This window comes from Streptomyces sp. CA-181903 (assembly GCF_050937075.1).
Lineage (GTDB): Bacteria > Actinomycetota > Actinomycetes > Streptomycetales > Streptomycetaceae > Streptomyces.
On record NZ_JBNJLY010000001.1, the window covers coordinates 170,711 to 224,924 of the forward strand.

Below are 54,214 nucleotides of genomic sequence, written 5' to 3' on the forward strand. Positions count from 1 at the left end.
CGCCGCCCGGGGGCCGGTGAGTCCGTGTCGGTTGTTCCGGGCCGCGCGCCTCACGCGCCCCACGCTGTATGTGCACCCGATCAAGGTGGACTAGACCAACTCAGAATGTCAACATCCGAATTGAGATCGTTTCACACGTTCATGATCCATTCGCCCGCTCTGCGCGGGCGCGCGTGAGGCCCCGTCAGGCCGCGAACGATCCCCACAAATACGGACGTTGTCCGTCGAAGTGATGCCGCCCACCCTCTTGACACATGCGGTTAACCTAAGCGCACCCTTGTTGGTCTATACCAAAGCCATCGAGAGTGTCGCCGCCGCTCCGCCGACGCCTTCGCTGGCCGCTTCCCCACCGAAAGGCACCGGCCGATGTCCTCCAGTCAGCACAGCAACGCGTTGCGGCGACTCGCCCTCTCCGTCCTGCAGCCGGGTTTCGTGGGCACCGAGGCGCCGGACTGGGTGCTGCGGGACATCGGTGACGGGCTGGCCTCCGTCGTCCTCTTCTCGCGCAACATCGTCTCCGTCGAGCAGGTCGCCCGGCTCACCGAGCGGCTGCGGGCGGAGAACCCCGACCTGGTCGTCGCGATCGACGAGGAGGCCGGGGACGTCACCCGGATCGAGTCCGGTACGGGCTCCACGCGGCCGGGCAACCTCGCCCTCGGCACGGTCGACGACACCGGGCTGACCGAGGCCGTCGCCGCCGACCTGGGCCGCCAGTTGCGCGCCGCCGGGGTGAGCCTCGACTACGCGCCCAGCGCGGACGTCAACTCCAACCCGGACAACCCGATCATCGGCGTCCGGTCGTTCGGCTCCGACCCGGCGGTGGTCTCCCGGCACACCGCCGCGTGGATCCGCGGGCTCCAGTCGTCCGGTGTGGCGGCCTGCGCCAAGCACTTCCCCGGGCACGGCGACGTCGCCGTCGACTCCCACCACGACCTGCCGGTCTACGGCGCCGGCCGGGAGGAGATCGCCGCGCAGGCGCTGCCCCCGTTCCGGGCCGCCGTGGACGCGGGCGTCCGCGCCGTCATGAGCGGCCACCTGCTGGTACCCGCGTACGACCCCGGCCTGCCCGCCACGCTGAGCCGGCGGATCCTAATCGACCTGCTCCGCGGGGAGCTCGGGTTCGACGGTCTGATCGTGAGCGACGCCATCGAAATGGGCGCGGTCTCCGGTCCCCACGGGATCGGCGGGGCCGCGGTGAAGGCGGTGGCCGCCGGCGTCGACGCCGTCTGCGTGGGCGGCGAGAGCGCCGAGGAGTCCACCGCCCGCCTCCTGACGGACGCCCTCGTGGACGCCGTGGTCCGCGGCGACCTCGCCGAGGAACGGCTCGCGGAGGCGGCCGGCCGGGTGCGGTCGTTCGCGGACTGGTCGGCGGGGCTGCGCCGGGCCGCCTCCGCCGGTGCGGCCGACGGCGACATCGGGTTCGTCGCGGCCCGCCGCGCCCTCCGGCTCACCGGAGCCGTGGACGCCGTACTGCCGCTGTCCGCGCCGCCCCACGTGGTGGAGCTGGTCCCCGCCACGAACCTGGCCATCGGCAAGGAGACCCCGTGGGGCGTCGCCGGTCCGCTGAGCGAGCGGCTGCCCGGGACCACCTCGGTCCGGCTGTGCCCGCGGGATCTGGGCGCGCCCGAGGCCGCGTTGGAGACGCGCGCGCTGGGGGCGGCGGTGGGCCGCCCGCTGGTCGTCGTCACGCGGGACGCCCCGCGCCACGCGTGGATGAGCCGCGCTCTCGCGGACCTCACCACGGCGCGGCCCGACGCGATCGTCGTCGAGATGGGGCTGCCGGGGGCCGCGGCGCCGGGCGCGGTGCAGATCTTCACCCACGGCGCGAGTACGGCGTCGGGGGTGGCCGCCGCGGAGGTCCTGGCCGGCAAGCGCTGACTCCGCCCCGGCGGCGCGGCCGCGCCGCGAGGCCCTGACCGCCGGACGGGCTGCCCGTCAGCCCGTCCGGCGATCGGAGGCCGCCGCGCCGAGCGCGGCCAGCCGCTCCGCCACCTCCCCCGCGCCGGACAGCGGGGCGCGCAGCGCGACATGGTGGTCGGGCCGTACCAGCAGCAGGTCGCGGGCCGCAGGGTCTTCCTGGACGCGAACCAACTCGCCTGACGTCCCGGCCAGTTCGCGCAGCACCGGGCCGCCCGGGCCGCGCAGGGTGAACCACGGGCCGCCCTCACCGCGCCGCACCCCGCCCGCGCGCTCGCCCGCGTCGGGGCCGCCCCACGCCAGCGAACTCCACGGGTAGCCGACGCGCAGCGTCGTGGTGTCCTCGGTGGCGGCGGCCTCCGTGCCCACGCCCGCCCTGCGCACGCCCTCGCGTACCGCGCCCAGGCGCTCGTCGGTCAGCCGCAGGGTCCACGCGGCGACCGGCAGGCGCTCCTCCTCGTAGGTGTCGAGGAGCGGCTCCGCCGCCTCGCCGCGGTGCACGAGCGCCAGCTTCCAGCCGAGGTTGAAGGCGTCCTGGATGCCGGTGTTCATGCCCAGGCCCCCGGCGATGGAGTGGACGTGCGCGGCGTCACCGGCGAGGAAGACGCGGCCGACGCGGAACCGGTCGGCCATGCGGACGCTGATGCGGTACACCGAGGTCCACCGCACGTCGGTCAGCCGGACGCCGGGCACGCGGGCGTGGCGGTCGAAGGTCCGCTGGAAGGACTCCCGGGAGGGCGGCAGCACCGCGCCGTCGGCGTCGCGCTCGGGCGCCGCCTGGAGCTGCCAGTGGTCGCTGTCGCGGAAGGGGCAGAGCATGATGCCGCCGTCCTCGTCGAACCACTGGTGCCAGTAGGCCGGGTCGAGGCCGTCGGCCCGTACGTCGCCGATCACCATGCACTCCTCGGCCTCGGTGGCGCCCTCGAAGGAGAGGCCGAGGAGCTTGCGGACGGTCCCGCGCCCGCCGTCGCAGCCGACGAGCCGGTCGGCCCGGATCCGCCGGCCGTCGGCGAGGGTGGCGGTCACCCCGTCCTCGTCCTGGGTCAACCCCGTGAGTTCGCTGCGCAGTTCGGGCTCGACGCCGAGCCGGGCCAGGCGACCGCGGAGGATCTCCTCGGTCCGCCACTGCGGGATGAGCAGCCCGCTCGCGTACGGCGTGTCGGCCGTCGGGGCGTTGTTCCCGAAGCTCACGTGGTCGCTGACCGGGACGCCGCCGCGGTACTTGCGCAGGGTGATGTGCTCGGTGCCGGAGGCGGTGGCCTCCTCCCCCACCCCCAGGTCCTCGAAGATCTCCCGGCTGCGCTGGTTGAGCCCCTTGCCGCGGGACTCCCGGTGGAACTCCGGCGCCTTCTCGACGACGCGGACGGCCACGCCGGCGCGCGCCAGCACGATGGCCAGCGTCAGCCCCGTGGGCCCGGCGCCGACGACGAGCACCGAGGTGTCCGGCGGAACGTGTGCGTGGGTCATGGCGGTTCCTTCCCCCGTGGATGCGCTGGGGCGGCGCCCGCTGCCGCACGCGCCGCCCCGCCATGAAAGCCCATCGGCCTCAATAAAAGCAACTCGGTAATGATTGTTTCTCGGTAATCGATCGACCGCGGGGGCCGTGGTGCGCCGCGGCGTCAGCGGCCGGAAAGCATGGTCGGGCGTTCGGATCGGTTTTCGGTCTCGGCAGCCGGCACCGGACGGCCTGAACTCGCCGTTCCGACCGTTAGGTATACCTGCAGGGCGCCGGCCCAGACGAGGGTCGAGCCGAACAGATGGAGGACGACGGCCAGGGCGGGCAGACCGCTCAGGGACTGCATCAGGCCGACGCCTCCCTGCGCCACGACGGTGATGAGCAGGAGCACGGTCTTCTGCCGGGCCAGGGCGCAGCCGCGCTTGGGCAGGACGGACAGCAGGTAGACCAGCAGGCCCAGGACGGCCGCGCCCAGCAGGCCGTGCAGCGTGGTGACGAACCTCCAGTTCAGGGGCATGCGCGGGACGTCCGACGAGTCGCCGGCGTGCGGGCCGGTGCCCGTGGCGAGGGTGCCCACCAGGATGAGGAGGGCGTTGGCGGCGACCAGCGCGACGGTGGCGGGGCGGACGGCCGGCGGCATCGGCACCGCCGGTCCCGTCTCCTCGCCGTGCCGCCGGACCCGGTGCCAGGTGACCACCGCGGCCGTGAGCAGCAGCATCGCGGCGAGGAAGTGCGCGGCGACGATGTACGGGCTGAGCTTCATCCAGACGGTGAGGCCGCCGACCAGCGCGTTCAGGACGACGATCCAGAACTGCGCCCAGCCGCCGCGCAACACTGAGGGCATCGGGGTGCGCTGGAGCCGCGCCGCGACGATGACCCAGCCCACGACGGCGCAGAGCACGCCGGTGAGCAGGCGGTTGCCGAACTCGATGGCACCGTGCAGCCCCATCTCCGCGGTGGGGGCGAGGGTGCTGTCCGTACAGGCCGGCCAGTCCGTGCAGCCCAGGCCGGAGCCTGTGACGCGGACGACGCCACCGGTGACGACGATGCCGATGCTGGCCACGACCGAAATGAGCGTTGCCCATCGGACGCTGCGAGGCGCGAGCGTATAGCGGTCGGCGAGCCAGGAGAGAGGTGTGCGCACGATGATCCCTTTCGTGCTCCGTGATACCTGGGCGTCAGCGTACGCGCGGGGTGCCGGCAAGGGTGCCGTTCCGGACAGGGCCGGCGGGGCCGTCGTCCGGGGTCACGCCGGCCGCGCCGCGAGCCGCGGGTCGCACAGGGCCGCGGCCGCTACGGGCCTCGGCCGTGAGGGCGAACCTCCGCGCCGCCGCGCTGCCGGCGGCGCCGGAGGGCCGGCCGGGTCAGGGCAGGGGCATCAGCCGGTAGAAGACCGTGGCGACGAGCCGGCGGGCGAAGGCGGCGTCGAGCGGTCCGGGGCGGAAGAGGACGCGGTAGATCATCGGCGCCACCAGGTGGTCCATCACGGTCTCCGCGTCCGGTGCGTGCTCGCCGCGCTCCGCCGCGCGCTCCAGGATCGACTCGACCTGGTCGTGCGCGAAACCGGAGCACTGGCCGGCGTGGGAGCCGTCCGGATCGCCGGCGAGGGCGTCGCGGATGTAGGAGCGGCCCGGCGGGGACGACATCTCCTCCAGGAAGGCGACGGCCCAGTGCTCCAGGTCGGCCCGCAGGCTGCCGTGGTCCGCCGGGGGCGCCTCCGGACGCAGGCGTTCCACCGCGACGTCGGAGAGCAGTTCCTGAAGGTCGCCCCAGCGGCGGTAGATGGTCGAGGGGGTCACCCCGGCCCGGGCCGCGACGAGCGGCACGGTCAAGGCGGCCCCCTCGGCCTGGAGTTCGCGTACGGCCCGGTGGACGGACTCCTGGACGCGGGCGCTGCGGCCCCCGGGGCGTACGGCGGGTCTGGGGCTCATGAGCCCAGCTTAACGCGACGTCATTGCGCGACGAGACGGGCGGCGGCACCGTCCGGCGCCAGGCCCGGCCTGCCCGTCAGGGCCTGCGGCCCGGTCTGTTCCAGGGCGTGCCCCACCCCGAGGAGGGTCGCCTCGTCGAACGGCCGCCCGATGAGCTGCATGCCGACGGGCAGCCCCTCGGCGTCGAGCCCGACGGGGAGGGAGAGGGCCGGCAGGCCGGTGATGTTCGCCGGGGCGCACAGCCGTACGTAGGCGTCGGCGACGGTCTCGGTGCCGCCGTCGGGCCAGGTCACGGTCTCCGTGTCCCGGGGGACGGCGGTGAGCGGGACGGTCGGCGCGGCGACGACGTCCACGTCGTCGAAGAGGCGCGCCCACTCCTGCCGCATGAGGGTGCGGGCGCGTTGGGCGCGCAGGTAGTCGCCGGCCGGGACGAGCCGCCCGGCCTCCAGCAGCGGGTGGATGTCGGCGCCGTACAGCTCCGGGGACGAGCGGAGGGTCTCCTCGTGCACCGCGCTCGCCTCGGGCACCATCAGCCCCCACTGCGTGGCCTTGACGTGCTCGGCGAGGGGGATCCGGACGTCGACGAGGCGCGCCCCGAGGTCCCGCAGCCGCTCGACCGCCGCGCGGACCGCCTCCTCGACGGCGGGGTGCACCCGGTCGAAGTAATGGTTGCCGGGGACGCCGACGCGCAGTGAGGCGAAGTCGGGCCGGCCCTCCGGTATCTGACGTCCCGTCAGGGCCGCGAAAACGAGGCCGGCGTCCCGGCTGGTACGGGTCAGGGGGCCGACGTGGTCCAGGGACCAGGAGAGCGGGACCACCCCGTCGACGGGCACCAGCCCGTACGTGGGCTTGAGTCCGACGACGCCGTTCAGCGCGGCGGGGACGCGGATGGAGCCGCCGGTGTCCGTGCCCAGCGCGAAGGTGGCCGCCCCGGCGGCGACGGCCACCGCCGAGCCGCCGCTGGAACCGCCCGCCACCCGGTCCGGTGCCCAGGCGTTGCGGGTCTGCGGCGTGGTCAGCCCGTAGGCGAACTCGTGCGTGTGAGCCTTGCCCAGCAGCACCGCGCCGGCCTCCGCCAGGCGCGCGGCGACGGTGCTGTCCCGGAGCGCCGTGTGGTGCTCGCGGACCCGGGACCCCGCCCTGGTGGGCACGCCGGCCACGTCGATGAGGTCCTTGAGCGCCATCGGCACGCCGTGCAGCGGCCCGCGCCGCCGCCCGGCGGCCAGTTCGCCCGCCGCCCGGGCGGCGGCTCGGCGCGCGGTGTCGGCGAGGACCTCGGCGTAGGCGTTCAGCTCCGGCTCGACGGCCTCGATCCGGCCGAGGACGGAGTCGGTGAGCTCCACCGGCGAGAGGTCCCCGGCCGCGACGGCGTCGGCCGCCTCGGCGAGCGTCAGTTCATACGGCCGCATCGGCGCGCTCTCCTTCCCGAGGGTGGGCGATGCCGTCCGGCCGGTACGCCGCGGCGGGCGCGACGCCGTCCAGGTCGAGTTCGCGCAGGGATCCGAGGACGGACAGGACGTGGTCGGCCGTGGCCGCCACGACGGCGCTTCGGCCGGTCGTCTCGGGTGGGCCCGGGTCCGGTGTGGTCATGGCGTGCCTCCACCTCATACAAAAGCAGAATCTTTGCGTTAGCCGCACCCTAGGCCCTAGGGTCCACTTAAAGCAAAGATTCTGCTTTTACTGCCGAGAGGACCGTGCCCATGCTCCGCCCCGATCCCTCCCACGAGCCGTCCCCTCAAGCGGCCGTCCCCACGTCGTGGCAGGTCGGCGACGTCCGCGTCCACCGTGTCGACGAGATCGCCCTGCCGCCGGAGACCGGCGCGTGGCTGTTGCCGGACGCCACCCGGGAGGTCGTCGCCGAAGTGCCGTGGCTGCGGCCCGATTTCGCCACGCCCGGCCACGCTCCCCTGCTGGCCAGCCACACCTTCGCCTTCGAGGTGGGGGGCAAGCGCGTGCTCGTCGACACCGGCATCGGCGACGGCAAGACCCGCGCCAACCCGGCGTGGCACTGCCTGGACACCGGCTACCTCGGCCGGCTCACGGTGGCCGGGTTCCCGCCCGACTCCGTCGACCTGGTCGTCCTGACCCATCTGCACACCGACCACGTCGGCTGGAACACCCGTGCCGCCGCCGACGGTTCGTGGGTGCCCACCTTCCCCAACGCCCGCTACGTCACCTCACGTACGGAGTGGGACCACTGGGCCGGGCGGGCCGGCACCATGGAGGAGAGCCGGCGGCAGATGTTCCGCGACTCCGTCGAGCCGATCCGGGACGCCGGGCTCCTCGACCTCGTCGACGTCCACGACGGCCCGGCCCCTTGGCCCCCGGCCTCCGGCTGCTCCCGACGCCCGGCCACACGCCGGGCCACATCGCCGTCGAACTCCGCTCGGCCGGAGGGTCGGCCGTCATCACCGGCGACTGCGTCCACCACCCCGTCCAGCTGGCCCACCCCGGGATCACCAGCTGCGTGGACACCGACCCCGCCCGGGCCGTCCGCACCCGCCGCGGGCTCCTCGCCGCCCTCGCCGGCACGGACACGCTCCTGCTGGGCACGCATTTCCCGCCGCCGACGGCGGGCCGCGTCACCGCCGAGGGGGCCGGTTTCCGGCTCGTGCCGGTGTCCTGAAACCGGCCGGGGCGGGACCGCCCCCGAGGCTCAGGACTGCGGCACCGCCTGGATGTCGAGTTCCACCCGGATCGTCGCGCCGATCATCGCGATGCCGCGCTGGATCATCGACTTCCAGTTCAGCGTGAAGTCCTCGCGGTGGAGTTCGGTCACGGCCGAGCAGGCGGCGCGCGTCTCGCCCATGATGCCCGTGCCGATGCCCAAGTAGCGGGTGTCGAGTGCGACGTTGCGGCTGACGCCGTGGAGGTTCAGCACGCCCTGGACGGACCAGCGGGGGCCGCCCCGGTGGACGAAGCGGTCGCTGGTGAACTGCATGTACGGGTACTGGGCGACGCCCAGGAACTCTGCCGACCGCAGGTGCTCGTCCCGCTGCCGGACGCCGGTGTCGATGCTGGCCGTCTCGATCACCACGTCCAGGCGCGACTCCTCCATGCGCTCGCCGACCCACAGGGTCCCCTCGAACCCGTTGAAGCGGCCGTGCACTTGGGAGAGGCCGATGTGGCGGGCGGCGAAGCGGACGGCGGTGTGGTCCGGGTCGATGCGCCAGGCGCCCGGCGTGGGCAGGGCCGGCGCGGGGGCCGGCTCCATCGCGACCGGCTCGACGGTCGCGTGGGCCCCGGCCGCGCAGGTGAAGGGGCGGCGGACCGGGCGGAACCCCTCGCACGTCACCGCGAGCACGTAGTCGCCCGGCGCGAGGGTGGCCGTGAACCGGCCGTGCGGGTCCGTCTGACCGGTCAGCACCTCCCGGCCGGACGCGTCGCGGACGGACACGTCCGCGCGGTACAGCGGCAGTTGCACCGGATCCAGCACCTGGCAGCCCAGCCCTCCCGCGCCCTCCGGGAGCCGGACACCCCCCTGCCCCGACGAACCCTTCCAACGGCGCAACAGCACCAGAGCCATCCCCGCCACACCTTTCCCCTCAACATGTCAACCGCCCCCAACACCACCACACCAAGCCACACCAGCGCAAAACGGCCCATCAGACATCATCAGTACCATCGGTAACAGTGATGACCATCACGCCCATGAGGTGCCATCCGGCACAACAAGCCCTATCAGGCCCGTTCGCCCGGAAACCGGTCGGCCCGGCCGGGCATGACGCCTCATGCCCGGCCCCGCGGGCATGGCGCGTCACGCCCCGCATCCCCCTCAGTCCACGGTGGGCAGCACCTTGAGCAGGGCCTCGATCACCCGCTCCTGGACGTCCCTCCGCAGCGACGGGTACATGGGCAGCGAGAAGATCTCCTCCGCGCACTCCTCCGTGACGGGGAGGTGGGCGTCGGCGGCGGGGGTCCCGGCGAAGCCCGTCATGGTGTGAACGGGCCAGCGGTAGCTGACGTTCAGCTCGATGTCGTGGGCGCGCAGGCGCTCCAGGACGACGTCGCGCCGGGGGTGGCGGGCGACGTAGAGGTAGTAGACGTGGTCGTTCCCGGAGGCGATGCGGGGCAGGGTGAGCGAGGTGTCCTTCAGGGCCTCCTGGTAGCGGTCGGCGATGGCGCGCCGGGCGGCGATGTAGTCGTCGAGCCGGCGCAGTTTGCGGCGCAGGATCTCGGCCTGCACCTCGTCGAGCCGGCTGTTGTGGGCGGGGAGGGTCTCGACGAAGTACCGTTCCTCCATGCCGTAGTAGCGCAGTCGCCGCAGCGCGCGGTCGACGTCCTCGCGGCCGGTGAGCACCGCCCCTCCGTCGCCGTAGGCACCCAGCACCTTGGTCGGGTAGAAGGAGTAGGCGGCGGCGTCCCCGAACGTGCCGGCGAGCGTGCCGTTCCGGCGGGCGCCGTGGGCCTGGGCGCAGTCCTCCACGACCGCCAGTCCGTGGGCGCGGGCGGTCTCCCCGATCTCCTCCATGGCGGCGCACTGGCCGTACAGGTGGACCGGGACGACGCAGCGGGTGCGCGGGGTCACTGCCGCGGCCAGGGCCGCCGGGTCCATGAGGTAGGTCGCCGGGTCGATGTCGACGAACCGCACGTCCGCGCCGGTGCCGGCGATGGCGACGACGGTGGGCGCGGCCGTGTTGGACACGGTGATCACCTCGTCGCCGGGGCCGATGCCGAGCGCCTGGAGGGCGAGCTTCACCGCGTTCGTCCCGTTGTCGACGCCGACGCAGTGGCCGATGCCGTGGTAGGCGGCGAACTCGGTCTCGAAGTCCCGCACGCTGGGCCCCAGCACCAGGCGTCCGGAGGAGAACACCGTGTCCACGGCGTCGAGGATCTCCGCGCGTTCGGCCTCGTACTCATCGCCGTAGGCCCATACCAGCACGCTCATGCACATCCCACCTCGGGTCGAAGACGAACAGTCGATGACGCACAGTCGAAAGCGGACAGTCGAAGACGCGATAGAAGACGCGACAGGTGAAAACGAACAGCCGGATGACGCGGTCGCGTCAGGCGGCCGACTACCGCTCCGGCGCGAGGACTTCACCCGTCGCCGCGTCGCGGACGGTGATGGCCTCCATCGGGCAGGTGTCGGCGGCGTCGGTCACGCTGGGGTCGGGGGCGACGACCTCCTCGACCGGCCGGGCCCTGCCGTTGTCCAGGCGCATGTGCCGGGAGGCGGTCCCCAGGCACAGGCCGGTGCCGGCGCAGACGTTCCGGTCCACCTCGATGCGCCAACGGCCGTCGGTAGCGGCCGGTTCGGGGGCCGCGAGGCGGTCGGGTGGCGGGACGTCGGGCGCGGTGCGGGGCTCGGGCATTCTCTTCTCCTCGGGGCGGGCGGCGGGGTGGCGGTACGGGCTCGGGGACCGCGGCTCAGGACCGCGGCTCGGGGTCGTGCGGCGCGTCGACGGTGTTCCGGTACAGGGCGTCCACGGTCCGTTCCAGCGCCTCGTCCAGCGTCAGGCGCGGCTGCCAGCCGGTGACGCCGCGGAACGCGGACGCGTCGATCTCGACGCTGTGGAAGTCGGCCAGTTCGGCGTATTCCGGCGGGTCGACGGTGAGGACGGGGACGGGCGGCCGGCCGGTGCGGTCCGCGACGAGGTCGGCGATCCGCCGGAAGACGGCGCCCAGCGGTTCGCCGTGGCCGCTGCCGATCAGCCAGTGCCGGCCGACCAGTTCGTGCCCGTGGTCGAGGGCCGCCGCGAAGGCCCGGGCGACGTCGTCGACGTGCAGCAGGTCGCGGAGGACGGAGCCGTCGTGCCACATGGTGATGGGCTCGCCGGCCAGGGCCCGCTTGGTCATGGCCGCCACGACGCCCTTGGAGGTGGTGCGGCCGGGCGCGCAGCCGATGACGGTGGGCAGGCGCAGGGTGATCCCGTGGACGTCGCCGGCCCTCGTCGCCTGTTCCAGCAGCCGTTGCGCGGCGAGCTTCTGCCGGTCGTAGGCGCCCTGCGGCTCGTCGGGCTCGGAGCCGTCGATGCGCGGGGCGGCGGACAGGCCGACCTGGCTGGCCGCCCCGGCGTAGATCACGGTGACCGGACGGCCGCCGGGGCCCGGGCGGAGGACGTCGGTGAGGTGCCGCATGGTGCCGACGTTGACGCGTTCGGCGACCGGGTCCGCGCCCCGCCAGTTGATGTCGCCGGAGAGGTCGGCGAGCAGGTGGACGACGACGTCGGAGCCGTCCACCGCGGCCGCGAGGGCCGCCGGGTCGGTGGCGTCGGCGGTGCGCAGCTCGACGTCCTTGGCGTCGGCGACGGCGGCCGGCGGGCGGTGCCCCCGGGTGACGAGGCGCAGCCGGACCGGCCGCCGGACGAGCTCGGCCGCGACGGCGGAGCCGATGAACCCCGAGGCGCCGAGCACGGTCACCAACGGGCGCTTGTCGTCCGGGGCGTTCATGCGCCGCTCCCTTCCCGGCTCGCGCCCGCCGCTCCGGCGCCCGGGTACGCGCCGTAGAGGGCGGCCTCGATCTCCAGCGACTTCTCGTAGTCCGGCAGCATGCCCCGCTCGGCGGACTCGTCCAGGCTGAGGGCGACGCGGTCGCGGTCGGACAGGATCACGTCCTCGGTGGGGACGGGGAGGTTCAGCGCCGGGTCGTGTATGGAGACGGCCTGTTCGTGGGCGGCGGTGTAGGGGACGGAGAGGAGGTACGTCATGACCGTGTCCTCCAGGGCGACGAAGGCGTGGCCGACCCCGACGGGCAGGTAGACGGCGCTGGGGTGTTCGGCGGTGAGCACCACCGACTCCCACACCCCGAAGGTGGGGGACCCGACGCGTACGTCCACCACGATGTCCAGCGCCCTGCCCTGGGAGCAGTGGACGTACTTGGCCCCTCCCGGCGGGGTCGTGGTGTAGTGGACGCCCCGGACGACCCCGCGGCGCGAGCGGCTGTGGTTGGTCTGCCGGACGGGGAACAGGCCGTGCCCGGTGGCCTTGGTGAAGGGCTCCTCCTGGAAGGGCGAGGCGAGGTGGCCGCGCTCGTCGGGGAAGTTGTCCGGGACGCAGTGGAAGGCGCCGGCGATCCTCAGTTCACGTACGTCCATGAAGGGGCCTTTCGGTAGTGGGTGCCGTCGGGGAGCCGGCGGCGGCCGGGCGGGGCCGGGGTGCGGAGCGGGCCGACGGACGGTCCGGAGGCCGGGCGGCAGGCGGGCGGCGGGTGGTCCGGTGCCGCGCTCCGGCGCTCTCCGGTGCGCGCCGGTGCGTCCGCGCGGGCGGCCGGCCCGCGTCCTCGTCGGTCACCAGCGGTCACCTCCACGGTCCGGCCCGGCGGCGGTCGTCGACGGAATGGGGAGAACGGAGCGGGGAGAGCCGACGGCGAGAAGGCGCTCCGCGGCCGGTTCACGGCGAACCGGTACCGGGGCAGGGGGACGAGAACTCCCTGCCACCCGGTCACCGAAACGATGCGCCCGCCGGGCCGTTCAAGGAAAGCGGCGTTCGAGGAAAGCGTGTGCGAGGAAAGCGGCGTTCGGCCCCGGCTCGTCCGGCCGCCCGCGCGCCTCGCTCACCGGTGGTGTCCCGTACCCGGCCCCGCTCGCGGCGGACGGGTCGGGGGACGGTACGGTGACCTGCCGAAAGATCCGGTGGGCGCCAGGACGGCCGGTGTTCAAGCGCGCAGCCGGCACGGTTGAACGGCCACCGGAGCGCCGGAAGTGGCGAGTCGGGCCGTGTTCCGTCGCGGGCGTTCCTCCCACCGGCCTTCCCCACCGGCGCCCGGGACAAGCACAACCAACGTGCCGGGCCGCCGAAAGGCAAGCCCCGGAACCGGCCTTCGGGCTTCGCGCCGCGTGAGACCCCGCCGTACTCCGGGGACTCCTGAGGCGTGGCGGGAACGGCACGAAGGGAGGCCGTATCCGGACGCCCGCCGGCGCGTCCCGCCGTGCCATGCTGCCCACGGGAGGATGCGGGGGGATGCGGGGGAGGGATCCGGCGGCAGCGGCCGCCGTGCGGGCCGGGCCGTTTCCCGTCGCCGCCCGGGAACCGGAGCGCTCCCCCGGCCGACTTCCTCGGGGCGGTGCTCTTCCCCCGAACACGTCCGGGAGCCAACGGGATTCCGTCCGGCCGGGGAGTCCCACCGCGCGTTCGTCCGACCACCGGGGCGCGGGCCGCGCCGGTGGCAGGGCGCGGGTGCGAGCGCCCTCGACACCCGGATCCGGTCGACGGCGGCCTCACGGCCTCGGAGGGGACACGATGCGGCACGGTACGGAGGAACTGCCGGAGGGGACACGGCGCCCGGCCGAGGACGAACGGCCCCGGTGGGTGCTGGTCGGCATCGCCGGAGTGCTGTCGTTCGTGGCCATGCTCGACATGAACATCGTCAACGTCTCACTGGCCGACATCGCCCACGACCTGCGGGTCTCCCCCTCCATGGCGCAGTGGACGGTACTGGGCTACCAACTGGCCGTGGTCGCCCTGCTGTTGCCCGCCGGGCGCTGGCTGGACCTGAGTGGCGGGGGACGGGCACGGGGCTGCGTCCGGCGGTCCTGACGGCCACGTCCGGCTTCGCCCTGTGCGGCCTGCTGTCGGCGGCCTCGCCCTGGATGCCGATGCTGGCCACGGCGCGGGTGCTCCAAGGGGCGTTCGCCGCCGTGCTGTTCGTCCTCATGCCCGTCCTGGCGGCCCGGTCCGTACCGCCGCACCTGCGCGGCCGGGCCATGAGCGTCCCGGCGACCCTGGGGCCGCTCGGCGCCGTCACCGGCCCGGCCGTGGGCGGTGTCCTGCTCGACGCCTTCGGGTGGCGCGCGGTGTTCCTCGTCAAGCTGCCGTTCTGCCTCGCGGCCCTGCTGGTGGCGCGCCGCGCGCTGCCCGTCCGGGGCCGCCTCGTCGCGCCGGACCGCCGGCTGCTGGCGGACGCCGCGCTCGTCGGCGGCGCGATCACCGCGCTGCTGCTCGCCCTGACCCTCGCCCCGTCCTCCCCCGCCTGGCTCCTGCTGGCGCTCGCCGGGCTGCCGCCCGCGGTGCGGTGGCTGCGCGGGCCGGGCGCCCGGCCGGTGGTGGACGTCGTGCGCGCCTCGGGTACGCAGGGCGTCTACGGGGCGGTGTTCGCGCTGGCCTGCGGGTTCGGCGCCATGCACTACGTCGTGGCGCTGCGGCTACAGGACGACAGCGGGCTGTCGGCGACGGCCACCGGCCTGACCGTCCTCGCCTTCCCGCTCGCCATGGGCGTGGCCGGCCCCTTGGGCGGGCGCCTCGCCGACCGGTACGGCCACCGGCCGACCGCCGTCGCCGGCGCCGCCCTCACCACCCTCGGCCTCTTCCTGCTCACCCTCCTCGGCGACCACGACTGGTCCACGGGCGACATCGTCTGGCGACTCGCCATAGCCGGGGCCGGAATGGGTCTGTACGGCGGGCCCACACAGGCCCTGGTGATGAACGCGGCGCCCCCGAGGTCCGCCGGAACAGCCGGCTCCGCCGTCCAGCTCTCCCGCAACCTCGGCTTCACCTTCGGTCCCGCCCTGGCCTCCGCCACCTGGGGCCTCACCGACTCCCCCACGGGCGCCCGCTACGCCCTCGCCGTCGCCGCGGCGGCGGCCGCGGCCGCCTGCGCGCTGCTGGTCGTACGGCGCAGCACGGCGGGCGAGGCGGAGGGGGCTCCGGCGCCCGCGCCTCCGGTCAGCCGGTGAGCGCCACGAGCGGGCGCGGGTCCGCCGGACCGGCCCGCACGAGCGCGCGGAACACGCCGGACGGCAGGTCGGGTTCGTGACGCGGGTGGTCCCGCTCGGGGGGGAGCAGCCGGCGGACGAAGCGTTCGGCGTCCGCGGCGACGAGGGCGCCCGCGCACCGGCGGAGGCAGTAGGGCAGGGTGCCGGGCCCGTGGCGCTCCAGCAGGGTGAGCACCCGCTCCGGGTGGGTGGCCGTGACGACGGCCAGGGCGCCGCCGTGCCGCTGCCACCAGTCGGCCTGCCCCGCGCCCCGGGTCCGTTCGGCGAGGTCCCGTTCGGCCTGGTCGAGGAAGGGGCCGGGGTGGCGGCGGGCCAGGCGGACCGGTGAGGTGACGGCGTGCGCGAGGCCGGGCAGCGCGGCGGCCGTGAACGAGGCCGAGCAGCCGGGGAGCAGTCGGGCCGCCTCCGTGTCGTCCCCCTGGTCGCGGAGGCGGGTCACGAGCCGTTCGGTGAGGTGCGGGCGGTCGCCGGCCCACAGGAAGCGGGCGATCCGGTCGCGGGTCGCGGCGGACGCGTCCTCGTACGCCGCCTCGATCGCGGCGTCCGGCAGCGGGAGGGCGCGGGCGCCCCGGAGCGCGTAGCCGGCGACGACGGGGTCCGGGTCGGCGAGGCGTGCCGTGAGGAAGTGCTCCTGCCGGCCGACCAGGGCGGCCAGGGCCGCGAGCCGGCGCTCGTGGTCGCCGCGGCGGTCCAGGTCGTCCAGGACCCCGGTGAGCGCGCCCCGCTCGGCCAGGTCCGGCACGCTCAGCGCCAGCCGCCGCAGCCGGTGGTGGTGCGGGAGGGGGTCGAGAGTGGCGAGCAGCGCGTCGGCGGTGTGGAACATGCGGGAGTGTGCCTGGTCAGAGCCGTTTTCGGCCAATGGATTCCGGAGCGGCGGGGCCGCGGCGGGTCGTTTCCCGGTCGTCGTCGGCTTCCTCGCCGGCCCGGGAACCGGCCGGCTCCGGGAACCGACCGGCCCCCGTAAACGTCATTCCGTCACAGGCGTAACCTTCGTACCAGGAAAGACGGTAGGTGTCGTCCCGCCGGGAGGATCGGTTCCGGAGTGCTGCGCTCCACGCGGCGGCACGGGACCGGCCGACGGCGGAAGCCCACAGGGAACCGTGATGTTTTCGCGACGGAACGGCACAAAACTGCGGGAGTCGATCCCATAGGGTCGAGCAGTGATCGAACGTCGTAAAGGGGCACATGCCCGGAAAGCCGCCGCTCCCGTCGGCCTCCGCCGGCTGCTGGGCACTCGTCAGGAAACCGCGCGCCGCCTCGGGCGGTGGTTGCGGCCGGCGTACCCGCGCCCGGGACGGGCGGGCTGGCGGCGCTGGGTCCCGTCGTGGCGGCAGAGCCTGGGGCTGATATTCAGCTGCGTCGGCGTCGTCACCTGCCTCCTCGCCGTCATGTACGCGCGCACGGAGATACCCGCCGACCTCAACGCCTTCGCCACCCAGCAGGACAACGTCTACTACTGGGCCGACGGCTCCGAGATGGCCCGCACCGGCGAGGTCAACCGGCAGGACCTGCCCCTCGACAAGGTCCCGGAGAAGGTGCGCTGGGCCGCGCTGGCCGCCGAGAACGAGACGTTCTACTCCGACAGCGGCGTCTCCCCCAGCGGCATGCTCCGCGCCGTCACCAAGATGATCACTGGCGGCAGCACCCAGGGCGGGTCCACCATCACGCAGCAGTACGTGAAGAACGCCTACCTGAACCAGGAGCAGACGTTCTCGCGCAAGCTCAGCGAGATGTTCATCGCCATCAAGCTCGACCGCAAGCTGTCCAAGGACGAGATCCTGGAGCAGTACCTCAACACCAGCTGGTACGGGCGGGGCACGTACGGCGTCGCGCGGGCCGCCCACGCGTACTACGACAAGGACGTCTCGGAGCTCAACGCGAGCGAGGGCGCCTTCCTCGCCTCGCTGCTCAAGGGGGCGGCGCTCTACGACCCGGCCGTGAGCGCCAAGAACCACGAGCGCGCGGTCGAGCGCTGGAACTGGGTCCTGGACCGGATGGTCGCCATCGGCAAGCTCTCCAAGAAGGAGCGGGCCTCGTACACCCGCTTCCCCGAGCCCGTGCCCCCGCCGCGCCCCGCCGGGCTGGCGGGCCAGACCGGTTACCTGGTGGAGACCGCGCGGGCGTATGTGAGCGCGCACAGCGACGTCTCCGACCAGGACTTCGCCCGCGGCGGCTACCAGATCCACACCACCTTCGACCGGCGGCGGGTCGAGGCGCTGGCCAAGGCCGTCGGCAAGGCGCGCGCGACCCTCGGCCCCGACCCGGACCACCCCGACCGCGACCTGCGCATCGGCGCCGCCTCGGTGACCACCGACGGGCGCGTCACCGCCCTCTACGGCGGCGAGGGCTACCTGAAGCAGGGCTTCAACGACGCCAACTCGTCGGTGGTGCCCGCCGGGAGCGCGTTCACCCCGTTCGTCTACGCGGCGGCGCTGCGCGACGGCGTCCAGCGGGAGCGCGACAAGCCGCGTACCCCCGTCACCCCGGCGACGCTGTACGACGGCGACGACAAGATCTCACTGCTGACGCCGGAGGGCCCGTACTGGGACCGCTCGGGGAAGATCGTCAAGGCCGAGAACGACAACGGGAAGTCCTGGGGCAAGATCACCCTGAAGAACGCGGTCGCGCAGTCGGTCAACACGTCGATGATGCAGCTCGGGATGGACGTCGGCCTGGACCGGGTCGGCAAGGTCGGGGTGGAGACGGGCCTGCTGGAGAGCAGCCTCGGCGAGAAGCTGCCGTCGTTCTCGCTCGGCACCTCGACGCCCAGCGCCATCCGCATGGCCGACGCCTACGCCACCTTCGCGGCCGAGGGCCGGCACACCGACCCGTATTCGGTGAGCGGTCTCCGCCGCAACGGGGCGGACGTCCCCGTGGCGCGGCCCAAGCCGCGGCAGGCGCTGCCGGCGCCCGTGGCCAAGGCGGTGGACGACGCGCTGCGGGAGGCCGTCCGGCACGGCACCGCGCTCGCGGCCAAGGCCGCCGGGCCCGGCAGCGCGGGCAAGACCGGCACGGCGCAGGACGGCAAGTCGGCGTGGTTCGTCGGGTACCGGGGCGAACTCTCCACGGCGGTGTCGCTCGCCCGGATCGACCCGAAGAGCCAGAAACTGCTGCCCCTGGACGGCAGCGGGGACGGCAAGGACAAGGGGAAGGCCAAGGGCAAGGGCGCGGACGGCCCGTCCCCCGCCTCCGTCCCGCTGGGCATCTGGACGCGGTACATGACCGACGGCTCGTGAGCGGGGGCCCGGGGCGGCCTCATGCCGGCCCCGGGCCCGCTTCGTGACGACGGCGGCCCCGGGCCCGCTTCGTGACGACGACGGCCCCGATCCCCCCCTCGCGATCGGCGCCTTACTTCACGATCGACTTCCAGTCCGGGGACTGCGCCGGGTCGAGTCCGCGCAGCCGGGCCAGGACGTCGGGGTCCTGGACGTCCAGCCAGTCGGCCAGTTGCTTGAAGGAGACGCAGCGGACGCCGTCGCGCTTGCACACGGACGTCATGACGTCCTCTATCGCCTTCATGTATATGCCGCCGTTCCAGTCCTCGAAGTGGTTGCCGATGAACAGCGGCGCCCGGCTTCCGTGGTAGACGCGCTCGAAGCCGTTGAGGTAACCGTCCCGGGTCAGTTTCCGCCACTCGGCGTACTTCTTCGGATCGCCCTTGGTGTTGTCACCGGACTGGTTGTAGAGGAAGTTGAAGTCCATGGAGAGGACCTGCTTCTCGCTCTTGGGGTAGGGCAGCAGTTGCAGCGGGAAGTTCCATATGCCGTCGATCTGGGACGGCCATATCTGGAAGTCGCCGGGCGAGCTGGCGTCGTAGCGCCAGTCGAACTGCCGCGCCGCCTTGAGCAGGTTCGGCTGGCCCTCCAGGCACGGCGCCCGGCCGCCGGCCAGCTCCTTCTCGTAGTCGAAGGGGAGCGGCGGCAGGTCCTTGTAGCCGGTGTTCGTCTTCCAGTGCTGGACGAAGGAGTACGCCTGCTCGATCTCGCTCTTCCACTCCGTCTCGCTCCAGTCGCCGCCGCCCTTCTTGCCGCAGAAGTGGCCGTTGAAGTGCGTGCCGATCTCGTTGCCGTCCAGCCAGGCGGCGCGGACCTCGCGGAGGGTGTCCCGGATGTGGGCGTCGGTCGCGTAGGAGATCGCGGATTCGCCGGGCTTGTGCTGCGGGGGCTTGTACAGGGTCGCCTTGGACTTGGGCAGCAGATAGGTGCCGGTGAGGAAGAACGTCATCGTGGCGTTGTTCTGCTTGGCGACCTCGCGGAAATGCGAGAAGAGGTGGTCGTCGCCCTCCAGGGCGCCGTCCCAGGAGAAGACGACGAACTGCGGGGGCTTCTCCCCCGGCTTCAGCTTCTCTGGCTTCGGCTGCTTCGGCTGGGGGCCGGTGTAGGACGTGGAGCCGTCGCCGAGCACCTTGACCTTGCCGTCCCACTTCTCCTCCGGCTTGCGGCGGTTCTGCGGCCGGTTCTTGTGGGCGGAGGCGGAGTCCTGCGACGCGCTCTGCGAGGGCGACGCCGAGGAATTCTTCCCGCCGCCCTTCCCGCCGGAGTCTCCCCCGGAGTCGCAGCCCGCCAGGCCGAGTGCGACAGTGGCCGCGGCGATCAGGGCCGTCGCACGCTGCATGGTCCTCTTCGACACCTTCGTACCCCCTGGCACCAAAACACACATTCCGGCCCCAGTATCACAGGGGCCACTACCGCAACTTCCCACCGCCCTGTTTCTATTCGGACATTCGCTATCAAAAGCGACGTAACCCAGGGGCGGTCAGGGCGCGTGCCGACCGGTGGGCCCGGCCGGGAAACCGGGCCGGGCCCGTCTCCCGACCGCGCGGCGAGCGGAGCCCGCCCGCCGCGCGGCGGCACCGGTCAGGTGCGGTAGGCGTAGTAGACCGCGTCCGGGTAGGACGCGATGATGCTCGCCACCGACTTCCGGTAGGTGTTGGTGGAGTGGTACGTGAGGTACGGGACGCCGTACCGGCTGCGGTACGTCACCATCATGGAGTGGTCCTTCGACCCGTCACCGTCGAAGTCCATCTGCATGACGTCGCCGACCTCGAGCTGGTAGACGTTGGCCAGGCTGGTCACGCGCTTGGAGTTGAGCGCGTACCACGACCACTCGTTGACGCCGACCCAGCTGTCGGACTGGCCGGAGGAGGCGTACCACCACTTGCGGTAGTCGTCCGCCGGACCCGTCTCGGGCTTCCAGCCGCCGGCCTGCAGGGCCTGGCTGAGGAAGTTGGTGCAGTCGCCGCCGGCGTCGTTGAACTTCCGGTACGACGGGTTGTAGTTCCGCCAGTACTTCTCGGTGTACGCGGCCATGGCCGCGTAGTCGACGCCCGCCTTGGCGCGCTTGGGCACCGACTGGGACGTCCACGCGGTGGAGGCGCGGGGGGCGCTGGGCGTCGGGCCGAGGGACGCGACGCGCTTCCGCACCGTGGGGTCGTTGATCGCGATGGGACCGTCGTCGTCGGTCGTCAGCGCGGTGAGCTCCCAGGAGCCGCCCGGGCGGGCGGTGAAGCGGGCCTCGTGCCGGGCCTTGAAGCCGGTCGTGACCGGCTCGTCGCCGCGGACCTTCTTGTACGTGAGCGTGGTGGTCTCGGTGAGCCGCACGACCGCCCGGCCGCCGGCGGCACGGGTCCCGTCCACGGTGACCTGCGTGTCCGCCTCGGTGTACGCCTCGTGGAGCCCGGCGAGCCGCTTCTTGCGCGCCTGGAGGGTGGTCAGCCCGGCCTGCTCCGTCTTGGCCGCGGCCGCGGCCAGCCGCACCTTGCGGTCGAGCTGGGTGGCTATTCGCGGCGACTTGACCGAGTCCAGCAGCGCCGACGTGCGCTCGGTCAGCAGGGTGTCGGCGGCACGGCCGAAGGAGGCGACGGTCGCCTTGTCCACGGCGTCGGTCCTGGGCGCCGCGCTCGCGGTGGAGGCGGGCACCAGCACCGCCGGCACGGCCATGGCCAGCACGGCTCCGACGGCTGCTCTGAGAGTGGTTGGTTTCACGAAGTTTCCCCTTGTCACCCGGTCCACACGGACCGGGCACGGAATCTTCGCACGCGGCCCCGACGCCCGGAATGCTGGCCCCCGCATCCATCCCGCCCGGCTCCCGGCCACCCGTGACGGCCCGTCTGCCGAGGCCGTGCAGTGCCCCGGTGGGCGACGGAAAACCGCCGCCCCGGGCGGACCCGGTGACCTATGGTCCGGACATGACGAGACTCCGCAGAGCGGCCTCGGCCGCCGCACTCGCCTGCCTGCTTCCCCTGACCACGACCGTCACCTCCTCCACGGAATCCCCCCAGGACACCGGCCACCGCCACTCCCCCGGAGGCGGACACCGCTCCCCGGCCGCCCGCCCCCAACGGGCCGTACGCCATCGGCGCAGTACGGTTCAACCGGCCCTGACGAGGGAGTGACAGGCGATGACGGTCCGTCCCGCCGATGGGCAAGCGGCGCTCGCGGCACGGCTGTCGGCCGAGGACGGGGTGGAACCGGCCGTTCACGAAGGCCAGTTCCACCGCGTACTGGTCGGCGCGCGCCGCGTTCTCTGCTTCCCGCGCACCCCGGCCGCGGCGGCCCGGCTCCCCGCCCGGGCGGCGACGCTGCGGGCGGTCGGCCGGGCGGGCCTGCCGTTCGCCGTCCCCTCGCCGCTCTCCGTCGAGGACGGCACACGCGGGCCGGCCCACCTGGTGCTCACCCGGGTGCCGGGCGCGCCGCTGGAGCCGTCCGCGCTCGCCCGGCCGGAGGCCGCCGACGCCGCGGCCCGGCAGTTCGCCGCGCTGCTGGCGGCGCTCGTTCGGGCGGGCGGGGAGCAGGGGCCGCGCGGGGAGTTGCCGGAGGCCCCGCGCGACGAGTGGCGCCGGTTCGCGTCCGACGTCCGCGCGGAGCTGTTCCCGCTGGTGTCCGCCGCCGGACGGGCGCGGGCGGAGCGGGAGCCGGCGGCGGCCGAGGCGCTGCCGTACGTGTCGGGGGCCTTCGTCCACGGCGACCTGGGCGGCGAGAACGTGCTGTGGGAGACGGAGGACGGACTTCCCGTGCTGCGCGGGGTGGTCGACTGGGACGAGGCCGCGATCGGCGACCCGGCCGTGGACCTGGCCGCCGTCGCCGCCTCGTACGGGGACGCGTTCCTACGGCGCGTGGTGGCACTGGGCGGCCCCGCCCTGCGGGGCCCGGCCGGCCGGGTGGCGGCGGTCCGCGGCACCTTCGCGCTCCAGCAGGCGCTGTCCGCGCTCAGGGACGGCGACGCGGCGGAACTGGCGGACGGGCTCCGGGAATACGGTCACCGCCGGGACGGGGGCGCGGTCACCCCCGGGGCAGGGCGTCAAGGCCCTCCCGCAGGTCGTCGGCGTTCATGACGGGGTGCAGCTCGACCTCGGCCTCCATGTCGAGGAAGAACCGCTCCAGCAGCGCCGGCATCTCGGAGGACTCCCGCATGTCGAAGACGAGGATGCAGGTGCGCCCGCCGTCCATGCACGTGAAGTAGGCGGCTTCGGGGCGGAGTTGCTCGACGACGTCCCGCATGGCCGCCCCATGGTGCCGTTCCTGACCGCCTCGTTGGCCGTGTGGGTGTCCAGCCGGGCCCTCAGCAGAGTACGCATGGCGCTCTCCTTCGCCCTGGCGTGCCGCGCCCGGCGCTCGGATTCCGCGCCGACGGGAAGCGCGGGACGTCCCTTCCACGGTCCCTCCGGGCCGCCGGGCAGGCAAGACCGGACCGTGAAAGGGGCGAGGGAGGCCGCGGGAAGACCGAGCATGGCGGGGCCGTCCGGCGAAGACCGGCCACACTCGGCTCAACCTGACCTGTACATGACCCCCCGGCGGTGGTGGCATGTCTCGCGCAGTCACTCGGCGGAGCAGCTGGAGGCATCCCCATGTGGAAACCGGCACTCATCGGCACCGCGGCCGCGGCACTCGTCGCCACCGCGGCCTTCTCCCCCCAGGCCACGGCGGCCGAAGGCACGCCGCCACCGGGCAGAATCCAGATCGACGTGGTCTCCGTCAACGGCTCCGGCTGCCCGGCCGGGACCGCGGCCGTCGCCGTGGCGGGCGACAACACGGCCTTCACCGTCTCGTACAGCAACTACCTGGCCCAGGTCGGCCTCGGCTCGAAGCCCACCGACTTCCGGAAGAACTGCCAGCTCGGCCTGAACGTCCACGTACCGCAGGGCTGGACGTACGCCATCGCCAAGGCGGACTACCGCGGGTTCGCCCATCTGCAGAGCGGGGCTACGGGCCTGGAGAAGGCGAGCTACTACTTCCAGGGCATGCAGCAGACGACCTCCGCCAACCACCGCTTCAGCGGCCCGTTCAGCGACGACTGGCAGACCACCGACGTGACGGACGTCGACGCGCTGGTCTACGCGCCCTGCGGCACCCAGCGGATCCTCAACGTCAACACCGAGCTGCGGGTGGGCGCCGGCACCTCCGACCCGGCGTCGACCACCAGCTTCATGGCGATGGACTCGGCCGACGGCAGCGTCAACACCCTCTACCACTTCGAGTGGAAGCAGTGTTCCTGATCCGTGCCTCATCCGTGCTTCCGGGCGCGGCGCAGTGGGAGGGGACCTCATGCGCGGACGCACCAAGCTCAGACCGGCCGTGCTCGGCGGCGCCGCGGCGGCGGGCCTGCTGACCCTCGCGGCCCCGCCGGCGGGCGCCGCCCCGTTCGGGGTGCCGCCGCCGGACAAGGTCGTGATCGACGTGGTGACCGTCAACGGGTCGGGGTGCCCGGCGGGGACCGCGAACGTGGCGGTGTCGCCCGACAACACGGCCTTCACCGTGTCGTACAGCGACTACGTCGCCCAGGTGGGCGTCGGCTCCAAGCCGACCGACGCCCGCAGGAACTGCCAGCTCAGCCTGAACGTGCACGTCCCGCAGGGTTTCACGTACGCGGTCGCGCGGGCGGACTACCGCGGTTTCGCGCACCTGGAGAAGGGGGCGGCGGGGCTGGAGCGGGCGAACTACTACTTCCAGGGGATGCAGCAGACGTCGTTCGTCAACCACCACTTCACCGGCCCGCTCAACGACAACTGGCAGACGTCCGACACCACGGACATCGACGCGCTGGTCTACGCGCCCTGTGGGGCCATGCGCTACTTCAACATCAACACCGAGCTGCGGGTGGACGCCGGCACCTCGGACACCGCCAAGACCAGCAGCTTCCTGATGATGGACTCGACGGACGGCAACATCAGCACCATGTACCACTTCGCCTGGAAGCAGTGCCCGGCGAGGTGAGAACCCCGGGAAAGGGGCCGGCCCGCCCGGCGACGGAAGGAGTCGCCGGGCGGGCCGGACAGCGGGAGGGCGGGAAGCGCCTCAGTCGTGCGCCTCGGCCTCCACCGGCTTCGGGATCAGGAACGACGTCCCGATCGCGAGGGCCAGGATCACCACACCCGCGATCATGCCGGTGACGTACCCGCCGGGCGAGGACGCGTCGGACGGCGCCGTGGCCGTCTTGACGGCGTAGAGCGCGGCGAAGCTGAGCCCCGCGCCGAGATTGAAGGCGCCCGCGTTCAGGCCGGGCAGGAAGCCGGGGTTCTCCTTGGGCGACAGCACGATGCCCAGTCCGTTGAGGACGATGTTGGCCACGCCCGCGTAGGTGACGCCCACCAGCAGCGAGGTGATCAGCAGCAGGACCCGCGAGTCGGCCGGCACGGTCACGATCATCAGGACGACGGAGACCACCGCGCCGACGAGGCCCAGGCGCAGCACCCGGCCGTAGCCGTAGGTGGCGGCGAGCCGTCCGGCCACCGGCCCCATGGCCAGTCCGGCGAGGGCGTACGGGGTGAGGGTCCACCAGGCGGACTCGCTGGCGCTCATGCCGAGGCCGGCCCGCGCGTCCTGGGCGAACGCCGGGATCAGGCCGTTCATGACGGCGAACACGCCGGTCATGGTGAGCACGGTGGTCAGCAGGGTGGCCCAGGTGGCGCGCTGCTTCAGGTGATGGGTGGCGACCAGCGGGTTCGGGGAGCGGTCCTCGGTGCGCCAGAAGAGGGCGAAGGCGAGCGCGGCCACCACGGCGAGCCCGACGACGAGCGTCCAGTCGGCGGCCTCCAGCTTCCCGGCCTCGTTGAGGGCGACGAGCAGCGAGCCGACCGAGACGACGAGCAGGCCGACGCCGGGCCAGTCCATCCGGTGGGCCGACGGGACCCTGGTCTCGGGGGTCATGGTGGCGACCATGACGGTGGCGATGAGGGCGACGACGGCCATCGCCCAGAAGACGGCCTGGAAGCCGTGGTGGTCGGCGAGGTAGCCGCCGCCGAGGGAGTCCACGCCCGCGATGCCGCCGTTGACGGCCGTGATCACGCCGAGCAGGGTGCCGTAGCGCTTGGGCTCGGGGACCTCGACCCGGAGCATGATCAGGGCGAGCGGCACGGTCGGGCCGGACGCGCCCTGGATGACGCGGCCGAGGAACAGCACGGCCACGCTGTGCGCCAGGGCGGCGACGACGCAGCCCACGGCCATCAGGGCGAGCATCCCGACCAGCACCTTGCGGCGCCCGAGGATGTCGCCGAGGCGCGGGAGGAACAGGGAGAACAGGGCCGCCGAGGTGAAGAACGCGGTCTGGGTGAGACCGATCTCCGCGGACGTGGCGCCGAGGCTGTCCTCGATGCTCTTCAGCGCGGGGCTGAGCATGCTCGCGTTGAGCTGGAAGGCGATGCAGGCCGTGAGGAGGGCGGTGACCAGGACGGCCACCCGGGTGGTGCGGCCGGCCGGGGCTCCGGTGGTGCCATCGGCGCCGCGAGGGCCGGTGTGTGAAACGTTCATGCCTCGACGTCTTCGTGGGGGGCGACACCCGCTGTCCGATGGGACAGCGGCGGAGCGGAACGCTTCGGGTGTGCGGCATCGTCTCCGCCGTCCGCGGCGCGGCCGTCCCGTCGGCCGGAACGAATCGGCCGGAACGAACCTGGTCACGAACCGCCCGTACGTCCAGTCCGTGGCCAAAGGTACCTGTTGCGGAGGGCTGACCGGAGTCGACCGTTCCGCTCCAGGGCCGGACAGCTCCCTCGCGTCACCCGATGACGCCCACGTCGTCACCGACCGCTACGAAGACCCCGGGAAGGCCGTCGGCGGACGTCAGACGGAACCCATGGTCTCGGCGAACGTCTCCGGATCGGCGTCGAAACCGCGGAGGAGCGGGCGGTACGACCACAGTCCGGCGGCGTCGCGGACGAACTCGCCCACCGTGGCCGCGGTGGCCCCTCCGACGGACGCGAAGTCCTCCTCCGCCAGCACCTCGTACCCGGTCACGATCTGTACCCGGGGCGCGGCCACGTCCGCCAGGGTGAGCCGGCCGCCGGTCTGTTGGGCGGCCACGCCGACGACGACGCGCCCGTTGGCCTCGGCCATCCGGAACAGCTCGACGGTCATCACCTCGTCCCAGCCCAGCCCCTTGCCGTTGCGGCTGTCGCGGTTGAGGGTGACCGTGCCGTCGGGCGAGCGGCGGCCGAAGTGCACCAGCTGGGCGGGGGCGCCGTGCGGGTCGTCGGCCCTGAGGACGGCGATCACCAGGTCGAGGTCGTGCGGGTCGGCCCCGTAGGGCGCGGGATCCCACTTCAGCCGCACCTCGGCCTTCTCGATGCCCTTGCCGAAAACGCTCACGCGTCGTCCCTCCCCGCGGTCCGGTGCCTGTGTCCCCACATGATGGCGTGGAGCGGGGCGGCCCCGGAAGGGGAATCGGGCGGCACCGCACGGTGGGGGGACGCGGAAGGCGGACGCTGAGGGACGCGGAAGGCGGACGGCCGCCGGATCAGGACCTCCGGTAGCACCGCCGCATCCACGGCAGGGCCAACGCCCACAGCCGCCGCCACACCGGCCCCGGGAGGAACCGGCTGCGCTCCTCCCGCGCCACCCGCCCGTACGGGTGCTGGAGCAGCCGGGTGGAGGGGGCGGCGTAGCGGCGGCGGTACTCCAGGGCGACGACGTGTTTGACGCTCTTGTAGCCGTACTCCTCGGGGGCCACCAGCCGCACGGGCGCGCCGTGGGCGGCGGTCAGGGGTTCGCCGTCGAGCCGGTCGGCCAGCAGGACGCCGTCGTCCCCGGAGGCCCGGCGCCGGCAGTCGCGGTAGCCGTCCAGCCCGGTGACCAGCAGCCAGCGGGCGCGCGGGTGGGGCCGGACGGTCTCGGCGATCAGCCGTTCGACCGCGTGGAAGGGGACGCCCTCCCAGGTGAGGTCCCGCGCGCTCCAGGTCGACACGCAGTGCAGGTCGCCGTGGCGGGTGCGGCGCGGGGCGGCCCGGCGCAGGAGGTCGTCGAGGTCGAACTGGGCGGGCTGGGCCACGTCGCCGCCCACGGCCAGGACGGGCCGCTCGGGGACGGCGACGTGGCGGTGGGCGAACTGCGGCGGGCCGAAGCGTTCGAAGGCGGTGACGTGCTGGCCGGGGGGCAGCGGCCGGTCCGGTCCGTGCCCGCGTCCCCCGCCCCCGGTGCTCACAGGGTCTGTGGGGTTCATGGGACCAGGCTGCCACCGGGGCCGGGCCGGCGCCCTTCGGGATCCGCGGTCCTTGAGAGGGGATCCGCAGCCTCCGGGATCCGTGCCCTTCGGGCCGGTAGGCGCCGGTTCGTACCACGGGCGCCGACCGCCTCCCGGGCCACTTCCTTCCCGACGTCTTGTCAATGCAATGTCACATTACTACGTTACGCATCACACAGCGCTCGTCGGCCGCCTCCCCCAAGCACCCCGCACCAAGGGGCAGTTCGGCCCTCTCCCCACATCCCCCCACGTATCCCCCACTCAGGAGACGACGGTGTCCCGACACAGACCTGTCCGCCGCACCCTGGCCGCCGGCGCCCTCGCCGCGGCCCTCTTCGCCCCGGCCGTTCCCTCGGCCGTCGCCGCGCCCGCGGCCTCGCCCGGCCGGCCGGCCCCGAAGACGACGGCGGAGGCGGCCGGTCCGGACTCCGGGCACGACCGGGCCGACCGCCTCGCCCGGGCACCCCGCCCGGCCGCCCGCCCCCTGCCGGCCCCCGGCAGCCTCCCCGACGGCCGGGTGGCGGGCGCCCGTACGCCCGCCGGGCCGGGCACGACGCCCCGCCCGGGCCTGGCGCCCTGCACGCTCGACGGCATCACCGGCCTGGGGCCCGAGGCGTTCGCCGACTTCCTCGCCGACCCGGCCGTCACCGCGGACGGCTGCCTCCGCACCCTCATCTGGACCTGGGACGCCCGGCTCGCCCCCGTGATGTCCAAGGCGCACGTCCAGGCCGTCTCCCGCCGGATATCCGCCCTCGCGCCCCGGCACGATGGCCGGAACGGCAGCCACCTGCTGGAGATGCTCACCTACCTCCACGCCGTCGTGTACCACGACTTCTCGCACTCCGAGATCGACGTCACGGACCCGCCGACCACCGAGGCCATGCGCCGCGCGATCAACGCCTTCGGCGGCGCGGCCCACAGCTTCGACGTCACGCGCTCCAACGCGGAGAGCCTGCGCGAGGCCCTGTACGCGGGCAGCGGCCCCGGCCTGCGCCAGTCGCAACTCGGCCTGATCCGCAAGGTCCTGGCGACCATGGACCCGTACCACACCACGACGTACAAGGACCCGTCCTGGGCCGGGGCCGCGCTCGCCGGGCTGTCCGTCAACTACCTGGGTCTGTACCCGGGCAACAAGGACACCGCGTTCCGCACCGTCGTCACCGGCAACGCCGCCTACCGCGAGGCGTTCCGCAAGTTCGCCGGCTACACGCACCTGAAGGGCACGCCCAACGAGTGGGTGGTGCGGGACGCCATCGGCGAGTACGGCCGCTTCGGGGAGGTCGACGCGCTGCGCAAGGAGACGGTGTCCGGCCTCGGCGCGCTGCTGCCCGTCGTCGAGCGGAACTTCGGCGCGCTCGGCTCACCGTGGGCCAAGGCGGCGGGCTGGCTGGTCTACTACCGGTCCTGCGCCGCCTACAGCGTCTGCAAGCCGGACATCGAGCGGCGCCTCTTCCCCGTCACCTACACCTTTGACGGGGGCGGCATGAAGGTGCGCACCGCCCTCGACCGGGCCACGGTCGACCGGCTGTACTACGCGAGCAAGCAGGTCAAGGCCCAGTTCTTCCGGGTGCTCGGCACCGACAAGCCGCTCACCGGCGACGTCAACTCCACCCTGAACATCGTCCTTTACGCCTCGCGCGCCCAGTACGAGGACTTCCAGCCGCTGCTCACCGGGCTGAGCACGAACAACGGCGGCATGTACATCGAGCAGGGCGCGACCTTCTACACGTACCAGCGCCGCGTCCCGCAGGACTCCTCGCTCACCCTGGAGGAGCTCTTCCGGCACGAGTACACCCACTACCTCAACGGCCGGTGGGCCGTGCCCGGCCTGTTCGGCGAGGGCCCCTGGTACCAGGGTGACCGGACCACCGCGATGGACGAGGGCACGGCGGAGTTCTTCGCCGGCGCCACCCGCGGCGACGGCGTCAAGGTGCGCAAGTCGCTGGTCCGGGGCGTCATCAGGGACACGGCGAACGGCGGCCCGCGGATGAGCGTCGACCGGCTGCTGCACGCCACGTACGACGGCGACGGCTTCCGCTTCTACGACTACGCGGGCACCTTCTTCGAGTTCCTCTGGACGGAACGGCCGTCGCTGCTGCGCGAGATGTACGGCCTGCTGCGGGCGGACGACCCGGCCGGGTTCGACGCGTGGCGCGACCGGACGGGCAAGGACGCGGCGCTCCAGCGCGCCTACGACGCCTTCCTCGACGGACGGATCGCCGAGGTGGACCGGCTGTACGTGCCCAGCACCGACGTCATCCCGAACGACCGCCTGCGGGAGACCTCTCCCGAGGCCGTCAGCACCTCACTGGCCTCGGCCACCTCACTGACGCCCGCCTGCGCCGCCGGCCCGGACCCGTCGGTGCGGCGCTTCGTGTGCACCGGCCGGATCACCGCACGGCTCACGGACGCCGCCGACCCCGACCGGGTGTTCCGCGACATGTCGGGCACGGTCGACTACTTCATCCTGGAGCGGGCCCGGCCGGTCTCCCCCAACCTGGAGGAGATGAACTGCTCCTTCGGCCCGGTGGACGTCTGGTCCGACGGCCGGGGCGGGACCGCCGACTACTCCTGCGAGGGGCCGCTGCGCAGCTGACCGGCACGTGCGGTCGGCGGTCGGCGCCCCGGCCGCCGACCGCGCTCACCGTCCGCCGTCGGCCTCCGTGGCCATCGGCGGTTCGGTGGGCGCCTGCGGCGCGCGGCGCAGCAGGACGGACCGGGCGACGGCCGGCGCGAACAGGGCGGACGGCGGTACGACGAGCGCCGTCATCGCCCGGAAGGCGGCGCCGACGACCGGGTCGCCGGTGGCCCGCGCGACAACGCGGGACATGTACCAGGCGCCGGGCCGGTCGACGGCCCGGATCCCGGTCGCGTTCCCGACGGCAGTGGGCAGCAGCCGGTCGCCGCCGGCGGAGATGTCCCACGGCGGGCGGACGGTCGCGCACAGCGCCCGCTGTACCCGCCGGGTCGTCGGGACGCGGCGGGTGTCCTCCAGTGCCTCCCGCAGGGCCAGGGCGCTCAGCGCCGCCACCGTCATGCCCTGCCCGTAGACCGGGTTGAAGGCGCACAGCGCCTCCCCGGCCGCGAGGAAGCCCGCCGGACGGCGGCCCGGACGGTCGTAGCGGCGGCGGACGTTGGCGGTCGACCGGTAGCCGTGGGCGGGGCCGAGCGGCTCGGCCTTGTCGATCCACTCACCGAAGACAGAGTGCGGAAGGTGGTCGGCGAAGGCCCTGAACCCGGCGTCGTCGGTGGGCGGTTCGCAGCCCCGGAGCCCGGAGAGCAGGACGGCCCAACGGTCCCCTTCCATCGGCAGGATGAGCCCGCCGTAGGGCTGGGTGGCGTCGGGGACGATGTAGATCCCCCGGAACGGCACGTCCAGGTTGCCGCCCGCCCGGTAGAAGCGGGTGGCGTAGGCGAGTCCGGTGTCGATCCGTTCCTCGGGGGCCGGTTCGGCGCCGAGCTCCGCCAGCCACCCGGGCGCCTTGGACGACCGGCCGGAGGCGTCCAGCACCAGGTCGGCCGCCAGCGTGCCCGGCTCCTCCCCCGCCCGCCCGGCGCCCCGGGCCCGCAGCCGGACGCCCCGCACCCGGTCGGCGTCACCGACCAGGCCGGTGACCTCCGTCCCCTCCACAAGCCGGATCCGGGGATCGGCCAGCACCCGGCGGCGCACCACCCAATCGACCAGTGGGCGGGACGCGCTGACGAAACGAATGGTGGCGGGGGTACGCCGGTACCACCGCCCGGCCTGCCACTGCAGCAGTTCGTCGGGCATCCCGATCGCCGGCGCGCCGTGCCCGCGCAACTCGTCCATGACCCCGGGCAGCAGCCGGTCCAGCGCCTGCCGCCCGCTCTCCAGCAGCACGTGCGTATGCCGGTCCTGCGGCAGCCCCGCCCGGTGCTCCGGCCCGTCGGGATAACGGTCGCGCTCGACGAGGGTCACCGCATCGGCGTGCTCCGCCAGCACCCGCGCCGCGAGCAGCCCACTCAGACTCCCCCCGACCACCACCGCGCGCCGCCCCCGCACCCCAGCCGTCTCCCCCACGTCAACCCCCAACGCCGGCCACCCCGCTCCACGGCGGGACGGGCTCCTTCCCCCGAACGGAGCCACGCTACCGGCCGTGTGCGCCCCGGGGGGCGGCTCCGGACGGATGGCCGGAGAGTCGCCACCGGACCCGGCGCGCAGCGCCGTTCTCGCCTGGGGGCACGAGCGGGCGCGACGCCGTCCGCTCTCCCTACGCTCCGTCAAGAAGCGGCCCCATACGGTCGACGGCGCACCGTTCGTACGAGGAAAGGACCATCGTGTCGACTCGCCCGAAAGATGGATCCGCTTATGGGTGACGACAATGAAGGGAGGAGCATGTCTCCTGCCCGCCAACCGGCTCTCCTTGGGAGCGGCACATGAAGAACCCCGACCCATCGGCACGGCGTCTGCGCACACGCGTGGATCTCCACGGTGATCGCGCCGCCATTCGCCTCACGGGCGAGGTGGACCTCGGCACCGCGCCCGGACTGCGCCGGGCCATCTGCGCCTGCCTCGGGCAGCACCACCCGTGCGCCTTGGACCTGCACCTCGCCGAGGTGAGTTTCTGTGACTGCACGGGACTGAACGCCCTGCTGTGGGCCCGGCTGCAGGCCGCGGACGCCGGGGCAGCGCTCGTCGTACGGGGGCCGCTGCAGCGCGGCGTCGCCCGCCTTCTGTCCGTGACCGGCGCCGACGCGGTGCTCGGTCCCGTGCCCGCCGCCTGAGCGGGGCGCGCCGCGCGCGTCACGGGCCGGTGGGGACGCGGTAGACCACCAGGGCCTCGTTCTCCTTCTCCAGGGTCAGGCCGCCCGGCACCGGGGCGGTCTCGCCGTCGTACGCGAAGTGCGCGCCGGAGTGCAGGCCGCCGACGCGCAGCCGTCGCAGGCGGGCCGTGCTCAGGACGGGGGTGCTGCGGATGCCGCCCGTCAGGGCGGCCGTCAGCAGGCGGGTGCGGGCCAGCCGGCCGGCGGAGACGATGCGGACGTCCAGGACGCCGTCGGCGAGGTCGTGACGGCGCACGGGGGCCGCGCCGAGGCCGCGGTAGGTGCAGTTGCCCGCGAAGACCGTCCAGACCCGCCGGCGCCGGCCGTTGATCTCGACGGTGATCGGCCGGCCGGTGCGGAGGACGTGCACGGCGGCCAGGATCCCGGCGGGCCAGGCGCCGATCCGGGAGGCCCACCGCTCACGGATCCGGACGAGCTCCGGGTAGGCGCCGACGCTGAACGTGTTGAGGAACCACCGTTCGTCGCGCTCCATCCCGCCCCGGACCCGCACCATGTCGACGGCGACCGCCTCCCCGCACTCGACGGCCCGGCAGGCGTCGCCGAGGGTCTCGATGCCCAGGTCGTAGGCGAAGTGGTTGCGGGTGCCGCCCGGCAGGACGGCCAGGGGCAGCCCGTGCCGCCGGGCGACGGCCGCGGCGGCGTTGACCGTGCCGTCGCCGCCCAGGACGCCGAGCGCGCCCCCGAGCTCCCGCGCCCGGTCCGCCGCGTCCTCCAGGGCCTCCTCCAGCGAGGGGCCGGGTCCGTCGGGGTCGGTACCGACGGTCAGGAACTCGGCGCGCGGCAGGACGGAGCGCAGCGGATCGACGACGTCCGGGCGTTCGGTCAGCCGCTGGCCCGACCCCGGATTCGCCACCACGACCAGCCCTTTGCCCTCCGTGAGGGCGGGGGCGTCCGCCTGCGGCCGGGCGGGCGGCGCGAGCTGCCGCCGGGTGGGCGCCAAGCCGCGTACGGCGAACGCGGCACCCGCGCCAAGCGCCGCCCCGATGAGCACATCACCCGGGTAGTGGACGCCCGTGTAGACGCGGGAGAAGCAGACCGACGCGGCGAGCGGCGCCAGGGCGAGTCCCCAGCCGGGGTTCTCCAGGGCGACGCCGGTGGCGAAGGCCGCGGCCGACGCCGAGTGCCCGGACGGGAAGGACGTGGTGATCGGCTGGCGGGCCAGCCGGCGGACCAGGGGCACGACGTCCAGCAGGGGCCGTGTGCGGCGTACGGACCGTTTGCCGATCGTGTTCACCGTCGCCGAGGCCAGGGCGAGCGACGCGGCACCCCGCAGCGCCGCCCGCCGGGCCGGCCTGCCGCCCACCACGGCCGCCCCGGCCGCGAGACCGAACCACAGCAGACCCCGGTCGGCGCTGCGCGACAACCGGGGCAGTACGCGGTCGGCGCCGGGCCAGTGCCGGGTCGCCACCGCGCGGAAGGCCGCCTCGTCCCATGAACTCACCGCTTTGCGCATGCGCCACGACTACCCCGGCGGGGAACGATGATGCGGACGCGCCGGAGGGCGGCGGCATCCGGTTTCCGGTGCCGCCGCCCTCCGGCGTTTTGTTTCGGGCTCTCCGTCAGTAGGCGGAGTTCACGTTGTCCATCGAGCCGTACTTGTCGGCCGCGTAATTGCAGGACGCGACGATGTTGGCGACCGGGTCCCAGATGTCCCAGGACGTGCCCTCGACGTGGTACGCCTTGAAGGTGGGGTCGATGATCTGCAGCAGACCCTTCGACGGCACACCGTTGACGGCGTTGACGTCCCAGTCGTTGATCGCGTGGGGATTGCCGGTCGACTCGCGCATGATGTTGCGCTTGACGCCGTCGTAGGAGGCCGGGATGCCCTTGGCCTTCATGATGTCCAGGGCCTGGGAGATCCAGCCCTCCAGATTGTCCCCGTACGCCTTCGGCGCCACGGCGGCCGGCTTCCGCACCGGCTCGCGGGTGGTGGAACGGTTCGCGGCCTGCTTCCCGGCCCGCTCCTTGTCCGCCTCGGCCTTCGCCTTGGCGGCCGCCTCGGTCTTCGCCCGGGCCGCGGCCTCGTCCGCGTGACGCGCCGCCTCGCCCTGGCCCTGCCCCGCGAACGCCTTGGCCTCGAACGCCACCGGCTTGACCACCGGACGCGCGTCCGCCACGGCCGTACCACCGGAGACCACCGCGAACGCGACCGCGGCGGCACCCGCGGCACCGAGACCGGCGGCGGAGAACTTGTGGACCTTCGACAGACGGGTATAGCCGGAGTGAGTGGAACGCATGGAGAGGTGAACCTTTCGGATCGGGAAACCGCCACGGGCCTGGACCGGCGCAAAGAAAAGCGCCGTTCTCGGTCGGACGGCGCCGTGCGGTCCACCCATTCTTAGCGGCGGCGAAAAACCCCGACAAGCACTGTGACCTACTCCCCCACATCGTTCACCGCGTCATGAAAGACCCGGAAATCCCCGGGAAATGCGGGAACGCACAGCACTAAAGAAACCCGTATGTGATCGAGGCCCTATGCGCGGCCTCACAGCTCAGGACCCTCCGGATCACCCAGCGCGAGGGTGCGCATACGGACCGCGCGGGGCGACCGCGCGCGGCGCCACGGGACGGCGTGTTCCCGCCGCGCGCGCCAACTTCCCGCTCCGTCACGCCGGTTGCGGCGCATCGCCCGGGGTGGAGCGGGCATGCGGTCCGGTGCCCACCGGCGGCGTGGAGCCGGCAGCGATGGGCGTCAACCGCATGGACGGTTGTGAGACCGGGAGGTGAACGATGCTCTGGTGGAGCTGGTTGATCATTGCGGCCGTGGGCCTGCTCGTCGTGGCCGGCGCCCTGGCGGGCGTGCAGGCACGGAGGCGGGCCGGAACGGTGATCGTGGTGCGGCGCGGGCACCGGGCGGGCAGGGGAGGCACGCGGTGGACTCGCTGATGCTCGCGTCCGAGCTGGCCAAGAGGCCGGTGGTGACCCTCGACGGGGAAGTGGTCGCGGAGATCAAGGACACGGTCTTCGACGGCGCGGCCGGGCAGATCACCGGGTTCACGCTCAATGGGCGGGGCCTGCTGGCCGGGCCGCTCAAGCAGAGCCTGCCGTGGTCCTCGGTGCACGCGCTGGGCCGGCACGCCGTGATGATCCCGGGCCGGGAGGCGCTGGCCGAGCCGGCGGCCGTCGTGGCCTCGGGCGAGGCGGCGCACGGCGCGGTGCCGGGGGCGAAGGTACTGACGGAAGAGGGCGTCGAGGCGGGCAGCGTGCTCGACGTCGTGGTGGCTCCGGATGGGCGCGTGGTCGGCTTCCGGATCTCCGCCACCGAGGCGTTCGTCCACCGGGAGCACGGGCGGAACAGCGTCTTCGTGCCCCGGGGCGAGGCGCTGGCCGTCTCCGGACGGGCGCTGGTGGTGCCCTCCGACGCGCCCCGTTTCGTGGCGGACGACCTGCCCAGTTTCACCACGCAGGTCGAGATCTTCGCCGCCAGGGCGTCGGCCGCGGGACAGCGGGCGTACGCCGGGCAGCAGACACCCGTCGAGCAGCAGACACCCGCCGAACAGCGGCCGTACGGCGAGCAGCGGGCGTACGGCGAGCCGGCGACGGACGCCGGGCACGCGCGGCGGCCGTACGGCGAGCAGCGGCCGTACGGCGAGCAGCGGCCGTACGGCGAGCCGGGGACGGACGCCGGGCACGGGCAGCGGACGGACGTCGGCCCGGCGGAAGGAAAGGAGCACCTGTGATGATGCTGTTCAGCGGGACGAAGGGCCTGCCCGTCGTGACGGCCGACGAGGCGGCCGAGATCGGCACCGTCGAGGCGCTGGCCGTCGAGGCCCCGCTGGGGCTGATCGGTCATCTGCGGCTGTCCGGCTCCGGCGGCCCGGCCCGCAAGGGCCGGGCCTGGCTGCCCTGGAGTCTGGTGCGGGCGGTGGGGCCGGACGCGGTCATCGTCCGCTCGGCCGCGGAACCGGTGGTGGCGCGGGAGCCGGACCACCACGAGATCCTGGGCCGCCGGGTGCTCACCGACCGGGGTGACGAGCACGGCACCGTCAAGGACGTCGCCTTCGACCCCGCGACCGGGCGCATCGGAACGGTGCACACGACGCAGGGGAACGTGTCCGGGCACCGGCTGCTCGGACTGGGCGACTACGCCCTGGTGGTCCGCGCGGAGTGACCGGCCGGCCGGCCCTCGGGGCGGGCGGCCCGGTCCGCCGTCCGCCGCACCCCGCGGGCCGCCGAGGGGACCGACGCGGCGGCCTGCCGGGGCAGGACCGCGTCGACGGCGCCGGAGGCGACCCCGGGCACGGCCCCGGCGCCCGTCACCGCGTCCCGGGCACCGGGCTCGTCGGCCAGCCGCCGGCGCGCGGCCCGCAGCGCGTCGGCGATGTCGCGGGTCCCGGTGCTCACGCACAGGGTGTAGGTCACGTCCGCCAGCTGCCGCCGGACCGCCGGGTCCGCCGGTCGTGCGGTCGCGGAACGCTGCAGTGCCGTGTGGCGCTCGACGAGGTCGCGGAGAACGGCGGGGTGGGCGAGCAGCATGGATTCCTCCCGGAAGGATGTGGGCAGGCGTACCGACCAGGGAGCGCCTGCCCCGGATCCCGCGGCTCATTCCGGTTTCGTTCGCCGGTGGCTTCCGCTTTCGTTCACCGGTGGCTTCCGCTTCGTCGTCGGTGCCGTCCTTTCCCCGTCGCCACCGGGCGCCCTCACGCCTCTGGAACACCGTGTTTTCCGTGAGTCCCGTCCCGCCCGGTAAGGATCACAAAGGGCATTCCGCCGAGGGCATCAGTTCCGGTCTCGCGGATACACGTACCGGCATGAGCGGGGAACTCACAGCCGTGGAAGAACTGTTGACGGGGGCGCGGACGCGTCGCCAGGTGGCCCGGGCCTACCGGAGGATCCGGGCGGGAGACGGGCCGGGCCGGGACGGGCCGTACGCCCGTGGCGCCGCGGCCGGTTACCGGTGGGCGCTGGGCGCGCCCGGCGGGGCGCCCGTCACCGGTGCCACCCCGCACGGCGGGGTGAGCATGGAGACGCTGATGGCCGAGGTGGACGCGGCCGTGGTGCAGCTCGACGATCCGGCGCAGCCGGCCGCCGCCGCCCTCTACACCCAGGGCGCGCACGACGCGCTGGCCTGGATCTGCGGTCTCAGCGACGACAGCCCCTGACGAGGATGGCGGCCCCTGACGGCGCGACCGCCGGCGGGCCGCGGATGCGGGCGGCGGATCAGGCCGGCACCAGGGTCGTCACCAGCACGTCGCGGACGGCGGGACGGCCGGGGTCGAGGGGCCGGACGGGCGAGACCTCATGGAGGGTGGCCCGGTCGTCGCCCAGGAGCAGGGTGCCGGGCTGGGTGAGGGTGACGGCCAGCAGCCGGTCGCCGTCCGGGGTGTACACGGCGCTCTCGCCGCCGGTGGCGTTGTGCCGGGCGACGGCGAGGGACGAGACGAGCGTGACACCGTCGCGGTGCCGGCCCTCGGGGGTGGGCTGCCCGTCGCCGTCGGCCGAGGCGACGACGCGGAAGGGGTGGACGTTGGCCTTCCATTCGGTGGCCGTGTCCAGGGCGGTGGCCATGCGGCCGAGCAGCCGGAGAAGCGCGTGCAGCACGGGGTCGGCGGTGAACTCCGGGCTCAGGGGCTCGAAGTGGCGGTCGACGCCGACGTAGAGCGGGTTGCTGCGGTCGGGCTGTACGAACGGGACGTGGTCCAGCGGACGGATCGTGCCGGTGGCCGGCGTCACGGCGAACTGGCCGTAGCGGCGCAGCCGTCGGGTGCCGCGCGCGGCGGCGTACGGGTCGGGGGCGAGCCGGTCCCAGTGGGAGGCGAACGCCGCCCAGCGTCCGTCGGCGGACCGCGCGTCGAGACGGGCGCGTACGTCGGGCGCGGTGAGCAGGTACACGCCCTCGGTGCCGAGGGCCCGCCGGGCGGCCTCCACCGGGTCGGCTTCCGTGCCGGACGGGGGCGCCGGGTCACCGGGCCGGGCGGTCGCGTCGGTTGCGTCGGTCACATGGTCCACGGGTGGTCGCCTCCCTCGGTCGGCGGCCCGTTCCCGCCGGGCGGGAAGCGGTGGCCGCACCCGGCCGTCGAGTGGGGGAACCGCCCGTGGGGCGCGGACGGTTCCCCGGCGGCCGTACTGCGCTGCGGGCCGGGCTCGGGCCTCGGCCGGGATCCTCGCGGTCCGGGCCTCGGCCGGAGCCTCAGTCGCGGTCCTCGTAGCGGGCCAGCGCCAGGCCGAGGGTGAAGAACGTCGGCGCCCATTCGCCGACGAAGATGCCCCAGCGGTCGGCCCGGGCGGTGCCGGCGCTCTCCGCCTTCAGCGACCCGGCCCAGGCCACCACGGTCAGGGCGATCGAGCCGAAGGCCATGCAGTAGGCGTGTTCACTCCGCAGGCCGGCTTCGTGCAGTTTCTGGACGACCATGCTCCTTCACCCTTTCGTCGGGAGACGTCGAGATCGTCGTTCCAGCGTGCACGCCCGCCTTCCGGGCCGCATCTCGGGCCGGTCGGGAGGCTGGCGGCAGGCGGCCGGGGACGCGAGGGACGCCACGGAGGTGTCACCAGGAGCGGTCGGGCGCCTCGTCAGGCTCGGCGACCCAGCCGGCGGCCAGGATCAGACCGGAGCCCCGGTGCACGGCCAGGAAGCCGTAGGGGCGCTCGAAACAGGCGGTCACGCGCCGGGAGCGCCGCATCGGCACACCACTGGCCCGGACCATCCCGAACGCGGTCACGGCCGCCGCCTCGAACCCGCGGGCGGTGAACGCCGCCACCGTGTTCTGCCGCGCCGACGAGACCGCCAGCGGCACCGGGCTGATGCCCGGGAAGTGCCCGGTGGACCGGTCGACGGCCGTGCGCAGGCCGAACACCCCCGGGCGTTCGAGGAGGTCGTGTTCGGCGCGGACGGTGAACCGGGCGGTGGAGGTCACCAGGACCGGACGGTCGTCCCAGCCGGTCTCGTCGGCGACGGTGACACCGGGGCCCGGGTTGCCGTAGGGCAGGGCGGAGCCGGGGACGGTGGCGTGGTCCCCGGTGAGCACGCCCGGTCCGGCCGCGAGGACGTCCGCGCCCGAGACCCCTTCGGCGGCCAGCAGCAGGTGCACGTCCAGGCCGTTGTCGCCCCGGATCTCGGCGACGGTCAGCGGCCCGGCGGGGGTGTCCGGAGCGACGCGGACCGCGTCCTGGTCCCCGCCGCTCCGGTACAGGCCGGCCAGTCGGCGGCCCCGCCAGGGGCCGGTCTCCGGGGTGAGCCGGCCCTCCGAGAAGGGCACTGTCCACCGGGTGCGCACGAGCAGGGCGCCGGCCAGGGCCATGGCGAGGTCGGGGCCGGTCGGCACGGGCATCGACGGGATGGCGCCGTCCGTGTGCCCGGCGGCCCAGGCGTCGAGCGCGCGGCCGTCCCGCTCGGGGTCGCCGGTCAGCTCGCCCCGGACCCCGTCGGGCAGCCGCGCCTCCCACGCCGGCCGGATCGGAATGTCCCGTCTCGTCCACAGTCCGACGGCGGCGTCGACGCCGTCGGCCGCGCGCAGCACCTCGACCATCCGGCGGCCTTGTCCGGCCGCGTCGGCCGCTCCCGGCAGGTTCAGGACGGCGCGCAGTTCGGCGCGGGCCGGGCCGTCCGCGCCCGCCGCCAGCAGGGCGAGCAACGGCCAGACGGCGGCCGCGGAGAACACGGTTCCGCGCCCTTCGCCCGGTCCGACGGCGAGGCGCGCCCAGTGCGCCGTCAGGTCGTTGACGGAGCGTATCGATTCTTCGTCGGGTCCGGTCGGCACCGGGTACCCCCTCTTTCACTCGCGGACTCTTGGTCGCTCATGGACGTGGCGAAGGTCGGGGACGCCTCGGGTCTCCGGCGGGTTCCGCCGCGTACGGCATCCGACGAGGCGGCCCGGTCACGGCCGTTCGAGAACCAGGTGGCTCCACGTCACGTCCGTCCGGCCGAGCGGGTCGCCGCGGGGCGCGCGGTGGAGGGCGGCGAGTCCGTACCGGCGGGCCAGGGACGCCGTCTCGTCGGCGGTGACGGGGAACATCCGGCGCCCGGGCGGTACGGGACCGTGCCGCAGGGAGAGGACGACTCGCCCGCCGGGGCCGGCCAGGCCGCTCACGGTCTCCATGGCCGCCGGCCTCTCCTCCTCGTCGAGGTGCATCCAGACGGCGGTCAGCAGGACGAGGTCGAATCGCCGCCCCCGCAGGGTCCGCAGCCCGGGCAGGGCGTCGTCGACCCATTCGATTTCCTGGTCCGCGTGCAGCCGCCGGCCCAGCGCGCGGAGCGCGGCCGTCGGCTCCACGGCGACGACGCGGTGGCCGCGCCCGGCCAGCGCGGCGGCGTCCCGTCCGCTGCCCGCCCCGATGTCGAGGACGGCCCCCGGGCGTTCGGGGAACAGGTGCAGCACGTCGCGGTGCACCTCGGCGAAGTCCACGCTCTCGTACTGCTCGGCGAGCGTGCCGGCTGCTTCGCCGTAGCCGGCGGTACCGGGCGGGGGCGGGGGTTCGGTGGACGTCTCGTCACGCATACCGCCGTACTCTAAAAGGCCGTTGACGGCGTCGCGCGGGCCGTGCCCGGTCACCGGCCGCCCTGCGGCCTGTGACGGCGGCGCGGGCGGCGGGCGGTCACGGCGTTCCGCAGCCCGTCCCGCAGTCTCCGGGCCGCGGGGGCACTCGCGGTGATGAGCAGCGCGGAGAGCAGGTTCCCGAACAGATCGTGGGTGATGAAGTCGTACACGGCGGTCCGGCGCGCGTCGGCCGTGCCGGACCGCGCGCCGTGCTCCTTCGCGTACGCCGAGGCCGTCGACGTCCGGCACCACCCCCCGGCTACCGGCGTCGTGCGTGGCCGCCGCGTTCCGCCGCCCTCGCGGGCGGGCCGGGACACGGGCGGTCCGGTACCGCCGTCCAGTCTGCACCGGCGCGGGGCGGAGGGGAAGCGGGCGGACGAGCAGCAATACGCCCGGGCACAATGGGTGTTCAGGGCCGAGACACGACTCCTGATCACCCATAGGAGATGTGCGAGCAGATGTCGTCGTCGGCGGAGCGGGCCTCGTCGGTCACCCGGGAGGGGACGGTGGTGGGTGCCGACGCGGAGGGTGAGGGGGTGCCCGTCGCGGGGTGGGAGGCGTAGGACGTGCCGAGGGTGACGTCGATTCCCGGTGTGGGGGCGGAGCGCAGTTCCGCGCCCGGGAAGCGGTCGGCGACGGTCCGGGCGCGGTCGTGGAGGCCCGGGCCGTAGGTGACGACGGTCGTGCGCTCACGGGAGGACGCGTCGCCGGTGCCGGTGACCGTGAAGCCCGCGGCCCGCAGCGCGTCGGCGGCCTTGGCGGCCAGGCCCGGGACGTTCGTGCCGTTGCGGACGCCGACTCTGATCCCGGCGCCGGAGGACGGCGACGGGGAGGGCTTCGGCTTCCGGCCGCCGGTCTCCTTGCCGTCGAGGGTGCGGTCGTGCCGCAGCGCGTCCCACAGCGCGTCGGCGTCGGGCTGGACGATCGCCACCCGGTTGCCCTGGTAACGCCAGGGCACGGTGACGAACTTGGTCTCGTGCAGGTCCACGTTCTTGAGCGACATGACGAAGGAGAGCAGCTTCCGGGCCGAGTCGAGGCCCGGGTCGACGGTCAGGGAGCGGGTGGCGGCGTCGGCCAGCGGCAGGAGGGTGGTGGGGTCGAAGCCCTCGCCTTTCACCTTCTTGATGAGGGCGCCGACAAACGCTTGTTGACGCCGGATCCGGCCGATGTCGGAGCCGTCGCCCAGGCCGTGCCGCAACCGCACGTAGTCCAGGGCCTTCTGCCCCGACACGTCCTGCGGCCCCTTGGCGAAGATGCGCTCGCCGCGCGAGCCGCGGTGGGGGTTGAGGTCCCCTTCGTAGACGTCGTTGGGCATGCACACCCGCACTCCGCCGACGGCCGAGGTCATGGCCGCGAATCCGGCGAAGTCGACGACGACGGTGTGGTCGACCCGCAGGCCGGTGAGTTTCTCCACCACGTTCTGGGTGCAGGCGGGGTTGCCCTTGGCCGTGAGTCCCACGGAGAAGGCGGAGTTGAACATGGCGCCGGTTTTCGGTTCGGTCCACGTCCCGTCCGGGAGGCGGCAGGGCGGCATGTCGACCAGGGTGTCCCGGGGGATGGAGACCGCGACGGCGTGCCGGCGGTCGGCGTAAACGTGCAGGAGGAACGCGGTGTCGGAGCGTCCGACGTCCCCCTCTCCCCCGCCGAGCGCGCTGTTGGCCCCGGAGCGTGAATCCGAGCCGATGACGAGGACGTTCGAGCCGCCCTGCCCTTCGGCGGGGCGGTTCTTGGACAGCCCTCCGGCGTCGAAGCTGTCGATGTTGCCGTCGAGCCGCCAGTAGAACCACACGCCGCCCGCGAGAAGCAGGAGGACGCAGGTCGTGGCCGAGGCCGCGAGGACGCGTATACGGCCACGGCGCCGCCGCTTCAACCGCGTCGTCCGCCGTCGGCCGCCGTGTCGCCCGGCATTCATGGCGCGCGTCATACGCACACCTTCATCCGCTTCCTCCACATTTTCATGGTTGCGCAATATAGCAAGTATGAATGACGGCGCGACCGGGTGGCGCCCGGGCGGGGTGCGCGCCTCCGCACGGTGCGCGTACGGGACTTCGACGGGCCGCCCGGCGGGTAGGAATGTCCGGGGCAGACCGCTCGACCGGCCTGGCGCCCGCCCCCGACGCACCCGCCGCCGGCCCGCCCCGCTGCCCACCGCCCGCCCCGCCCTCTGCGACGACGAGGACCGCGCATGCCGAGCGCCGACCCCACGCGGACCGAAGACCGAGCCGACTTCGAAGACGTCCTTGAACAGGGCCTGAGTTCGCCCCCGATCACCGAGGCGCTCCGGGCCACGACCGCCGTCTCCGCCGGCCGACTCCGCGCCTGGGCGCTGGAGTCCCGCGCGGAGATCGCCGCCGCCGCGATCCCCGAGTACCGCACCTATCTGGAGGCCCGCTCGTCGCGCCGGCGCGGCGCGCCGTCACCGCTCGGGAACGGACTGGGCGCCCTGGCCGTTCTCATCCCGGCCCTCGCGGCCGCCGCGGCGGCGGCGTTCCTCGTCCTCGGGTACGGCTTCCGCCTCCTCGGCGTCCAGGCCCGGCTCGCGCGCGGGCTGCAGGCCGCCGGCTGGACGGCGGTCGCGGTGGCGACCACGGCGGTCCTGCTCGGGATCGTCGCCGTCCTGGTGATCGCGGTGCGCAACCGCCGGACGCGACCCGCCTCTTCGGGCGGCGAGCGCGCGGCGGAAGCGCGGGCGGCCTGGCGGCGGGCGCTGCTGGAACGCGGGGTGCTGCCGTTCCTCCGCCATCAGATCGAGGAGGCGGGCCGCCCGGAGTGACGCCGGACCGGAATGGATCGTTTTCTTGCTTGCGCAAGTGCGAAACTATAGGGTCCCACCTTGGGATTGTCCGCGGCGTCGGGTTGGCCCGCGGCGTCAATCCGGCCGATCGAGCATCACCTGGAGGAAGTTCATGGCAGTGACCCTGGCCAAGGGCGGCAACGTCTCGCTGAGCAAGGAGGCGCCGGGTCTGACCGCCGTCACCGTCGGCCTCGGCTGGGACGTCCGCACCACGACCGGCGCCGACTACGACCTGGACGCCTCCGCCCTGCTGTGCGACGCCCGCGGCAAGGTGCCGTCCGACGGGCACTTCGTCTTCTTCAACAACCTGCGGAGCCCCGAGGGTTCGGTCGTCCACTCCGGCGACAACCTGACCGGCGGCGGTGACGGCGACGACGAGCAGATCCAGGTCGACCTGGCGGCGGTGCCGGCCGAGGTCGACAAGATAGTCTTCCCGGTCTCCATCTACGAAGCCGCCCAGCGCGGCCAGAGCTTCGGCCAGGTCCGCAACGCCTTCATCCGCGTGGTGAACCGCGCCGACGGCCGCGAACTGGCCCGGTACGACCTGACGGAGGACGCCTCCACCGAAACCGCCATGGTCTTCGGCGAGCTCTACCGCCACGGCCCGGAATGGAAGTTCCGCGCCATCGGCCAGGGCTACGCCTCGGGCCTCGCGGGCATCGCCCAGGACTACGGCGTCAGGGTCTGAGCGGGGGGCGGGGGCTGGGGGCTGGGGCGACGACCGACGACCGGTGGCGGAGCGGTGCGCACAACAGGGGGAAGGCGGGCACCGGCGCGCGATCAGGGCGATCCCTGATGGGCGAACGGCCGCCGGTCCGGCAGAGTTGGTCATGCCACCCACGGCAACCGGTCACCCGCGCATCAGGTCAGCTCGGGGCGCCGGTGCCGCACGGGGCTGACGGTCTCGAGTGCGGCACCGAGTCGCAGCAGGGTCGTTTCGTCGTACCAGCGAGTGACTAGCTGGATGCCGATCGGCAGTTTCTCGCCGGTGGCCCCGAAGGGAAGCGACAGCGCGGGGAGGCCAGTGAGGTTGAACGGAACGGTCGCGCGCATGATGCCGCGTGCCGGGACGGTGACGTCTCCGACATCGAACTTCGACCGAGCGTGCGGTGGGGCGGGGATGGGACACACGGGGCACAGCAGCACGTCGTAGCACTCGAAGTATCCGGCGAACAGGGAACTGAGCGCCTCGACCTGCTGCTGCGCGGCGATATAGTCAGCCGCCGTCACCTCCGGCGCGCTGATCGTCCGCTGGATGACGCGGTGCAACTCGGACTCGCGGCCGACTACGACCCGCCGGAGGTACGGCACGACCTCAGCGGTGAACAGCACTGCGCTCAGCGCGGTCCCGTCGAGGTCCTCCAATCCCTGCAGTGGAGCCGGCTCGACGCTGCAGCCCAGCGCCCGCAACGCGTCGGCCGCTTCCATGATGGTGGCTGTCACCTCGGGATCCACTGGGCCGAAGGCAGGTTCGGTCGCCCAGCCCACCCGCAGCCCGGCTACGTCGCTCGGCCGGCCGACATCTTTCGGCGCGTGCCGTACGTACCCGTCAATGCCATCGGGCCCTGCGAGAATGTTCAACGCAGTCATGATGTCCCGCACGCTTCGGGCCATCGGGCCGACGTGCCAGTAGCGGCGGGGAACCTCGGGCCAGTGTCCGGTGATCGGTATCCGTCCCCGGGTCGCCTTCAGTGCGACGATGCCGGTGTCATGGGCCGGCCCCCGCACCGAAATGGCGACGTCACTGCCCAGCCCGAGCGGCGACATCCCGGCGGCGATCGCGGCCGACTCTCCGCCGCTCGATCCGCCCGGAGTTCGCTCGCTGTCCCAGGGGTTGCGGGATCTGCCGATGATCAAGTTGTCGGTCTCGGTCCAGTAGGAGAATTCGGGCAGGTTGGTCTTGGCCAGCGGAATCCCGCCGACCGACCGGAGCCGGGCCACTGCGGTCGCGTCCCTCACGGGAACACGGTCCCGGAACAACGACGAGCCGCGCGTGGCCACCATTCCCGCCACATCCAGCGCGTCCTTGACCGTGAACGGAACACCGTGCAGCGCACCCACGGTGCCGCCCGCAGCCACCGCTCGATCGGCGGCACACGCCGCAGCAAGCGCCTGCTCGGCGGCCACCGTCACGACGGCGTTGACCCTCGGGTTGACCGCCTCGATGCGGTCCAAGTGCGCTTGTACCACATCCACCGCGGAGACCTTCCGCTTGCGGATCAGCTCTGCCAGTTCGGTCGCATCCCGGTAATAGATCTCGTTCTCGCCCACCGAAACCCCCTTCCGCTGCACAGCGAGATCACGATACGCGCAGAACCCACAGCAGCCATTGCTCAAGGTCATTTTGTTAGGGGCTCCAAGTCATGTCCTTCGACAGTCGCCGGTAGCGGCACGCCTCGCTGCTGCTGGCGCGGATGCCGGTCCCGGAGCCGATGCGGCCGGGCTGGTCCGCATCGCTGCGGATGGCAGCCTCGCGGATGCCGCACCGGCACCTGGTAGGCATCGACGCGCGGATGGAACAGGCCACCGCGAAACCGGTGATCGTGCCGGACACCGTGGTCATCGACGGCGGGAAAGTGTTCATCTCCGACACCTTCCTGCGGGCCTGCGAGCGGCTGGGCATCTCCGTCCAGCGGGCGCGTCCGCGCACGCCGACGGACAAGGCGATTCGTGGAGGCGACGTTCTCCGAGATCAACACGCTCTTCGCCCAGCACCTGGCCGGCTACACCGGCCGGGACGTCACCTGCCGCGGCAAGCGAGTCGAACAGGCCGCCGTCTGGACGATCCCCGAGCTCCAGGGCCTGTTGGAGGAATGACTGCTGGCCGGGTGGCAGATGCGGCCGCACGACGCCCTGCGCGACCCGTTCCGTCCGGGGAAGGCGATCTCACCGAACGACAAGTACGCCTCCCTGGTCGCGGCGGCCGGCTACCTGCCGCTGGTGCTGCGCGGGGAGGACTGCCTGGAACTGCTGCCGGTGGCCTGGCGGGCCATCAACGACTACGGCATCCGCATCGGCCACCGCACCTACGACGCGCCCGAGCTGGGGCCGTGGCGGCGCCAGCACTCCGGCCACGCGGCCAAGAGAAGTCTGTGGGAAGTGCACTATGACCCCTACGACCTCTCCCGCGTCTTCGTCCGCACCACCGGCGGCTGGATCACCGCGACCTGGGGGCACCTGCCGCTGGTGAACGCCCCCTTCGCGGACTTCACCTGGGACCACGCCCGGCGCCTGGCCGCCGCGGCCGGCTTGGACGACGCGAACGAGGCCGCCGTCGCCCGGGTCCTGGACGCGCTGCTGACCCGGGCCGAGCACGGACCGGACCTGCGCTCGGCGCGGGTCATCGCCCGCGCCCGCGCCGCCGCCGCTCTCCCGGCACCCGCTGCGGCGCCCGAGACCGAGAACACGCCCGCCCCCGAGCCCGCCCCCGAGCCGTCTGCGGAAATGGTGCCCTTCGGGATCTTCGACGCCCACGCCGAAGCCGAAAGGTGGATATGAGCGCGCCCGCGACCGTCACGTCGCCGACTGACCCCGGCGAGCAGGCCCCGCCGGATTCCCCGCTGACCACCAAGGAGGGCTGGCGCCGCTACGTCGAGCACGCCACCGTTCCGCCGCGCTGCTGCCGGCCGCCGAACGGGCCGTGCTGAGCGGGCGGCAGCGGGCGCGGGAGGATGAGAGGCGGCGGGAATATCACGCGGACCTGCCGTTGGTGAACGCCCAAGGCGCCGTGCGGGCCCTACCCTTCCTGTAAAGCAAGCTTGACAGTGACCGAGGGGTGACAAGTAAGCTTTACACGTGCGAAACAGCGTCAGGAAACTGCGGTCGTCACGAGGGCTCTCCCAGGGCCAACTGGGCACAGCCCTCGGGGTCTCAAGGCAAACGATCAATGCCATCGAGACCGAGCGGTACACACCTTCCCTGCCGCTCGCCCTGTCCATGGCCAAGTTCTTCGAGGTCAGCGTTGAGGAGATGTTTCATGTCAATGAGGGCCCGGCAGATGACCAGTAACACGGCCAGGCGGTCCGTCCCCGGTTTCTTTCTCGTTCTCGGAGGCGCCTGCCTCGTGGCCGCAACTGCCGGAGGCCGCCTTGCTCTCGGCCTGGTCACGTTCGGGATCCTGGCAGTCTGCAGTCTCGCCTTGGTGCTGCTAGGACGCCGGAGCGAGACCTACCAGGGCCTCACCGAGAAGGAACCCGACGAGCGCTTCGCCCGGATCGCAGGGCGATCCTGGGCCGGCACGGGCGTGGTGCTTACCGTGGGGAATCTCGGCGCCTTCATCGGTGAGCTGGCATCCGGACGGAACGGCGATCCGTACTTCTGGTTCGTGGCCACCGCCGCCATCACCTACGTCGCGTTCATCGTGTTCTGGTCTCGGCATACCTGAGAAGCCACCCTCGCCTGCCGCACCAGCGACTGGGAAATGCAGGATCGGATGACACACACCGAGCTCCCCAACACCCGCCGATCCTCTCATCGTCCGGCTAAACCTCGGACGGTCCTGCAGCGACGAACGGGAACAGACACCAGCCCGAAAAGTCCCGGCCGCGACAGCCCTGATCAGCCCACAGGTGCCGCAGCCGCGGGAACTTGTGCGCGCGGCGGGCCAACAGCACGGCGGCGCCGTCCCGGTCACCGACATCGGCCGGGCTGACGCGGGCCACGAGCACCAGGCCGAGGGTGTCGACCATGAGATGGCGCTTGATGCCCGCCACCTTCTTGCCGCCGTCGTACCCGTGCCGGCCTCCGCTCTCGGTGGCCCGCAGGCGCTGGTTGTCCAATATCCCGACGCTCGGCGTCGGCCCCCGGCCCCTGGCCGGCGCGTTCCTGGGCCCGCAGAGCCGCGAGGATCTCCTCCCAGCGGCCCTCGATCCGCCACTGCCGCCGTAGGGTTGGACGGCCACACGGACCGCCCTGAGAAGCTCAAATAGCTGCTCTTGAAAGGCTCGAGTCGGCGGGCCGATGAGGGTACCGGGGACGTTAGCGGGTGAATCGTCTTGCTTTGGCGTACTCCTGACCGCCCGAACTCGGCGTACTCCTCGAGCCAGTGCTTCTCGGTCGGTGTGAGCGTGTTTCCGGCCGCACCGAAGCGGCCGCCCAACGGGCAGCGAGGGATGGGTACACCCGCCGGAGGCGTGTCCTGGCGGTCGGGTCTACGTGTCTCGTTCTGCGGTGAGTCGCTGTAGTAGGTCGAGCAGGGTCGCGCGGTCCGCGTCGGGCAAGGCGGAGAAGCAGTCGGCGAGCACCTCGTCGGCAACCTTGTGGCCGGCCGTCAGGACGTGCCCGCCGAGGGGCGTGAGGTGGTGCTCGATACGCCGGCCGTGTCCCGGTCGGCGCTCCACGAGGTCCTGCGCTGCGAGGCGGGCGACGAGCGTTCCGAAGGCTTGCTCGGTCTGAAACGTCGCTGCGGCCAACTCGCGGGCCGACGACCCGGGTGAGCGGCTGATCGCGCGCAGGGCGTCCCACTGGGCCAGCGTCGTGCCGATGGCCGAGAGTGCGCTGTCAAGTGCTCGATGCTGTCGATACTGGGCTTGTTTGACCGCTCTGCCGAGTTCTTGCAGCTCACCATGCATGGAGCAAGTCTACATCGTAACTAAGCTAGCTTATATAAGGATGTTTAGTTACCTTGGTGGGCATGCTCAAAGACGCATCAGCTGCGTACGCCGACTTGTCCCTCACTCTGTCCGAGGCCGGGGCCGGCAGGCCGGTTCTCATCCTGCACGGCGGCGGAGGGCCCGCCACAGTCGCCGGCCTCGCCCAGCACCTCTCCCGCATCGCCCACACCCTCACGCCCGTGCACCCCGGCTGGGACGGCACCCACCGTCCCGCATGGCTCACCGGCATCGACGACCTCGCCCTCGCCTACCTGCACACCCTGCGCGAACGCCGGCTGCGCGACGTTCTCGTCATCGGCTCCTCGCTCGGGGGCTGGATAGCCGCCGAGATGGCCGTACGCGACAGCACGGGAAGCATCACCGGCCTTGTCCTGATCGACGCTGTCGGCGTGGAGGTCGAGACGGAACCGATCACCGACTTCTTCGCCCTTGACGCCCGCGGCGTCGCGGAGCACTCCTGGCACGACTCGGACCGTTACTACCTCGACCCAGCCGACGTCCCCTCAGAAGAACTCGCGCGCAGACAAATAAACATGACCACCATGCGCACCCTCGCCGGCGACCCCTACATGCACAACCCCAAGCTGCTGCATGAGCTCGGGCATATCCAGGCGCCTGCCCTCCTGCTCTGGGGTGAGAGCGATCGCATCGTCACCCCCGCCTACGGCGCGACCTACGCCGACGCCTTCGGCAACGGCCGACTCGAGGTGATCCCCAAGGCGGGCCACCTTCCGCAGATCGAACAACCGGAGCCCACCTTCGCTCTGATCGACGCCCACCTGCGCCAGACGAGCAACCCGTTCCATCAATAGTGAGTAACTGTTGGCGGCCAGTTGCCTCCCCGCCAACTGGCCGCCAGCTAGGAATCGCAACTGGCCACTGTCACGGCGACCGATGTCCGGCGGCGGCGGCCTACGCGGTTGTGGCGATGCCGCCGTCTACGGGTTCACGGCGCCTGTTGGGTATGCGCCTGCCCGGCCGACGAGGTACATCGCCTCGAACGCGCACGCGCGCTGCATCTCGGCCATGGAGGCCACGCTCTTGCGGCAGGCCGGCAGCGCGTCCCGGGCGCCGAACTCGTCGCCCTGGTCGGCGCGGTGGAAGCGGGTGACCATCTTCTGGTGCCGGAGCGGGCCCTTGGACCGCATGAACTGCTCCAGCCGGTGGCCGTCGTGGGCCGCGGCAACCCGCCATCCGGCAAGCAGGGAGGTGTGTCCGACCAACGGCTGATCGGCCCCGTCACGTCAGACGGCGGTGAAGCCGCCGTCTGCGGGTACCACGGCTCCGGTGATGAAACTGGAGCGTGGCGAGGCGAGGAAGCAGAGAACCTCGGCGATCTCTTCGGGCTGAGCGACGCGGCCCAGGGGCTGGGCGTCGGCGAACGATGCGAGGTAGGCGCGGCCGTCGGGGCGGATCGTGTCGAGGAAGTCGGTCTCGATGACGCCTGCGGCGACAAGGTTGGCGCGAATGCCCCATGGTCCGCCTTCGACGGCGAGCACCTTGGTCAATTGGGCCAGGGCGCCTTTGGACGCGCTGTAGGCGGCGCCTTCGGGCAGGGCGACCGTGCCGGCGTAGGACCCGGTGCTGACGATGCTCCCGCCGCCCCGGCTCCGCATGGCCCGGAAGGCTTCTCGGGCGCAGAGGAAGGATCCGCGGGCGTTGACGGCCATCACGGTGTCCCAGTCCTCGGCGGTGGTTTCGGTGACGGGTTTGTTCAGGGTGCGTCCGGCGTTGTTCACCAGGATGTCCAGTCCTCCGAAGGCGTCCAGCGCCGAGCGGACCGCGTGGACGGCGGTCTCCTCCCGCGTGATGTCGCCCCGGATCGCGAGTACGCCGGGGAATTCGTCCCCCAGGGTCGTGACGTCGGGACGCAGGTCGACGGCGACGACGCGGGCGCCGCGGGCGTGGAGCAGTGCCACGGTCTCCTTGCCCACGCCGCGCGCGGCCCCGGTGACCAGGGCGGTCTTCCCGGCGAACTCGGGTGCTTCGGCAGACGCGGCGGTGGGCGTCATGATGAGGTCCTCTCGTGAAGGTCAGGGTCGCGCGCAGTTTCCCGCGCCGACTGTCTGGGCTGCTGTACGGTCGCGCACTCGCTAGGCAGACGGCACGGGAGATGAGCGCGCTTGCCGTGCGTGCGCACGGGAGGCGTCGTGGACGCCCGGCGGGCGGGTTGTTCAGTGTGCGGTGAGGCCGCCGTCGACGACGAGTTCCGAGCCGGTGACGAAGGAGGAGTCGTCGCCGGCGAGGAAGAGGATCGCGGGGGCGACCTCATCGGCGCGGCCGGCTCGGCGCATGGGGGTGCGCCGGATGTCCGCCTGCTGGTCGCCCTGCTCGTCCAGGAGGTCCTGGATCATCGGTGTGGCGACCACTCCGGGGTGTATCGAGTTGACCCGTACGCCCTGCCGGGCGTACTCGACCGCGGCCGTCTTGCTCAGCAGGCGCACCGCGCCCTTCGACGCCTGGTAGGCCGCGGCCGCGCCGCTGCCCACCAGGCCGAGGACGGACGAGGTGTTGATCACCGACGCGTTGCCGCTCGCTCGCAGCAGCGGCATCGCCGCCCTCATACCGAGCCAGGTGCCTTTCTGGTTCACGTCGATCACGCGGTCCCACACCTCCTCCCGCGTGTCCTCGATACCCGGCCAGTCCACGATTCCGGCGAGGTTCACCAGCACGTCCAGCACTCCGAAACGATCGCGTACGAAGGCCGTCACCTCCTCCCACTGCCGGGCGGAGGAGACATCGAGGAGGGCGGTCGCCACCTCCGCGCCACCCGCCTCGATGCGCCGCTCCAGCATCCGGAGGGGTTCCCGGGCTACATCGGTGATCACCAGCCGGGCGCCCTCCTGAGCGAAGAGTTCGGCGGTCGCCGCACCGATCCCCCCGGTCGCGCCCGTGATCAGGGCCACCTTGCCCTCAAGACGTCGTCCGGTCATGAATACGGTCCTTCCCTTGCGTTTGATACGTCTGTCAGCGACTGCTGCCTGCCTCGTCAGTCGGCCCGCTCCCACGAGGAGTCGGTCTCCCCGACCGGAGCAGCCGCTGCCCGAACCCCGTTGTCCCGCTACGCTCACCGCCGTGCTACGACGTGCTCGACTCTCGGTACAGCACGAGGTGTTCGTGGTAGAGCACTCCGTCGCGGATGTCCCCTGTGGCGGTGAACCCGGTGTCGTCGACGTAGTCCAGGTGACTACCGGTGACCGTGTAACGGCCGGTGTACGCACTGGCCCGCTCGCCGCGAGCCTCGTCGTAACGGCCGTCCGGCAGCAGTTCCTGCCGAATGTGCCCGTCCTCGGTCACCCACATACCGACCACGTCCACGTGGCCGTCCTCGATCGCGGCCATGGCGGCCCCCTCTCCTCGAACGGTGCGGTCCCTCCCGCTCCACCGAGTCTGCGCAGGTCAGCGGCGACCGACCAGGACGCATGCTCCCTGGGTGCACGACACCCAGGCAGCCCACCGGCGCGCCGCCTAGCCTGAAGACATGGACGACAACCATCTGGGGGACTTCCTGCGCGCGTGCCGCGCCGCCCTGCGCCCGCACGACGTCGGCATGCCGAGCCACGGGACCCGCAGAGTCGCCGGGCTGCGCCGCGAGGAGGTCGCCGTCCTGGCCGGAGTGAACGCCGACTACTACACCCGCCTCGAACAAGGCCGCGAACGCAACCCCTCACCCCAGGTGATCGACGCCCTCAGCCACGCGCTGCGCCTCGACGAGGACGCCAGAGCGCACCTGTACCGGCTGGCCGGGGCCACGCCCGGCGACCGACTCTCGCCTCACTCCACCGGGCGCGTCAGCCCCGCCCTGCGACAGCTGATGGACGGCTACCCCAACACCCCGGCGTTCGTCATGAACCGAACCCTCGACCTCATCGCAGTCAACGCGCTGGCCCAGGCCCTCTATTCGGCGTTCACCCCGGCGGACAACCTCGCCCGCATGACCTTCCTCGACCCCGCCGGCCCTGCCTTCTACACGGACTGGAACCGGGCGGCACAAGCCACCGTCGCCAACCTCCGTGAGGCGACCGGCTTCGAACCGGACAACCCGCGGCTGCGCGAACTCGTCCGCACCCTCACCGAACACAGCCCGGACTTCGCACGCCTGTGGCAGTCCCACACCGTGCGGGGCAAGACGCAGGACGCCAAACACCTCCACCACCCGGACGTCGGCCCGCTCACCCTCACCTACCAGGCGTTCGACGTACGCGAGGCACCCGGCCAGCAACTCGTCATCTACCACGCCGAACCGGGCAGCCCCAGCGCCCACTCCCTCCACCTGCTCGGCTCCCTCCACGCCACCCGGCGCCAAGACCGCTCCCAGCACACAGCTGATCGGCCAACACAACCCGGAGACCCGCACCGATAGAAGGACAAGCGGGTCCCTGCCCTGGAGGACAGAGTCCGGGAGTTGACCGCCATGACCGGCCGGGAGCCCTGGCAGGAGCACCTCGCGCTGGACGACGTGCTGACCCGACTCGGTGCGGACGCCCCCACCGGCTCGCCTTCCAGGCGGCGTTCCCGGTCCGATGAAACGCGCACCCGATGGCGCCCGGAAACGCTGCCGACGCCACGGCAGCGTAAGATCACGAACGTCCGGCGGAAACAGCCCACTTCACCACCGAACGACCTCGCCCCTGGAGACGACATGAGCAGCGCCCTTCTCGTGATGGACGTCCAGCGGGCCATCGTGGACATCGCCGTCGACGACTCCGGATACCTGCCGCGCCTGCGCAGGGCGATCGACGGGGCCCGGGTGGCGGGCATACCCGTGGTCTACGTGGTCATCGCGCTGCGGCCCGGCTTCCCGGAAGTCGGTACGCGCAACAAGCCATTGGCCGCCATCGCGCGGGACGGTCTCTTCGTCGAGGGCGAGCCGGGCACGGAGATCCACCCCGACGTCGCGCCCCGGCCCGGTGACGTGGTGGTCACCAAGAGGCGGGCGAGCGCCTTCTCGGGCAGTGATCTCGACGTGGTGCTGAGGGCGCGCGGCGTCGACAGCCTCGTAGTCGCCGGCATCGCCACCAGTGCCGTGGTGCTGTCCACCGTGTGCGCGGCGAACGACATGGACTTCGGTCTCACGGTCCTTTCCGACGCCTGCGCGGACACCGACCCGGTATTGCACCA

57 protein-coding genes and 1 pseudogene (1 of these 58 only partly in view) are annotated in these 54,214 nt (G+C 72.9%); 23 read left to right on the forward strand and 35 right to left on the reverse strand.

The window, feature by feature from the left end:
* Positions 1–366: 366 nt before the first annotated feature.
* Complete coding sequence (locus ACQEVS_RS00770) at positions 367–1,878, forward strand: glycoside hydrolase family 3 protein (protein ID WP_433013626.1); 1,512 nt, start codon at positions 367–369, stop codon at positions 1,876–1,878.
* Between the two features lie 57 nt (positions 1,879–1,935).
* Here ACQEVS_RS00770 and ACQEVS_RS00775 read toward each other — a convergent pair whose 3' ends face one another.
* From ACQEVS_RS00775 to ACQEVS_RS00795, 5 genes are all read right to left on the reverse strand, one after another.
* Positions 1,936–3,384 (reverse strand): FAD-dependent monooxygenase, encoded by a 1,449-nt coding sequence (locus tag ACQEVS_RS00775; protein ID WP_433013629.1) that lies wholly within the window; start codon positions 3,382–3,384, stop codon positions 1,936–1,938.
* 152 nt (positions 3,385–3,536) lie between these two features.
* The gene (locus ACQEVS_RS00780; RefSeq protein ID WP_433013632.1) at positions 3,537–4,517 is read right to left on the reverse strand and encodes a COX15/CtaA family protein; all 981 of its coding nucleotides are present in this window, start codon (positions 4,515–4,517) and stop codon (positions 3,537–3,539) included.
* Positions 4,518–4,737: 220 nt separating this feature from the next.
* Positions 4,738–5,304, reverse strand: a complete 567-nt coding sequence (locus ACQEVS_RS00785; protein WP_433013635.1) for a TetR/AcrR family transcriptional regulator — start codon at positions 5,302–5,304, stop codon at positions 4,738–4,740.
* A 20-nt stretch (positions 5,305–5,324) separates the two neighbouring features.
* The gene (locus tag ACQEVS_RS00790) at positions 5,325–6,713 is read right to left on the reverse strand and encodes an amidase (RefSeq protein WP_433013638.1); all 1,389 of its coding nucleotides are present in this window, start codon (positions 6,711–6,713) and stop codon (positions 5,325–5,327) included.
* Entirely contained in the window at positions 6,700–6,894 is a 195-nt protein-coding gene (locus tag ACQEVS_RS00795) for a hypothetical protein (RefSeq protein WP_433013641.1), read from the reverse strand. Before ACQEVS_RS00795 ends, ACQEVS_RS00790 begins: the two co-directional genes overlap by 14 nt.
* Before the next feature lie 110 nt (positions 6,895–7,004).
* On the opposite strand from ACQEVS_RS00795, the pseudogene ACQEVS_RS00800 reads away from it, so the two are divergent.
* Positions 7,005–7,930, forward strand: a pseudogene (locus ACQEVS_RS00800) (MBL fold metallo-hydrolase).
* Between the two features lie 30 nt (positions 7,931–7,960).
* Here ACQEVS_RS00800 and ACQEVS_RS00805 read toward each other — a convergent pair.
* From ACQEVS_RS00805 to ACQEVS_RS00825, 5 genes are all read right to left on the reverse strand, one after another.
* Positions 7,961–8,830: a YceI family protein gene (locus ACQEVS_RS00805; protein ID WP_433013644.1), complete on the reverse strand. Its 870-nt coding sequence runs from the start codon at positions 8,828–8,830 to the stop codon at positions 7,961–7,963.
* Positions 8,831–9,079: 249 nt separating this feature from the next.
* Complete coding sequence (locus ACQEVS_RS00810; RefSeq protein ID WP_433013647.1) at positions 9,080–10,192, reverse strand: DegT/DnrJ/EryC1/StrS family aminotransferase; 1,113 nt, start codon at positions 10,190–10,192, stop codon at positions 9,080–9,082.
* 130 nt (positions 10,193–10,322) lie between these two features.
* The gene (locus tag ACQEVS_RS00815; protein WP_433013650.1) at positions 10,323–10,619 is read right to left on the reverse strand and encodes a ferredoxin; all 297 of its coding nucleotides are present in this window, start codon (positions 10,617–10,619) and stop codon (positions 10,323–10,325) included.
* Positions 10,620–10,674: 55 nt separating this feature from the next.
* Complete coding sequence (locus ACQEVS_RS00820) at positions 10,675–11,697, reverse strand: NAD-dependent epimerase/dehydratase family protein (RefSeq protein WP_433013653.1); 1,023 nt, start codon at positions 11,695–11,697, stop codon at positions 10,675–10,677.
* Positions 11,694–12,341 (reverse strand): dTDP-4-dehydrorhamnose 3,5-epimerase family protein, encoded by a 648-nt coding sequence (locus ACQEVS_RS00825; protein WP_433013656.1) that lies wholly within the window; start codon positions 12,339–12,341, stop codon positions 11,694–11,696. Before ACQEVS_RS00825 ends, ACQEVS_RS00820 begins: the two co-directional genes overlap by 4 nt.
* Positions 12,342–13,485: 1,144 nt before the next feature.
* Between ACQEVS_RS00825 and ACQEVS_RS00830 the strand changes: the two genes are divergently transcribed.
* On the forward strand, positions 13,486–13,782 hold the full coding sequence (locus ACQEVS_RS00830; protein ID WP_433013659.1) for an MFS transporter: 297 nt from the start codon (positions 13,486–13,488) through the stop codon (positions 13,780–13,782).
* A complete protein-coding gene (locus ACQEVS_RS00835; RefSeq protein WP_433013662.1) occupies positions 13,671–14,918 on the forward strand; it encodes an MFS transporter in 1,248 nt (415 codons plus the stop codon). Before ACQEVS_RS00830 ends, ACQEVS_RS00835 begins: the two co-directional genes overlap by 112 nt.
* Here ACQEVS_RS00835 and ACQEVS_RS00840 read toward each other — a convergent pair.
* Entirely contained in the window at positions 14,908–15,780 is an 873-nt protein-coding gene (locus ACQEVS_RS00840) for a hypothetical protein (RefSeq protein ID WP_433013665.1), read from the reverse strand. The genes ACQEVS_RS00835 and ACQEVS_RS00840 overlap by 11 nt on opposite strands.
* Before the next feature lie 337 nt (positions 15,781–16,117).
* On the opposite strand from ACQEVS_RS00840, the gene ACQEVS_RS00845 reads away from it, so the two are divergent.
* A complete protein-coding gene (locus ACQEVS_RS00845; protein ID WP_433013668.1) occupies positions 16,118–18,193 on the forward strand; it encodes a transglycosylase domain-containing protein in 2,076 nt (691 codons plus the stop codon).
* 112 nt (positions 18,194–18,305) lie between these two features.
* Here ACQEVS_RS00845 and ACQEVS_RS00850 read toward each other — a convergent pair whose 3' ends face one another.
* Complete coding sequence (locus tag ACQEVS_RS00850; protein ID WP_433013671.1) at positions 18,306–19,571, reverse strand: hypothetical protein; 1,266 nt, start codon at positions 19,569–19,571, stop codon at positions 18,306–18,308.
* Positions 19,572–19,813: 242 nt separating this feature from the next.
* A complete protein-coding gene (locus ACQEVS_RS00855; RefSeq protein WP_433027153.1) occupies positions 19,814–20,905 on the reverse strand; it encodes an amidase domain-containing protein in 1,092 nt (363 codons plus the stop codon).
* A 452-nt stretch (positions 20,906–21,357) separates the two neighbouring features.
* On the opposite strand from ACQEVS_RS00855, the gene ACQEVS_RS00860 reads away from it, so the two are divergent.
* Complete coding sequence (locus ACQEVS_RS00860) at positions 21,358–22,290, forward strand: phosphotransferase family protein (RefSeq protein ID WP_433013674.1); 933 nt, start codon at positions 21,358–21,360, stop codon at positions 22,288–22,290.
* On the opposite strand, the gene ACQEVS_RS00865 is transcribed toward ACQEVS_RS00860, so the two are convergent.
* Positions 22,238–22,456 carry a hypothetical protein gene (locus tag ACQEVS_RS00865; protein ID WP_433013676.1) on the reverse strand — a complete coding sequence of 73 codons (219 nt, stop codon included), beginning with the start codon at positions 22,454–22,456 and terminating at the stop codon, positions 22,238–22,240. The genes ACQEVS_RS00860 and ACQEVS_RS00865 overlap by 53 nt on opposite strands.
* 347 nt (positions 22,457–22,803) lie before the next feature.
* On the opposite strand from ACQEVS_RS00865, the gene ACQEVS_RS00870 reads away from it, so the two are divergent.
* Entirely contained in the window at positions 22,804–23,451 is a 648-nt protein-coding gene (locus tag ACQEVS_RS00870) for a DUF4360 domain-containing protein (RefSeq protein WP_433013679.1), read from the forward strand.
* Between the two features lie 49 nt (positions 23,452–23,500).
* Positions 23,501–24,169 carry a DUF4360 domain-containing protein gene (locus ACQEVS_RS00875; RefSeq protein WP_433013682.1) on the forward strand — a complete coding sequence of 223 codons (669 nt, stop codon included), beginning with the start codon at positions 23,501–23,503 and terminating at the stop codon, positions 24,167–24,169.
* A gap of 81 nt (positions 24,170–24,250) precedes the next feature.
* Here the strand turns inward: ACQEVS_RS00875 and ACQEVS_RS00880 are convergent, their stop codons facing one another.
* The 3 genes from ACQEVS_RS00880 to ACQEVS_RS00890 all read right to left on the reverse strand — a co-directional run bounded on the left by ACQEVS_RS00880 (position 24,251) and on the right by ACQEVS_RS00890 (position 27,386).
* Entirely contained in the window at positions 24,251–25,702 is a 1,452-nt protein-coding gene (locus tag ACQEVS_RS00880; RefSeq protein WP_433013685.1) for an MFS transporter, read from the reverse strand.
* A 309-nt stretch (positions 25,703–26,011) separates the two neighbouring features.
* Positions 26,012–26,536, reverse strand: a complete 525-nt coding sequence (locus tag ACQEVS_RS00885; protein WP_433013688.1) for a TerD family protein — start codon at positions 26,534–26,536, stop codon at positions 26,012–26,014.
* Positions 26,537–26,684: 148 nt separating this feature from the next.
* A complete protein-coding gene (locus ACQEVS_RS00890; RefSeq protein ID WP_433013691.1) occupies positions 26,685–27,386 on the reverse strand; it encodes a molybdopterin-dependent oxidoreductase in 702 nt (233 codons plus the stop codon).
* A 295-nt stretch (positions 27,387–27,681) separates the two neighbouring features.
* Between ACQEVS_RS00890 and ACQEVS_RS00895 the strand changes: the two genes are divergently transcribed.
* Positions 27,682–30,003 carry a collagenase gene (locus tag ACQEVS_RS00895; protein ID WP_433013694.1) on the forward strand — a complete coding sequence of 774 codons (2,322 nt, stop codon included), beginning with the start codon at positions 27,682–27,684 and terminating at the stop codon, positions 30,001–30,003.
* 45 nt (positions 30,004–30,048) lie between these two features.
* Here ACQEVS_RS00895 and ACQEVS_RS00900 read toward each other — a convergent pair whose 3' ends face one another.
* A complete protein-coding gene (locus tag ACQEVS_RS00900; RefSeq protein ID WP_433013697.1) occupies positions 30,049–31,449 on the reverse strand; it encodes an FAD-dependent oxidoreductase in 1,401 nt (466 codons plus the stop codon).
* Between the two features lie 356 nt (positions 31,450–31,805).
* Here ACQEVS_RS00900 and ACQEVS_RS00905 point away from each other — a divergent pair, with 356 nt between their 5' ends.
* Complete coding sequence (locus ACQEVS_RS00905; protein ID WP_433013700.1) at positions 31,806–32,153, forward strand: STAS domain-containing protein; 348 nt, start codon at positions 31,806–31,808, stop codon at positions 32,151–32,153.
* A gap of 19 nt (positions 32,154–32,172) precedes the next feature.
* Here the strand turns inward: ACQEVS_RS00905 and ACQEVS_RS00910 are convergent, their stop codons facing one another.
* Entirely contained in the window at positions 32,173–33,666 is a 1,494-nt protein-coding gene (locus tag ACQEVS_RS00910) for a bifunctional phosphatase PAP2/diacylglycerol kinase family protein (protein ID WP_433013703.1), read from the reverse strand.
* 106 nt (positions 33,667–33,772) lie between these two features.
* Positions 33,773–34,450: a transglycosylase SLT domain-containing protein gene (locus ACQEVS_RS00915; RefSeq protein WP_433013706.1), complete on the reverse strand. Its 678-nt coding sequence runs from the start codon at positions 34,448–34,450 to the stop codon at positions 33,773–33,775.
* Positions 34,451–35,086: 636 nt separating this feature from the next.
* On the opposite strand from ACQEVS_RS00915, the gene ACQEVS_RS00920 reads away from it, so the two are divergent.
* Positions 35,087–35,893, forward strand: coding sequence for a PRC-barrel domain-containing protein (locus ACQEVS_RS00920; RefSeq protein ID WP_433013709.1), 807 nt, complete (start codon positions 35,087–35,089; stop codon positions 35,891–35,893).
* Complete coding sequence (locus ACQEVS_RS00925; RefSeq protein ID WP_433013712.1) at positions 35,893–36,324, forward strand: PRC-barrel domain-containing protein; 432 nt, start codon at positions 35,893–35,895, stop codon at positions 36,322–36,324. Before ACQEVS_RS00920 ends, ACQEVS_RS00925 begins: the two co-directional genes overlap by 1 nt.
* Here the strand turns inward: ACQEVS_RS00925 and ACQEVS_RS00930 are convergent.
* A complete protein-coding gene (locus ACQEVS_RS00930; protein ID WP_433013715.1) occupies positions 36,297–36,689 on the reverse strand; it encodes a DUF5133 domain-containing protein in 393 nt (130 codons plus the stop codon). The two genes, ACQEVS_RS00925 and ACQEVS_RS00930, sit on opposite strands and share 28 nt — an antisense overlap.
* A gap of 275 nt (positions 36,690–36,964) precedes the next feature.
* Here ACQEVS_RS00930 and ACQEVS_RS00935 point away from each other — a divergent pair, with 275 nt between their 5' ends.
* A complete protein-coding gene (locus ACQEVS_RS00935) occupies positions 36,965–37,315 on the forward strand; it encodes a hypothetical protein (protein ID WP_433013718.1) in 351 nt (116 codons plus the stop codon).
* A gap of 58 nt (positions 37,316–37,373) precedes the next feature.
* On the opposite strand, the gene ACQEVS_RS00940 is transcribed toward ACQEVS_RS00935, so the two are convergent.
* The 6 genes from ACQEVS_RS00940 to ACQEVS_RS00965 all read right to left on the reverse strand — a co-directional run bounded on the left by ACQEVS_RS00940 (position 37,374) and on the right by ACQEVS_RS00965 (position 42,611).
* A complete protein-coding gene (locus ACQEVS_RS00940) occupies positions 37,374–38,162 on the reverse strand; it encodes a 2OG-Fe dioxygenase family protein (RefSeq protein WP_433013720.1) in 789 nt (262 codons plus the stop codon).
* A 181-nt stretch (positions 38,163–38,343) separates the two neighbouring features.
* Positions 38,344–38,565: a hypothetical protein gene (locus tag ACQEVS_RS00945; protein ID WP_433013723.1), complete on the reverse strand. Its 222-nt coding sequence runs from the start codon at positions 38,563–38,565 to the stop codon at positions 38,344–38,346.
* A 133-nt stretch (positions 38,566–38,698) separates the two neighbouring features.
* A complete protein-coding gene (locus ACQEVS_RS00950; protein ID WP_433013726.1) occupies positions 38,699–39,910 on the reverse strand; it encodes a serpin family protein in 1,212 nt (403 codons plus the stop codon).
* A 117-nt stretch (positions 39,911–40,027) separates the two neighbouring features.
* Positions 40,028–40,648, reverse strand: a complete 621-nt coding sequence (locus tag ACQEVS_RS00955; protein ID WP_433013729.1) for a class I SAM-dependent methyltransferase — start codon at positions 40,646–40,648, stop codon at positions 40,028–40,030.
* 50 nt (positions 40,649–40,698) lie between these two features.
* Positions 40,699–41,004: a hypothetical protein gene (locus ACQEVS_RS00960; protein ID WP_433013732.1), complete on the reverse strand. Its 306-nt coding sequence runs from the start codon at positions 41,002–41,004 to the stop codon at positions 40,699–40,701.
* A gap of 116 nt (positions 41,005–41,120) precedes the next feature.
* A complete protein-coding gene (locus ACQEVS_RS00965) occupies positions 41,121–42,611 on the reverse strand; it encodes an LCP family protein (RefSeq protein ID WP_433013735.1) in 1,491 nt (496 codons plus the stop codon).
* Positions 42,612–42,872: 261 nt separating this feature from the next.
* On the opposite strand from ACQEVS_RS00965, the gene ACQEVS_RS00970 reads away from it, so the two are divergent.
* Together ACQEVS_RS00970 and ACQEVS_RS00975 are read left to right on the forward strand one after the other, a co-directional pair.
* A complete protein-coding gene (locus ACQEVS_RS00970; protein WP_433013738.1) occupies positions 42,873–43,460 on the forward strand; it encodes a hypothetical protein in 588 nt (195 codons plus the stop codon).
* 133 nt (positions 43,461–43,593) lie between these two features.
* On the forward strand, positions 43,594–44,169 hold the full coding sequence (locus ACQEVS_RS00975; RefSeq protein ID WP_433013741.1) for a TerD family protein: 576 nt from the start codon (positions 43,594–43,596) through the stop codon (positions 44,167–44,169).
* Positions 44,170–44,342: 173 nt separating this feature from the next.
* On the opposite strand, the gene ACQEVS_RS00980 is transcribed toward ACQEVS_RS00975, so the two are convergent.
* Both ACQEVS_RS00980 and ACQEVS_RS00985 read right to left on the reverse strand, forming a co-directional pair.
* The gene (locus tag ACQEVS_RS00980; RefSeq protein WP_433013744.1) at positions 44,343–45,752 is read right to left on the reverse strand and encodes an amidase; all 1,410 of its coding nucleotides are present in this window, start codon (positions 45,750–45,752) and stop codon (positions 44,343–44,345) included.
* Between the two features lie 76 nt (positions 45,753–45,828).
* The gene (locus ACQEVS_RS00985) at positions 45,829–46,065 is read right to left on the reverse strand and encodes a hypothetical protein (RefSeq protein ID WP_433013747.1); all 237 of its coding nucleotides are present in this window, start codon (positions 46,063–46,065) and stop codon (positions 45,829–45,831) included.
* 86 nt (positions 46,066–46,151) lie between these two features.
* On the opposite strand from ACQEVS_RS00985, the gene ACQEVS_RS00990 reads away from it, so the two are divergent.
* The 5 genes from ACQEVS_RS00990 to ACQEVS_RS01010 all read left to right on the forward strand — a co-directional run bounded on the left by ACQEVS_RS00990 (position 46,152) and on the right by ACQEVS_RS01010 (position 47,865).
* The gene (locus ACQEVS_RS00990) at positions 46,152–46,298 is read left to right on the forward strand and encodes a hypothetical protein (protein ID WP_433013750.1); all 147 of its coding nucleotides are present in this window, start codon (positions 46,152–46,154) and stop codon (positions 46,296–46,298) included.
* An 18-nt stretch (positions 46,299–46,316) separates the two neighbouring features.
* Positions 46,317–46,979, forward strand: coding sequence for a Mu transposase C-terminal domain-containing protein (locus ACQEVS_RS00995; protein WP_433013753.1), 663 nt, complete (start codon positions 46,317–46,319; stop codon positions 46,977–46,979).
* A complete protein-coding gene (locus ACQEVS_RS01000) occupies positions 46,976–47,128 on the forward strand; it encodes a hypothetical protein (RefSeq protein ID WP_433013756.1) in 153 nt (50 codons plus the stop codon). Before ACQEVS_RS00995 ends, ACQEVS_RS01000 begins: the two co-directional genes overlap by 4 nt.
* Before the next feature lie 148 nt (positions 47,129–47,276).
* A complete protein-coding gene (locus tag ACQEVS_RS01005; RefSeq protein WP_433013759.1) occupies positions 47,277–47,489 on the forward strand; it encodes a helix-turn-helix transcriptional regulator in 213 nt (70 codons plus the stop codon).
* Complete coding sequence (locus tag ACQEVS_RS01010; protein WP_433013762.1) at positions 47,479–47,865, forward strand: hypothetical protein; 387 nt, start codon at positions 47,479–47,481, stop codon at positions 47,863–47,865. Before ACQEVS_RS01005 ends, ACQEVS_RS01010 begins: the two co-directional genes overlap by 11 nt.
* A gap of 97 nt (positions 47,866–47,962) precedes the next feature.
* Here ACQEVS_RS01010 and ACQEVS_RS01015 read toward each other — a convergent pair whose 3' ends face one another.
* Positions 47,963–48,382: a transposase gene (locus ACQEVS_RS01015; protein ID WP_433013765.1), complete on the reverse strand. Its 420-nt coding sequence runs from the start codon at positions 48,380–48,382 to the stop codon at positions 47,963–47,965.
* A gap of 249 nt (positions 48,383–48,631) precedes the next feature.
* Positions 48,632–49,051 (reverse strand): MarR family winged helix-turn-helix transcriptional regulator, encoded by a 420-nt coding sequence (locus ACQEVS_RS01020; RefSeq protein WP_433013768.1) that lies wholly within the window; start codon positions 49,049–49,051, stop codon positions 48,632–48,634.
* A gap of 62 nt (positions 49,052–49,113) precedes the next feature.
* On the opposite strand from ACQEVS_RS01020, the gene ACQEVS_RS01025 reads away from it, so the two are divergent.
* A complete protein-coding gene (locus ACQEVS_RS01025; RefSeq protein WP_433013771.1) occupies positions 49,114–49,905 on the forward strand; it encodes an alpha/beta fold hydrolase in 792 nt (263 codons plus the stop codon).
* A 126-nt stretch (positions 49,906–50,031) separates the two neighbouring features.
* Here ACQEVS_RS01025 and ACQEVS_RS01030 read toward each other — a convergent pair whose 3' ends face one another.
* From ACQEVS_RS01030 to ACQEVS_RS01045, 4 genes are all read right to left on the reverse strand, one after another.
* Positions 50,032–50,316 carry a hypothetical protein gene (locus ACQEVS_RS01030; protein WP_433013774.1) on the reverse strand — a complete coding sequence of 95 codons (285 nt, stop codon included), beginning with the start codon at positions 50,314–50,316 and terminating at the stop codon, positions 50,032–50,034.
* 21 nt (positions 50,317–50,337) lie between these two features.
* Positions 50,338–51,105 carry an SDR family NAD(P)-dependent oxidoreductase gene (locus ACQEVS_RS01035; RefSeq protein ID WP_433013777.1) on the reverse strand — a complete coding sequence of 256 codons (768 nt, stop codon included), beginning with the start codon at positions 51,103–51,105 and terminating at the stop codon, positions 50,338–50,340.
* Between the two features lie 162 nt (positions 51,106–51,267).
* A complete protein-coding gene (locus ACQEVS_RS01040; RefSeq protein WP_433013780.1) occupies positions 51,268–52,026 on the reverse strand; it encodes an SDR family NAD(P)-dependent oxidoreductase in 759 nt (252 codons plus the stop codon).
* Positions 52,027–52,171: 145 nt separating this feature from the next.
* Positions 52,172–52,435: an Atu4866 domain-containing protein gene (locus ACQEVS_RS01045; protein WP_433013783.1), complete on the reverse strand. Its 264-nt coding sequence runs from the start codon at positions 52,433–52,435 to the stop codon at positions 52,172–52,174.
* Between the two features lie 139 nt (positions 52,436–52,574).
* On the opposite strand from ACQEVS_RS01045, the gene ACQEVS_RS01050 reads away from it, so the two are divergent.
* Both ACQEVS_RS01050 and ACQEVS_RS01055 read left to right on the forward strand, forming a co-directional pair.
* Entirely contained in the window at positions 52,575–53,456 is an 882-nt protein-coding gene (locus ACQEVS_RS01050; protein WP_433013786.1) for a helix-turn-helix transcriptional regulator, read from the forward strand.
* A 279-nt stretch (positions 53,457–53,735) separates the two neighbouring features.
* A protein-coding gene (locus ACQEVS_RS01055; RefSeq protein WP_433013789.1) for a cysteine hydrolase family protein crosses the window boundary here: on the forward strand, positions 53,736–54,214 show its 5' portion. Its footprint extends 82 nt past the window's final position; only the first 479 of its 561 coding nucleotides appear in the window; the start codon lies at positions 53,736–53,738; the stop codon falls past the right edge of the window.

Excerpts from the sequence above, each read along its gene's own strand:
- ACQEVS_RS00875 (WP_433013682.1), top strand. The coding sequence starts at position 23,501 with ATGCGCGGACGCACCAAGCTCAGACCGGCCGTGCTCGGCGGCGCCGCG.
- ACQEVS_RS00770 (WP_433013626.1), top strand. The coding sequence starts at position 367 with ATGTCCTCCAGTCAGCACAGCAACGCGTTGCGGCGACTCGCCCTCTCC.
- ACQEVS_RS00965 (WP_433013735.1), bottom strand. The coding sequence starts at position 42,611 with ATGACGCGCGCCATGAATGCCGGGCGACACGGCGGCCGACGGCGGACG.
- ACQEVS_RS00890 (WP_433013691.1), bottom strand. The coding sequence starts at position 27,386 with ATGAACCCCACAGACCCTGTGAGCACCGGGGGCGGGGGACGCGGGCAC.
- ACQEVS_RS01000 (WP_433013756.1), top strand. The coding sequence starts at position 46,976 with ATGAGCGCGCCCGCGACCGTCACGTCGCCGACTGACCCCGGCGAGCAG.
- ACQEVS_RS00790 (WP_433013638.1), bottom strand. The coding sequence starts at position 6,713 with ATGCGGCCGTATGAACTGACGCTCGCCGAGGCGGCCGACGCCGTCGCG.
- ACQEVS_RS00860 (WP_433013674.1), top strand. The coding sequence starts at position 21,358 with ATGACGGTCCGTCCCGCCGATGGGCAAGCGGCGCTCGCGGCACGGCTG.
- ACQEVS_RS00935 (WP_433013718.1), top strand. The coding sequence starts at position 36,965 with ATGAGCGGGGAACTCACAGCCGTGGAAGAACTGTTGACGGGGGCGCGG.
- ACQEVS_RS00830 (WP_433013659.1), top strand. The coding sequence starts at position 13,486 with ATGCGGCACGGTACGGAGGAACTGCCGGAGGGGACACGGCGCCCGGCC.
- ACQEVS_RS00825 (WP_433013656.1), bottom strand. The coding sequence starts at position 12,341 with ATGGACGTACGTGAACTGAGGATCGCCGGCGCCTTCCACTGCGTCCCG.
- ACQEVS_RS00880 (WP_433013685.1), bottom strand. The coding sequence starts at position 25,702 with ATGAACGTTTCACACACCGGCCCTCGCGGCGCCGATGGCACCACCGGA.
- ACQEVS_RS00955 (WP_433013729.1), bottom strand. The coding sequence starts at position 40,648 with ATGCGTGACGAGACGTCCACCGAACCCCCGCCCCCGCCCGGTACCGCC.
- ACQEVS_RS00865 (WP_433013676.1), bottom strand. The coding sequence starts at position 22,456 with ATGCGGGACGTCGTCGAGCAACTCCGCCCCGAAGCCGCCTACTTCACG.
- ACQEVS_RS01035 (WP_433013777.1), bottom strand. The coding sequence starts at position 51,105 with ATGACGCCCACCGCCGCGTCTGCCGAAGCACCCGAGTTCGCCGGGAAG.
- ACQEVS_RS00840 (WP_433013665.1), bottom strand. The coding sequence starts at position 15,780 with ATGTTCCACACCGCCGACGCGCTGCTCGCCACTCTCGACCCCCTCCCG.
- ACQEVS_RS00805 (WP_433013644.1), bottom strand. The coding sequence starts at position 8,830 with ATGGCTCTGGTGCTGTTGCGCCGTTGGAAGGGTTCGTCGGGGCAGGGG.
- ACQEVS_RS01050 (WP_433013786.1), top strand. The coding sequence starts at position 52,575 with ATGGACGACAACCATCTGGGGGACTTCCTGCGCGCGTGCCGCGCCGCC.
- ACQEVS_RS00850 (WP_433013671.1), bottom strand. The coding sequence starts at position 19,571 with ATGCAGCGTGCGACGGCCCTGATCGCCGCGGCCACTGTCGCACTCGGC.
- ACQEVS_RS00870 (WP_433013679.1), top strand. The coding sequence starts at position 22,804 with ATGTGGAAACCGGCACTCATCGGCACCGCGGCCGCGGCACTCGTCGCC.
- ACQEVS_RS00820 (WP_433013653.1), bottom strand. The coding sequence starts at position 11,697 with ATGAACGCCCCGGACGACAAGCGCCCGTTGGTGACCGTGCTCGGCGCC.
- ACQEVS_RS01025 (WP_433013771.1), top strand. The coding sequence starts at position 49,114 with ATGCTCAAAGACGCATCAGCTGCGTACGCCGACTTGTCCCTCACTCTG.
- ACQEVS_RS01020 (WP_433013768.1), bottom strand. The coding sequence starts at position 49,051 with ATGCATGGTGAGCTGCAAGAACTCGGCAGAGCGGTCAAACAAGCCCAG.
- ACQEVS_RS00930 (WP_433013715.1), bottom strand. The coding sequence starts at position 36,689 with ATGCTGCTCGCCCACCCCGCCGTTCTCCGCGACCTCGTCGAGCGCCAC.
- ACQEVS_RS00985 (WP_433013747.1), bottom strand. The coding sequence starts at position 46,065 with ATGAACACTTTCCCGCCGTCGATGACCACGGTGTCCGGCACGATCACC.
- ACQEVS_RS00905 (WP_433013700.1), top strand. The coding sequence starts at position 31,806 with ATGAAGAACCCCGACCCATCGGCACGGCGTCTGCGCACACGCGTGGAT.
- ACQEVS_RS00910 (WP_433013703.1), bottom strand. The coding sequence starts at position 33,666 with ATGCGCAAAGCGGTGAGTTCATGGGACGAGGCGGCCTTCCGCGCGGTG.
- ACQEVS_RS00810 (WP_433013647.1), bottom strand. The coding sequence starts at position 10,192 with ATGAGCGTGCTGGTATGGGCCTACGGCGATGAGTACGAGGCCGAACGC.
- ACQEVS_RS00785 (WP_433013635.1), bottom strand. The coding sequence starts at position 5,304 with ATGAGCCCCAGACCCGCCGTACGCCCCGGGGGCCGCAGCGCCCGCGTC.
- ACQEVS_RS01040 (WP_433013780.1), bottom strand. The coding sequence starts at position 52,026 with ATGACCGGACGACGTCTTGAGGGCAAGGTGGCCCTGATCACGGGCGCG.
- ACQEVS_RS00795 (WP_433013641.1), bottom strand. The coding sequence starts at position 6,894 with ATGACCACACCGGACCCGGGCCCACCCGAGACGACCGGCCGAAGCGCC.
- ACQEVS_RS00775 (WP_433013629.1), bottom strand. The coding sequence starts at position 3,384 with ATGACCCACGCACACGTTCCGCCGGACACCTCGGTGCTCGTCGTCGGC.
- ACQEVS_RS00970 (WP_433013738.1), top strand. The coding sequence starts at position 42,873 with ATGCCGAGCGCCGACCCCACGCGGACCGAAGACCGAGCCGACTTCGAA.
- ACQEVS_RS00925 (WP_433013712.1), top strand. The coding sequence starts at position 35,893 with ATGATGCTGTTCAGCGGGACGAAGGGCCTGCCCGTCGTGACGGCCGAC.
- ACQEVS_RS00945 (WP_433013723.1), bottom strand. The coding sequence starts at position 38,565 with ATGGTCGTCCAGAAACTGCACGAAGCCGGCCTGCGGAGTGAACACGCC.
- ACQEVS_RS00915 (WP_433013706.1), bottom strand. The coding sequence starts at position 34,450 with ATGCGTTCCACTCACTCCGGCTATACCCGTCTGTCGAAGGTCCACAAG.
- ACQEVS_RS00995 (WP_433013753.1), top strand. The coding sequence starts at position 46,317 with ATGCGGCCGCACGACGCCCTGCGCGACCCGTTCCGTCCGGGGAAGGCG.
- ACQEVS_RS00975 (WP_433013741.1), top strand. The coding sequence starts at position 43,594 with ATGGCAGTGACCCTGGCCAAGGGCGGCAACGTCTCGCTGAGCAAGGAG.
- ACQEVS_RS01010 (WP_433013762.1), top strand. The coding sequence starts at position 47,479 with ATGACCAGTAACACGGCCAGGCGGTCCGTCCCCGGTTTCTTTCTCGTT.
- ACQEVS_RS00815 (WP_433013650.1), bottom strand. The coding sequence starts at position 10,619 with ATGCCCGAGCCCCGCACCGCGCCCGACGTCCCGCCACCCGACCGCCTC.
- ACQEVS_RS01045 (WP_433013783.1), bottom strand. The coding sequence starts at position 52,435 with ATGGCCGCGATCGAGGACGGCCACGTGGACGTGGTCGGTATGTGGGTG.